Source organism: Pseudogracilibacillus sp. ICA-222130 (genome assembly GCF_037892545.1).
GTDB lineage: Bacteria > Bacillota > Bacilli > Bacillales > Amphibacillaceae > Pseudogracilibacillus.
In genome coordinates this window covers 1-47,755 of sequence record NZ_JBBKBG010000019.1, presented here as the reverse complement: position 1 = coordinate 47,755, position 47,755 = coordinate 1, and the positions used below count along the sequence as shown (strand labels likewise).

The window sequence follows — 47,755 nt, the reverse complement described above, 5'->3', positions numbered from 1 at the left end:
AACGTTACTAGAAGCCTTTTTGATTGTTACTACATTTTTTCTACCAACTTTGTTATTTTGCTTGAAAGTGGACATGAGGAAGTTTTGCCGGTTGGCAACTCAAACAACCGACATAATCTTCATTAATATGCACTATCCATATATGTTAACGACACTTTTAAATTCGCGTTGCGCTCGCGAATCGCGTCGAGTAATTCTTTGTCTTTTGTGGATGGACGATTTCGAATGGCATATGTATATAAAATCATCGTTCCCAAATTCGTCGTTTCTACTTGTCTTAACTCATGTTTTTCTGTATATCGTTTGAAAATATCATCTAGTAACTGCTCATGGTTTAAATTTTCAGGTACAGTTACTTTTAAAATTTGTGTATCTTTTCCTTTACCATAATTTAAATAAAATAATAAATAGAAAATGACACAACCAACTACTGTTAAAATAATTGCTAAATCATATTTAAATAACCCACAAGTCATTCCAACAGATAAACCGAAAAATATATATGAAATATCTTTTGCATTCGTAACAGCACTTCTAAATCGAATTAGCGAAAAAACGGCAAACAACCCAAAAGCTACGCCAGAATTTCCACTTATAACATTCATCACAACCGATACGACGACACTCATAATAATAATCGTATGTACAAATGATTGGGAATATCTTTCTCCATCAAATGTTAGCTGGTATACCTTTGTAATAATTAAACTTAAACCTAACGCTAAAATCATCGCTAAAAATACACTACCAATCGTCGGGTCTTCTACAACACCGTTCGATGGAAACATATTTACATCCATTTTATATTCCTCCTACCATTGATACTTCATCATATAAATCTGCCATCGTTAAACTTTTTGTCTCCAGCATTTCCATACTTGTGCAAAATTTCGATGCACTTCGTTGTTCACAATTTACTTTTTGAATAATTCTCGTTAGCCATAAAGGAACACTGTCATTCACTTTCACTTCTAACACTACTAAGTTTGGATCAATGAAATAGTTTCCATATGATCCATTTTGCACCAATAAGTCTTCCTTTCTACTACGTAAATTAAAATCAAATGTCATACGTAAATCAGGATCATCGATACCGTGCAATGCATGTCTGTCATAACTTACAATCATTTCTGGTTGTAGTCGGTACAATTGTCTAAAATAATGAATTTCACGCATTACTTGTTCATTTGATGTGTCATATGTACCTAAAGGGGCATCTAGGTCCTCCTGTAAATAGCGATTCGCTTCATGAACCTTCATTGTTAATCGTCTTTTGTTGACAACCTTTTTATGTTTTTGTTTCACTTCAAAAAATGCTGTACCATTTTCATCTGCATCATCATACACTCGTAATCTCAATTTTTGACGATATTGCAATTTATTTTTCGTTTCATAGTAAATTGTCTTATCCGGACTTTCAAAATATAAAGATGTTACAGTATATTTTCCTTCATAACCATTTTTATCTGAACGCATATATGGTAAAAATTCCATTATAAGCGTTTCATATTGTTGTCTCGTTATTAAATACTTTTGCTCTCTTCGGCGAAATATTTCGAGTGCCATCCATATTACCTCTCTTTCTCTAATATCGGATTAGTTTAATCATACGAAATCGAAATGAGAGGATAGCGAAAGCAATATGATAGATTGATGAGAAGTCCATGAAAGAATGCAAATAAAAAAACATTAGCTTTCAACCTTTTCGTTAAAAACTAATGTCTTCTATCTCGGTTTACCATCCTTTTGGCAGTAAATTAAGTAAACCTAATAAAGAATAAACTGCCGCACCAATGAAAATAATAATCGTTAAACCTTGAATAAGTGGATGTGCTAATTTCCCACAATTCCATGCTGGTTCTTGCTCATTCAACTTTCTTGCTTTATTTATCATGACAACTGGAATAATAGACATCACTACCCCTGCAAAGGAACCGGCAATCGATAATGCATCTACAAAACCGACTAGACCACTGTATGCAATAATAAACGGCGTAATAGTAACAATACTAACAGAGATCAAACGATATTTTTTATCCCATTCTGATGGGAATTTAAAATGATCCACAATATTTGTCATAAAGCTCTGTCCAATTCCCCAAAATGATGTTAACATCGCCATTAGTGCAAATCCATTCGCTATAAAAAATGCCCAATGCCCAAGTGCATCCGCCCATGCTATCGTTACTACTTCTGTAATATTATCTGGACCAACAACCCCTAAAGATGCCAGTGGTACTAAAGCAAGCAGGATGGCAGTAATTAACATTCCTATTATAATGGCACGTGGTAAATTTTTAATATCATTGTTTTCATCACTTGAATATCCTCTAGCTAGTTCTGGAACGATATATTGAGCTAAAAAAGAAAATACAACAAGACTAAACACAGGAATTGCATAGGTATAATTTGCATAAAAAATAAATTCAGACTTTAACTTTGGGCCTATAATAGAAGCGATGATTAAAATCCCAATTAAAATTAACATTCCAATCGTCACCACTCTTCCGGCGACACCCGCTGTTTTTAATCCTAGCCAAATAACTAATGCAGCCGGTATAAAAAAGATTAAACTACCGACAAAATTCGGAATATGAAATAGTTCCGATAAAACTTCCCCACTACCTGATGCATAAGCAGTCATTGCACCTAGTGCGTTAATGGCAACAGAAATAAACATAATCCAGGCACCTATTTTTCCAACATACTTCTCGGTTAGCCCACTTAACTGTAAGTCCTTTTTTGTACGTAAAGTAGTTTCTGCAACATATAACATCATAATCGTCGTTAATGTTCCGGTTAATATCACCCAAAACAATAAGACAGGCCAACCAGCATTCTTCGTTCCAAAAGCTAAACTTAACACACCTGCTCCAATATTTGTACCAACAATTAACGCTATTCCTTCTAGCAAAGTTAGTCGTGTTCGTGTTAATGCTGAACCTTCTTCATAATTATTTTGTTCCATTGATTGTACCGTTTCTTCGATTCCCATTTATTTCTCCCTTTCTCATACAATATCTGTAAACAAATATAGAATGTTATCGTTTACATATAATCGTTCATGTCATTACATCCGTTCATCTATTTTATTGCTTCCTTCATCATTATCTACTATTTCTGGTATTTTCAAAAGTACCAAATAATCTATCTTATTGGGACCAAAATCAACAAAAAAGACTATGATGTTTCTATTAGACAAAACATCATAGTCTTTTCTCGCACTTTATGAAGAAAAAATCAATCATCCCATTCAATACTTACAATTTTTCCTGAAATTGCATGAATTTGAATTTCTGCTTCTAAATCGTCTTCTGTTTCTATTTCAACAAAATAATATAATTGTCCGTTTGAGCTTTCAAGGTCTACATCATCTACTTCTCCAGCCACTCTATTTAAGGCAATTTGAATCGCTTCCGCTTCTGTAATATTTTTCACTTTTTCTTCTTCAACTTGTTTTTGCTCTTTTACTTGTTCTTGTTTTTGCTCTTGTTCTTGTTTTTGTTCTTTCTTTTGTTCTTTATTTTGTTCTTCCTTTGGTTCTTTCTTTTCTTGTTTTTCACTGTTTTTTTCTGTGTTCACTTCATTTTTTGCTATCGTTTGATTGTTAGAGGTATTGTTTTGTTGGTTTTCTTCCGTGTTTTGTGCAGGCTTTTGTTCTGTTTTTTCTACAACTTCCCCTGTTTCACTATGCACTTTCACAATCATTGTTTTTTCATCTGCATCTTTTACGACAGCATCATAATATTCTACTTTATCTTCTGTCGATTTAGACATTTCTTTAATTTCACCTGGTGCATTTTTTAAAACAATTTCTTCTACTTCTTGTTCACTCAATTGTTTCGGCTGTTCATTCGCTTTTATTTGTTCTACACTTTCAACTTCTCCTGTCGCCCGGGAAATCTTTATTTCATATTCTCCTAGATCAGATTGGATTGTTATAATAAATTGTTCTGATAATTCTTCAGTTCCAACGATTTCTCCATCATACCGTTCCCCAGCAATTTCTTGTGCTTCTACTTTTGAAATAGCTAATTGTTTGCTATTCGGGGTAATAAATACTTGCCAACTAACCGTTCCGATTACGAGTATTAATGCTGTTGCAATAACGATACGCAAAGCCATCTTTTTGTCCATTTTTCTCACTCCAACTAAATTCTATTACGTACAGTATACGAAGTAATTATGAGAATTTAATGATAATCTACTAAGGAAATGATGATTTTTGCTTTCGTGCCTTTGCCTTCTTCACTTTCAATACTTACATCTGCACCCATGACGGCTGCAATTTCTTTTGCAATCGCAAGCCCGAGGCCTGAACCACCTGTTTTTCGTGCCCGTGCTTTATCTACACGATAAAAACGTTCGAAAATTTTATCGACATCTTCTGCTGGAATCCCTACCCCATCATCAATTACTTCAATAAGACCATGGTTTTCATCCGCCTTTCCAATCGCAATCGATATATTTCCTTCACTATATTTATATGCGTTCTCTACAAATACATAAATAAGTTGTTTCAAACGTTTTCGGTCTGCAAATACGATAATCATCTCATCTACATGGAGTGCAATTTTTGTATTAAAGGCGGAGTGAAAATGTTGGATAATTTCCTTCACTAGATGTATTACTTCAATTTCTTCAAAATCTAATTGCCATTTCGACTCATTTTTGGCTAAAAACAATAATTGTTCTGTTAATTCTCGCATCCGTATTGCTTCCGAATGAATCGCATCTAAAGATTCCTCCATTAGTTCCGGACGTTCCTTTCCACGTCTTTTCAATAAATCACTATACGATTCAATAATCGTTAATGGCGTTTTTAATTCGTGGGATGCATTCATCACAAACTCTTCTTGTTTTTCATAGTTTTCTTCTAAACGCTCAATCATCGTATTAAATGTTTGCCCCATTTGATACAATTCGTCTTTTGATTTTTTCGGTAAATCAATTTTTGTATAGCGCCCACTTTGTTGAATTTCAGTCATCGTATCAATCATATTTAAAATAGGCTTTGAAATGACTCTACTTAAAATCTGCGCTGAAACAATGACTGGAATCATCGCGATCAATGTGACAATCGTCAATATAATCTTTAACATATTTAAAATATTTGTTACGTCTTCTAAGTTTTCCATCATTTGTAAATTACCGACTTTTCCATCTTCATCAATAATTGGTATGGAGACAAATGTATGATACACATCATTCACATTGACAAGTTTCGCTGTTTCATGATCATAAAATTGCACCGGAAAATCACGTAATACTTGTTGTTCTGGCGTCGTTATCGTCACATCTACTTCTTCATTTGCACCAACAATTCGAAGCATCCCATTAATCGGTAAATAGGCGCGTAATAAATCGCTTTGCTGTACTTGTTCAGAAGCATCTTTCATCCCATTTACCGTCTTTATCGCCTCTTGATGGGATCGCTCGACTTCATTTTGATACATCATTTTATTAAACGTAAAATAAATCGCCACATTAATGACGATTAATAAGACGATAAATGTAAATGCTGTATATATATTAATTTTCGCTCTTAATTTCATTGTTCATCTTTCAGCACATAGCCGACTCCTCTAACAGTATGTATATATTGTTTATCATAAGGTTTATCCATTTTATTTCGTAAATAACGAATATACACATCGACAACATTCGTATCTCCAAAATAATCGTAACCCCACACATTATTTAATAGCTGTTCTCGATTGAGGACGATTTTTTCGTTTTTTAATAAAAAAGCTAATAAATCAAATTCACGTGGTGTTAGTTCAATGGAGTCTTCTTTACGATATACTTCTCTCGTTTGTTCATTTAATGTCAGTTCCCCGAAACGAAGCACCTCTTCCTCATCTTCGACTACTTCGGTTTTCTTTTCTTGGTCACGTAATCGTAAATGTGCACGAACTCTTGCAAGCAATTCTTCCATTTGGAATGGTTTTGTTACATAATCATTTGCCCCAAGATCCAGTCCAGCAACCTTATCTTCAATTGCATCTTTCGCCGTTAATAGAATGACAGGAACATCCTTATTCGTGGAACGAATTCGTCGTAAAATTTCAATGCCACTAATGCCTGGTAACATAATATCTAATAAGACTAAATCCCATTCGCCATCGATAAATGTTTGAAATCCTTCAAACCCGTCATAAACCTTCGTTGTTTCATACCCTTCATATGACAATTCAATTTCTAATAAACGTGCAATTTTCTCTTCATCTTCTACTATTAAAATATGCCTTTTCTTATCCAATGGTACCCCTCGATTTTTGTTCATTTTACTTATTTTAACATAGAACAGATAGAATACGGATTACATTTCGCTAACAAATGGATATCCCTGTCTAATTATGTTGCCCTTCTTGCTGCTTTTTGAATTGGATCCCAAACACCGTTGTATGGTGGTGCATATGATAAGTCGAGTTCTTCTAGTTCCTCCATCGTCATCTCATTATATAAAGCTGTTGCGATTACATCAATTCGTTTATCAACACCAGCTTTCCCGATGACTTGCCCACCTAATAAGAGATTTGTATCTTTTTCATAGACTAGTTTTATATACAAATCTTCTGCACCTGGAAAATATGCAGCAATATGTTTCCCTTTATACTTAACCGCTTCATGTCTAAAACCTGCAGCTGTCGCGTCTTTTTCCGTTAAACCGGTTTTCCCTAACGTAAGATCCATAAATTTGAGTATCGAACTTCCAACAATCCCTTTAAATGTACGATTCACGCCAACCATATTCATACCTGCAATTCTTCCTTGTTTATTCGCATTTGTTCCAAGTGGAATATAGTCATCCACTTTTTTCACGCGATGAAATTGAGTCGCACAGTCTCCTGCAGCATAAATATCCTGAATATTCGTTTCCATACGTTCATTGACGATAATCGCACCTTTTTTTGTTTTCTGAATCGAAGGAAGAAATTCCGTGTTCGGATGAACTCCTATCGATACGATCACCAAATCTGTTTCATGTTCTGTTTTGTCCGTTATAACATGTGTTGCGCTATCTGTTCCTGCAAACTTCTCTGTATTTTCTCCAAAAACAAAATGGATGCCATGTTTTTTCGCTTCTTCATGTATATATGTAGCCATATCTTCATCAAAAATTTTCCCGACATATTGTCCACGATTAATTAACGTAACATGCTTTCCTAATGTACAAAAACTTTCTGCTACTTCTAAACCGACATAGCCACCACCAATTATGGTGACACGCTCTATTCCATCATCAACCTTCGCCATTATTGCCTCTAAATCCGGAATATCTTTTAATAAAAATACATTCGATAAATCCATTCCTTCCCAACTCGGTTGATTCGGATTTGCTCCTGTCGCAATAAGCAATTTATCATAACATATCGAAAAAGATTCTCCAGTATGATGATTGATCCCTGTCACTATTTTTTCCTTTTCATCGATTGCGGTTGCTTCATGTTTCGTTAATGCGTTCATACCGAACTTCTTTCGATATAAGGAAGGAGTACGTACAACTAAATCATCTATATGAGCGATATCACCACTCAATACATACGGAAGACCACACTGAGCATAAGAATAAATTTCTCCACGTTCAATAATCGTTATATTCGCTCTCTCATCATATTTAAAAATTTGCATTGCGGCACTCATTCCAGCTGCATCGCCACCGATAATGACATAATTCATTTCCTCATCCTCCTAATATACTTCTATGAAAAAAAGGTTGTGCAATACTGTTGCTCAACCTTTTTCGTTATCCTTTATTTTAACATATCATGCCATGCTTCTTTTTTTCCATTTGCGCTTTTGCATACGAACATAATGGAATGACCTTTTTATAAGAGTGATATATCCTATATACCACCAATGGAGGGACAGCAAACATCCTTATAATGTTGTCACAATTTTTCCTCGTTCTGTTAATAGCTCTTTGTAAAATGGGTCAGCCCCTAAATGATAAATCTCATCACATAATTGAATAATTTCATCCATATCATGTGATATATAAACGATAGCCATTCCTCGTTCCTTCGCTAAACTTTTTAAAAAATGACTAATTTCCACTTTTGACTTTAAGTCGATTCCAACAGTTGGTTCATCTAAAAACAAATAGGTCGGTTCATGAATTAAAGAAATGGCGATATTTAGCTTCCGTTTCATTCCTCCTGACAATGTTGACACACGATCATGCCATCGGTTTAAATGCACATCATCACATAATTGTTTTAATGCTGTATGATCACGCTTTATTGGTGATAACTTTTCAAAAAAGTGCATATTTTCAGCGACTGTAAATTCTTCCCAAATAGCGATATCTTGTGGCACATATCCAATCTTTTGACGTAGCTTTTTTATATTTTTACGATTATATAATTTCTCCTCCATTACCACTTCTCCACTCGTTGGAGGTTGTATCGATGCCAGCACATTTAATAAAGTCGATTTCCCTGCCCCATTTTCACCGACAAGTCCGATAATTTGACCAGGTTTTACGGTGAAAGATACATCTTGTAAAATAGTCTTTTTTCCGAATTTCTTCGTTACATTATGTACGTGCAACATACGAATCCTCCTTTCGAATGAATATGATAATGAGTAGTACACTATTTAATATAGGCCATACATTCATATAATTTCCTTGTAACAATATTTCCATCGGATGTAGGAAAGTAAACCATGTCGATTGTGCTGTAATCCCAATAACATACGTCACAATCGCCACAAAAGTGATAGATAAACCGGTTAAATAAAAGATAAATGGTCGTTTGATCCACATGCTTATTAAAAAGGCACTACTATTCCACACATAACGACAAAGGAATAATGTGAGGAAAAAAGTCCATGATATCTGTTCATTGTATAAAAAATGAAAGATAAAAAACACGATAACGTCTATCATAAAAAGTCCTACCGTATACAAAATAAAATGTTCGAGTAAATAAGTCGTGACACTTTTTTTCGTAAATAAAAATCGGGTAGCCACATGAGCATTTTTTTCTTTAATGACCCAATCAAATAAGAAAAACGTCGTCAAAAAACTAATAAACACCCATATAAATGTCGGGGAGAAAAAGGATGCCGCATTAGACGTATGCTGCTCATCTCCCCTATATTTCATCGATGTATGAAGCAATGTACGCTCTGCTTCAATTTCTTTACTTCGTTCAATTAATTCTTCCTCTGTTACATCGATCGGTATATCGAACTGTCGATATAATTTCGCCACTTCATTTGCTGCCTTATATCGGCTTGCTTGTTGTTGCACGAGCGATTGAATCGTTTCGATGGTAGAAACATACGCAAAAGACATATCCGATTCATAACCATGAATTAATTTATGCCGATTGCCTTTTTCAAGTTTTTCATCATATCCTTCACGGACAATAAATACACTATCTAATTCATGTTTTTCTAATTGATTTAATGCTTCTTTTTCATCTAATAAATGGATCGTAAAAAAGGATTCTTCTTCTAATTTTTTAGCGAGTTCTAAAGTTAATGGAGTCTCTTCTTTTATGACAAAGCCCACTGGAATGGACGTATCATCTTTGACGACATCCAACAGTTGAACAAGCACAACCGTCGCAATGAACGGAATGAAAAGCCAGAACAATATACTATATAGTTGACGTTTCATATGAAGCCAACGCATATATAACATTTGTTTCATATTGTTCTCCTCCCTTTCACAAAAGCAATTGCTAACATGAGGAGCATTGCCACAACAGCCATCCATGCAAGTGGTGCATATGCCGCATATAAACGACCATTCAATATAATTTCTTGTAACCAAAACAATGCTTCATATGAATAAATGTAAGGAAGCCAATCCTGGACATAAAGTGGGAAATAAATCGTCGGAACAATGGCACCACTACTAATTAAAAACAACAATATCGTAATCAGTTGTAGCAATAATCTCCCTTTTAAAGAGGTGATGAGCATTTCTATCATCGCCAAAATCGCAACAACGATGACACTATACAATGCAAAGATGGTCGTAATTCGCCCATAATCTTCCCCATCTAAAGGTAAATCAAAAATATTTTTAAATAGGAAGAACAATCCAAAAGACAAAATGAAATGGATCCCTAAAACAATAGTCAGTTTTGCTAACAACTGCTGTGTCAATGTCACTCCGTACAACCTAATTCGGACACTCATTCTATCCGCCTCTTCACGATATAAAAAGAGATAAACAATCCATAACCAGATCGTCGATATAATAAAAAAAGCGGATAATCCGTAATATAAATAAAGGGAGGATGTCGCAATATTAGTCACTTCATCAGTGGATACAATTTTATCTTTACTTAATGCATACATAAAAAATGACATAAATTGCTCAAAGAGAAATTCATTACGTACTTCCTTATCGTCGATGAATTTTTTGGCGTAATGATTAATGAGCAAAATATTCGCTTGTGATGTATTGATATGCCGCATGACACTATCAACAATTTCTTTGACGACGATACTCTCTACTTGTTTTTGTTTATTACCGACCATTTCTAATAACACTTCTTGGCCATAAAATAAATCTTCTATAAAATTGGCAGGAAAAACAACATATGCACTCAATGTATTTTCATCCATTTGTTCCTGTGCACTCGTTTCATCTAACACTTCCATATGAACATATTGTTCAAAAGCTTCTTGTGCTTCCATCAATACATCTATTAACATCGTAATTTCTTCCGATTGATCATCATTTACAATTCCAATACGAATTGGTTCTGCCTCTTCTGTTTGCAACGCTTGAACAGATAAAAATAATGTCGCTCCAATCATAATAATTGGAGAAAGCAAAATAAGAGGGAATGTGAGCCATTTCCTCTTACTTTGCTTTACATAAATTTGTAGGAACATGAAATAATGTTTCAATGTTTGCATGTTTTCACCTTATTGCTTTTTTAAAAAAATTAATCTCTCACACTCTTTTTCTTAAATTATTACCATTAGAAAGCTGACATTTCCATGAAGTAACTCATCATCCATTTTTCAAAATTCGGTTCGATAACTTCTTCTACATATTTCATTAACTCAGATTCTGACATTTTGCCAATGTCTTTTTCTTTGCTCGTATCTGGCATTTCAACAGATTTAATCTTTTCACCGTCTACATCAACATTCAATTCAATTTGACCAGCTTGGAATTTTGATAAGTCTGTAGAGAATGTATTCTCCGATGTCATATTATCTTTTTCATAGGTACTAGTACCGTCCCAGTTAATCGCAAAATTAAAGCTAATTGATTCCACACCAAATTCACGTTCAAAGTCTTTTTTCGATTTTTCTACAGATTCTTCCCCACGATATACGATATTAAATTCATCATATTCGTCTGCAAATGTTAAAGTGACCTCGTCTTCTGCTTCATCATCTTTCCATGTGAACGAACCATCTAAATTAAACACATCATCATCATACTTATCTTCAAAACCAAATTCGTATGCAAAGGCTACCTCTTCTTTAGAAATATGTTGGTCTCCTTTAATTTTCAGTGTTCCTTCATTAGAATCTTCTCCTGCATTAAAGGCAAAATCTCTTTTTACAATCGTATCTCCATCGACCCAAATGGTGGATGTAAGCCCTTCTTTAAATACGCCATCTTCAAATGATTCTTGTAATTCTTCAATCGTATCATCATAATCATCCATTATATCTGCAACCATGACAGCATTTCCAGCTCCAACAGCTACTTCTAATTTGTCTGCAACAATTTCCTTTAATCTATCGTCATCTTTCATTTTTGATAATACTTTATCTGCAATTTCTTTAATTTGATCTTCATCTAGTTTCATCGTAATTTTTTCAGACTTGACATCATCACCTAATACTTTTACTTTTTCACTTTCCGTCGTAAATGCATCTTCTGGTAATTCATCAAAAATAAATTTACCATACTCATCTTCTAAATATTCCTGTTCATCTTCTGTAAATAGTTTCTGTTGATCGAAAAACTGACCAAAATCATATTCCGTATCATCGTTATCAAATGTGTACGGGTCAATTTCCTTTAATAAATCCCCTACATCTTCATCATTAATTTTTAACACTTCATCTAAAAATGGTAAAACGATAAATAAATCATTTTCAGTTAATGCAACACTAAAATCTTCTATTTTCATTCCCATTGCATTCGCACTAATATCTGTTACCATTTCTTTTTCTTCCATATCTGTCTCTGTTTCTAATACTAGATTAATATTATTCACAATCTCTTCTATCTCTGAAAAACCGTAAGCACCTGGATCCTTATAGTTTGCACTAATATCCATATCGACCCCAACTGCATTTTCTTGTTGGAATTCATACCACTCTTTTTCTAAACTATAACGCTCTTCAAAGAAATCGCGCGTTTCATCCAATGAAGCTTTTTCCGCTAAAAAATATTGTGCCTTTGGAGATGACGTTTTAATTACTGTATATGCCGCTACTCCACCAGCAACAACGATAATAGCAATAATAATTCCGATAATAATTCCTTTTGAGCTCTTTTTTGGACTGTTTTCTACTGTCTCACTCATTCCAATACCCCCTCTTTATCTCCATTACATTTCCATTCTATGACAACAAACGTAAAACATGTTAAAGCAATTATACATAACTTATATCCTATATGCCTAATAAATATATGCTACATTCGAAAAGTGATTCATAAGACTCAAAAATAAAATTTAAACTGATCATAATATCGACTTATTTCTAAACGGTCGTCTCCTATTGATACAACGGTAACTTCCCCTTTAATTTCTTCCGCTTCCTTTTCTTCTCCATCATCCATTTGAACTACAAATGTAAATTCTATATGTAACTCATTTTCATTTCCAATTATCTCTTGTACTTGAAAATCTTCCACCGATAAATTCGCTTCTTTTTCATCCACGATTGTAACTGGATACTTCATTTCATTCGGCATTAAATCCTCATATGCCTCTTCTGTTACATATGTACTCAATAACTCTTGGTGTTCTACAAGTTTTTCCGGAGCTTCTAAATCAATGGCACCATAAGAAATGGTATACATCTTTTCCACAAACTTTTCCGCTATTTGAATGGCCGCTTCTTTTTTCGTTTCCAGTGGTTCGGTTTGTTCATTTGTGTCATTTGTCGTACAAGCTACTAATATAAAAATAAATGCGATAATAAGTGAGGACATTGCTATCTTTTTTCGCATCGTCATCCCTCCTTGTGCTATATGTATACCCATAATAGAAAAAATGTAACAAAAAAGAAGGTACAACGAAATATGACATCCACCCTACATATTCATCACAGTCAAAATGTTGACAAGATAGGGGAAACAGAGGAGTTGAAGCCCATGCCCGCGGAAAGCGTCCACCTAAAGTGGAAATCAACCGTGGAAGAAGGTATAACAAAAAGCATAGCCGCTTGTTTACGACTATGCCTACTTTTTTCATCCTACTAAAGATTAGATTTCATCTCTAATCTTTATGACGTATTACCTTTTAACTAACGTATGAAGAATTCTTTTCTAACTATGGTGCCCAATTCCTTTTCGGTCATCTTTAATGCGAAAGGATAAAATAAATCCAATTGCCGCTAAAATACCCGCAAATATAAACGATACGTTGACCCCGTGAATCATTCCCTCCACCGCTTTTTCAGGGATGGCTGCTGTTGCCATCACTGTAACAAACACAGCCGTTCCTATCGCACCAGCTGATTGGCGAAATGTATTGTTCATCGCCGTACCATGCGGAATTAAATGGTCCGGTAATTGATTCAATGCTAATGTTGTCATCGGCATCATGACCATCGCAATCGAAACCATTCGAATTGCATTCATTGTTGCGAGAAAAGCGAATGTTGTTTCTTCCGATAAAAATCCGAACGCAAATGTTGTGACAGTTAATAAGAATAATCCAATCACGCCTAACCACTTTCCATTAAAATGGTCAAATAAGTAACCGGTTATCGGATTCATCACTCCCATCATAATCGCACCTGGAAGTAATACTAATCCAGAATGTAGTGCCGAATATCCTAACATATTTTGCATATACAGCGGCAAAATAACATTCGTACCTATCATTGCTGCAAACACAATCATCCCTAAAATCGTTGCGAGCGTGAACGTTTTATATGAAAACACGCGAAATTCCAAAATTGGCTGTTCTAAACGTAATTGACGTTTGATAAAGATATAAAGAGCAATCCCTCCAATAATAATCGTTCCCGCCACTTGAACATTCGTCCAACCGAGATCACCAGCAACACTAAACCCATATAAAATCCCACCGAAACCTATCGTCGATAATACAATAGAAACGAGATCTAATTTTGGATTTTTTTGTTCTGTCATATTTTCCAATAAAAAATATGCGGTAATCAAGTTTAATACAGCAATTGGCAAGACGACATAAAATACACTTCTCCATGGGAATTGATCGACTAACCATCCAGATAGACTCGGACCAACAGCAGGGGCAAATGCGATAATTAAACCGAATAATCCCATCGCCGTCCCACGTCTTTCTAATGGAAAAAGTAAAAATAAAATCGTCTGCATTAACGGCATCATAATTCCTGCACCTGACGCTTGAAAAATACGTCCAATAAGTAACGTCGAAAATTGTGGTGCGATAGCACAAAGCAATGTACCAAATGTAAATAGCCCCATTGCCGTCATGAAAAGACCACGATTCGTAAATTTATCGATTAAAAATGCGGTAATGGGAATCATGATTCCATTCACAAGCATAAACACCGACTGGAGCCACTGTGCCGTACTTTCACTAAGCTGTAAATCTTCCATAATTGGCGGAAGTGCTGTTCCTAATAATGTTTGGTTCAATATTGTAATAAATGCTCCAGACATTAACACAATAAATAACGGAAGGTTTTTCCGCCAATTAAATGATTCGATATTTGACATATAAAACCAACTTTCCATCTATCAATCTTAGACATACCTATCCATATACCCTAAGATAATAGAAAAAAAACATGGTTTCACAAAATTTCGCTTTCATCCTTTATATATGTACTTTTTCACCTGTTATATGTCTTCCTCCATTACAATATGTTTCCCTTTAAAAAAGTAGCGCTTTTTCCATACAGGAACAATAATGTTTGAATAATTAATAAACAAAGGACAACGACAGCCCATAGTTTTAAAAAGCCAGCAATAAAAATCTCTACTGCATCATATGAATGAAAAAAACCTCTTTCATACATCGAATATGTAAAAGCAAAAAACATGCCGAATGTAAAATTACGCGACCATTGTGTCACATGATAATTAAACAAACCATGACGTAAGCGATAACGTTTATACCGTTTCCATACACGGGCACATTCCAGCCCTTCAATAAATAGGAAAAATACTACCGTTACGCCCCAGACAAAGAACGTAATGCGAAAAGAGAATGCATCTGTCATCACTATTGCTAAACCAGTAATCGATAAAGCCCCATGGATAATACAATTCGTATTTGCCCAATCATCTGCCAACGTCCAATTTATTTTTGCATATGAACGAATGATCAATACGAACCCAACCATATAACAGCCCATACCTAATCCGATCATCCACGGAAATATCGGTAATACAAACGAGCCAAACATATGATATATCATTAAGACACCTGATTGAATGCTTACTGTCGATAATAAAACAATGCCATCTACTTTGATCGTCTTATGTGTCGTACATAAATAAATAAAAGAACGTAGATAAATGAATAGGAAACATGACAGAAACATCATATTTACTACTGTCAAAAATTGTAACCATGGAAGAAATGTTTCGGTGTACATTTTTATGACGATACAAAATACAGATAATGCTGCCACCCAAGTACCCAATGCAAAGGAACGAATCGGTTGTTTCATCAATTCCTTCATTTTATTCGCTTCACTATATGTAAGGATCATCATGAACAAAACAATGAAAGTAATAACACTGTACAGTAAAACAAAAAAGTCATCCTTCCGATTTAAAAACGTAAAATATTCAAATGCACCGATGAAAAATATACCAAACGCCATAATAATGGCTGGTGCAGCTGGTTCGATTGATAACTTCCTACGCAAAAAATCCATTTTTACACTTCCTACTAACATATATCCTTATTCAGTATATCAACGAACGTGCAACTTATTCATGTTTTCTGCTTTCCGATACTGTAAAGTTCGTAATTTGTCGAATAAAAATAGACGATTCAAGTTAATACCCTGAATCGTCACTAGTGATGTTATCAATCATTTTGTAATCATATGTTTGCAGTGGTTTTTCGGCTGGTCCTTCCAATACTTCCCCTGTATAAGCAAAACGTGACCCATGACAAGGACAGTCCCAACTCTTCTCTGCATCATTCCATGCAACTTCACAACCGATATGTGTACAAGTTGTATCGACTATATGCACTTTCCCGGATGGATCCTTATAAACTCCTTTTCGATCCATCCCTTCTCGAATAACCGTCGCCTGATCTGGTTCTAAATGTTCTATATCACTTGATAACACTTCTAACTTCCCTTTTAGTAAATGCCCAACGACATTGACATTTTGTTTTAAGAAATTTTTCACACTAGCAGTCGCATGAAACCGAGATGGCTGGTACAATGTACGAAATCTGTTTTCTTTTCCAAGTACAATATCCTTTATAAGATGAGCTGCAGCCGTTCCATTTGTCATACCCCACTTCCTAAAACCTGTTGCAATTAAAATATTTTCTTCATTTGGTGTAATACTTCCAACATATGGAATTTCATCTAAAGTCGTTAAGTCTTGTGCCGACCATTTCGTCACTTCTTTCTCAAGATGAAAATGTTCCATACCGAAAGTATGTAAATGACGATAATGTGCGGATGTATCTTCCGCTTCGCCTGTACGATGTTCATCACCAATAAGGAGTATTGCTTGTTTACCATCTATTGTCGTTTGACGAATGGAACGAGCTGGTTTTTCGGCATTTATATATATACCTCCAGCATATTTTTCTCTTAATGTTGCAGCAACTACATAAGAACGCTCCGCATACATGCGCATAGCATACATTCCGAGTCCTTCATAAAATGGATAATGTGTTGCACAAACAATATATTTCGCCCCAATTTCTTTTTCATTTTTCGTCTCTAAAACTGCTCGAACACCCGATTTTATGTTGACTGCCGTAACCTGCTGAAAAACTTTACCACCAAGTTTTTCGAACGCTTTTAATAAATGTAGACAATATTTTACCGGATGAAATTGCCCTTGTCCTGATAATTTTAAAGCATTTTTAATTGGAAGGGATATTGGAATATCTTTCGTCAGCTCTCCCTTTATATGTAATTGTTCATATGCGGCATATTCATCTTCAATGTCTTTTTCGCCTTTTTCTGTCATCGCATAAAGATATGCTGTTTCATCACGCCATTCACAATTTATTTTTTCTTCTTCTACTATTTTTCTCATCCATTTTAATGCATTTTTATTTGCTTCATAGTATAGACGAGCTTCATTTTTACCGATAGATTTCAGTAGTTTATTGTAAATTAACCCATGTTGTGCAGTTACCTTTGCCGAGGTATGTCCTGTCGTTCCGTGTAATACGTTATTCGCTTCTACGAGAACTACAGATAATCCTTCCTTTGCAAGTAAATACGCCGTCGTTATCCCCGTAATTCCCGCTCCTACGACACATACATCTGTTTCCATATTTTTCGTTAAAGTCGGATATGTTAGAATAGCTACCGACTGAAGCCAATACGCCGTTTGTTCATCATTTTTCATCGTTACACTCCTCCTAAGTATACCATGTCCTATTCAACAAAAAATTATGCTACATTTCTTTTATGAAGGAGAGATTTCTTTCACTGAGGACAAACTATTGCAATGAAGAGTTATGAAAATGGGGCTGAATTAATGAAAAAAGCAACCTCGAGATACATCTCATAAGGTTGCAATCACGGCGTTTAAACGCTCTCTTGCTAGCAAAGTGGTCCAACCGATCATGACAAAAAATTCACTTACGACATCGACATGCACGATATACGTTTTTACGTAAAACCAATGCGTTTCATAAACTTTTACATGACACAGAATTACCCAACATAAGCATACGAACTCGAATGGGTGCAAAAAATGTACAGAAACTTCAGCTGGATGTTGTCTTACCTAACCACCTTTTACAAAAGTAGAAAGAGGCTTCACGACTATCCAAGCAAAAGATCTGTACATTTCTAACATCATATATAAAACTACCCGTTTATATTTCAAGGATCTTTATCCACTATTCAGTTATTCTCTAACACCTGTTAACATACGCAAACCATTTAAAATAACGAGTAATGTGCTACCTTCATGAATGATAACTGCAAATGTCATATTCATATTTCCTGTAATATTTAAAACAACGAGCAATACGACAATAGTAAGCGCCATAAAAATATTTTGCCAAACAATTTTACGTAATTTTTTCGCAATTTTATGTGTATATGAAAAGCGAGTTAAATCATTTTTCATGAGAACTGCATCCGCCACATCAATGGCAATATCTGTTCCTTCTCCCATCGCGACACCAATATCTGCTGTCACAAGTGCTGGAGCGTCATTTACACCATCTCCAACCATCGCCATTACTGGATAATCCTTTTTCAAATCTGTAATCATTGCTGCTTTTTCTTCTGGCATAATATTTCCACGTACTTCATCTAAACCTAACTTACGTCCAATTGCCTCACCCGTACGTTTCGCATCTCCCGTTAACATCACTGTATGGATACCTTCAGATTTAAAATATTCAATTGCTGCTTTCGATGTTTCTTTCGGTACATCTTGAATGGCAATTAACCCTAATACTTTATCATCTGTCCCGAAGTAAACAACCGTTTTTCCTTCATGTTCAAATTGCTCTGTTTGTTGTTGAATATCTGTTGGGATAACATGATAAGATGTTGGTTTTCCTATTTTGTACGTTTGTCCATTTAATGTTCCGACAAGTCCAATGCCGATTACATTTTCTACTTCCATTTCATCTGGAGTAATCGTGTCATAATGCTCTATTATCGCTTGTGCTAACGGGTGGTTGGATTTACTTTCCATGGATACAATGACACGTTCAAATGTATTTCGGTCTGCTTCGATTATTTCAGTGGAGAAATATGTTTCCGTTACAACAGGTTTTCCTGTCGTTAATGTCCCTGTTTTATCAAACGCTACTGCATTTAAATCTGATAAATTCGATAAATAAGAACCACCTTTAAATAAAACTCCACGTTTTGCTAAATTACTAATCGCCGATAATGTTGCTGGAATATCTGTTACCGCAAGTGCACATGGCGATGTTGCAATTAAAAATACCATTGTACGATAAAAACTCTCATAGCTCGACCAACCAAATACGTAGAAACCTAATAAATAAAATAACGGTGTTAATACGAGTACAATGGATACATAAACTGGTTCAATACGCTTAATTAAAGCAGCTGTACGAGAGATATTCGTTTGTGCTTGGGTTACCATTTCGATAATTTGTGAAATGACTGTTTCAGAACTATCCTTCGTCACTTCCATGATCATCGTGCCTGTTCCATTTATCGTACTACCAAACAATGTATCTCCTGCTTTTTTCTCGACAGGAATACTCTCACCAGTTATCGCCGCTTGATCTACAGCACTTTCCCCTGAAACTACAACGCCATCTGTTGGGATTTGATCTCCATTTAAAATAGATAATTGATCTCCTATAGTTAAATCTGCCACATCAACGATTTCTATTTCACCATCTGGCTTTATGCGTCGAGCATTCGTCGGGTTTAATTGTAATAAATTCGTAATTTCTTTATTACTTTTACTTTCTGCATAATGTTCTAAAAAATGCGCCCCAGCAAAAATTAAAATAAGCAATGCGGCTTCCATAAAGTCACCGATAATGACTGCTCCAATTGCTGCCAATGTCATTAAAATATGGACATTTGGTATGAATTTTTTCTTTTTTATTGATTGCTTATACGTATCAATAAATCCTTCCATAATAATATGGTAACCAGATAATATAATCGAGACGACGAATAAACTATTTTTAAAAATAACTGGACTCACAAAAAGTGCCACAAAAAACGCAACGATCCCAACAAAAAATAAGATAACTTCTTTATTTCCATCATGACTATGATTATGGTCGTGCCCGCAATTACTCATAATTGTATATCTCCTTTACGTGTTCTATTGCTGTATCAAATAAATCATGTACGTGTTCATCATCTAAATGATAGATAACTTTTCTCCCTTCTTTCTTGTTCGAAACAAGTCTAGCCATTTTTAAATCTTTCAAATGGTGTGATACAGCACTTTGACTCATCCCAACATGTTCACTAATCTCTGTTACTGTTAACGAATGTTGTTTTAAAGCATATAATATTTTAATTCGCCCTTTATTGGCGATAGCTTTGAAAAAATTAACGACATCTTCCTCTAAAAGTTCATCTAACATTTCTATTTGTTCGTTCGCCATATATATCCTCATTTCATCTTTAGTTGAATATATGAGAAATTGTTCATATGTTCATTAATTAGATTATAAACAATTTTGATAAAAAAGTCAATGAGACAATCGCGGATAACTTGTAGAAAGTATAGGTTTATTTTATTTTGGTCGTAAATATTCCTGTTGATTACAAGTATTGGGATGAACCCTATGTACATGGACGCAAGGAATTTTTATGAAGCAACGAAAGGAGCCAATGTTTCGGAACATATAAGGAGGAAAAGAAATGAATGAAACGAATAAAAATCACTTCCCCTTACTAATTCGTCCTGTTTTCTCCCATAAAAAAAGCACGAACCCTCAAAGGGTCCGTACGTTTATCCGAACTATATTTTATGCCTCTTTTGCAGGATTTGCCTCGACATCGATAGAAATTTTGATTTTATCACCAACGAGTACCCCGCCAGCTTCTAACGCTTGGTTCCATGTAAGACCAAAGTCTTTTCGATTTAAGGCTCCTCTAACAGCAAATCCAGCAACTTCTTGCCCCCATGGGTCTACTGCTTTTCCTTCAAATTCTGCTGCAAATGTTATTTCCTTTGTAACACCCTTCATCGTAATATCACCGATAATATCGAATTCATCCTCGGCTGTTTGCACGATTTTTTTCGAGGCAAAATTTATTTTTGGATATTTATCTACTTCAAAAAAGTCTGGAGACCGTAAATGGTTATCACGGTCCTCATTTGATGTGTCAATTGAACTGACATCTATGTCAAACGTAATAGTACAATTCGCTAAATCTGCTGGGTCTCCATCAATCGTTCCGGTAAATTCCCCAAAACGTCCACGTACTTTTGACACCATCATATGTTTCACTTCAAAACCTACACTCGTATGGCTTCCATCAATATTCCATTTTACCAATTCATTCCACTCCTTTTACGTATGTTTTTCTAACATTTCTTTTATGACAACCGCTTGGTTGTGTGTTTCATCCTTTGCACTAAACAATAATGTGATCGTATTATTCTCTTTTTGCATTTGTTTCAATTGGTCATAATTAGCTTTTTGTGCTCCAGATTGTAACTCTTTTTCGTACTTTTTCTTAAATATAGCAAATTTATCTACTTCATGGTTGAACCATTTGCGTAATTCTTTTGAGGGACCGATTTCTTTCATCCATTCATCCAAATTCGCCTTCTTCTTTGAAACACCACGTGGCCATACACGATCAACTAATATGCGTACACCATCATCCTTTGTCGCATCATCATAAATTCGTTTCAATTTCACTCCAATGGATCACCACTCCTTATATACTAGAATCACTCTTTATATTCCTCTATTACATTCAAAATAAACATATTAAACTAAGTGAACTATAAAAGAGAATGAAACTCGGTCCTGTTTATCTTTTAGTAATAAACAGGACCGAGTTTTTATAAGTAAATACTATTTATGACCAATCATTTAAATAATTAACCAATAACATGCCAATTATGATTGACAGTCGCTTCGATTACTTTATATCGTAAAATATAATTTGCAATAATTTCCGATACATCAATCGGAATTTCCTTCACAACTGGACAAGATTTAAACATCATATAGTTCCCACCACCACTCGCACGATAATTATTCATTACAACATGCAATTTATCGTTAGCTTGTAATGGATGACCTTTATATAATAACTTTGTAATCCGTTTTCCTTCTTCTTTCGATACATCTATTTCATATTCAATCCCATCCCACATATCATAATTAAAATGTTGAGGTTTTGGATATAAGAATCGATCATTCACAACAATATCCCCGGCATCGTTTTTGACAAAATAAGTAGCTGATAATTCTAATGCTTCCTTTATAACTTTCCCAGTTGCTTCTATGACGACTAACGTATTTGGATAAATATAGTTACTGACAACACTTCGCATCGTCACATCTTTTGGAAATCCTGGTGCTAAATTATCAAATAAAGCCGTGCAAGACACATCCACATCAGCAACATCCATTTGTACTCTATTTAAAAAATCAATCAAAGGACTATCTTTTAACCGTATTTGCATCGGATCATGAACTAGCATATCTCCCTCAATATGTCCAATTGGTTGATCTAACCATTCTTGAGTACTATTTTCATACGGTGTAATAAGTTCTAATATACGATCATCTGCCTCGACACCATCAACAAAAAGCAAGCTTGACTCTTTTTGTACGACAGCATAATCCGAACCATTTTTCTCAATTTGTAATATTACTTTTCCTAAAGCTTTTCCTTGTGAACCCGGTTGTACTACTAATACACCATTCACAATTTCATTTTCAATTTCACGATGTTGATGACCGGTTAATAACACATCTATTTCAGGTAACTCCATACATAATTCGTACCCTCTATTTTCCCCGGTTAATGCTTCTGTTGGTTCTCCTGTTTGTAAATCACGTTCAAACCCGCCATGATAAGCTACGACGACAACATGCACCTGTTCTACCTCTTTTAAATAAGACACCCATTTTTTCGCTACGTCAACTGGATTTAAAAATTGCATTCCAGAAATATGTTCTTCTTTCTCCCAATTCGGAATATAATCTGTCGTTAATCCTAAAATACCAACACGAATTCCATCTGCCACTTCTTTTACCATATAAGGATTCCCATAATATGGTTCCTTTGTTTTTTCATCCACAATATTTGCAGAAAGCCAAGGATAATTCGATTCATCAATTGCCCGTTGTAATAAATCTTTTCCATAGTTGAATTCATGGTTCCCTAAAATATTGGCATCATAGTTTAATTCATTCGTCACTTGAATCATTGGGTTTCGTAAATGTTGCTCATATTTTGCATAATGATATGTTAAAGGTGTCCCCTGAATTAAATCGCCATTATCGATCAATAATAAAGCTTCATGTTTTTTTCTTTCTTCTTGAATGATTGTTGCAATTTTTGCAATGCCTAAGTCTGCATGTCCATTCGTTCCATATTGAATTGGAAACACATTTCCATGTATGTCACTCGTTTCTAATAAAACTAATTCATGTATTGTCATAGCTATTGATCCTTCCTTCATTCTTCCTAAGAGTCATTCACTTTTGTATGTTTAAAGTATAACAAACAACAATTGAAACTTGAACGGATTTTATTTTAATATTTTTATTTCATTACGCCCGATATGTGTTATACTATTTTAGGCACTAATACAAATAAGCATATCTCATTTAACGTAAATAGGACATCTTATTTAATTCTTTGTAAAGACTTATAGAAAAGGGGTATTCATGAAATCTATTTTAATTTATAATAAAAGTTCGAGCATAATAATTTACAAAAAGGAGATACACATATGTTAAAACGTTTTATGTTGTTTGCCGTAATGATTTTATCAATTGGTATTTTAGCTGCCTGTGGATCGAATAACGATGATGCAAGTAACAGCAATGGAAGTGGTGAAGGAAAGGAAATCGATGAATTAAAAATTGGTTTCGTACCATCAAAAGACCCTGACGAAATTATTACAGCAACAGAACCATTAAAAGATTTATTAAAAAAAGAGCTTGAAAAAGAAGGTATTACAGTAAATAATGTAGATATTTCTGTAGGGACTACATATGAAGCAGTTGGGGAAGCATTATCAGCTGGTACGACTGATGTTGGATTAGTTCCTGGAGGTACATTCGTACTTTATGATGATGGAGCAGAAGTTATCTTAACTTCTACACGTGCAGGATTAAACAATGATTCAGAAGATGCAAAAGACTGGAACGATAACAAACCGACAGAAGGAACAGATGAACAAGCTACATACTACCGTTCTTTATTCATCGCTGGTCCATCTGAAAAAGGACAAGAATTAGCTGAAAAAGTAAATAAAGGCGAAGAGCTAACATGGGAAGACTTAAATAGCGCCAACTGGTCTGTAATGGGATCTTCTTCATCTGCAGGATATATTTACCCAGTTTTATGGTTATTAGAAAACTACGACAAATCAATTACTGATTTAGATAGTGTTGTACAATCAGATTCATACGGAAGTTCTTTCGCACGTTTAGCTGCTGAACAAACAGACGTATTAGTTGCATTCGCAGACGCTAGAAGAGACTATGCAGAAGATTGGGAAAGTAAATTCGATGGTAAAAATGATATTTGGGAAGATACAAATGTTATTGGAGTTACAGATGGAATTTACAACGATACAATTAGTGTAAGTAAAAACTCTGACATTATGGATGATGAGTTAAAAGCTGCTTTACAAAAAGCATTCATCAACATTGCTGAAACAGAAGAAGGTAAAGAAGTAATTTCTATTTATAGTCACGAAGGATACCAAGAAGCTACTAGCGAAGATTATGAGACAGAAAGAGAAGCTCAGCAATTAATCCGTGACATGAAATAAAAACAAAAAGACGTTATTGACCCAATACTGGGTCGATATCGTCTTTAATTATCTATTCTTATCTATCATCATATTCATGATGGCCAAAAAAATGACTTCGAAATGATTGGAGAATAACTATGATTGAGTTTATAAATGTCGAAAAGCAATACGATAATGGCACAAAAGGATTATCGAATGTCAATTTAACCATTAATCAAGGGGAGTTCGTTGCAATTATCGGGCTTTCAGGTGCAGGTAAATCTACTTTACTTCGATGTATCAATTTAATGCATAATATTACAGGTGGACAATTATTAGTAGATGGCACAGACGTATCTAAATTAAGAGGAAAGGAAGTACGTCGCTTTAGAAGACGAATCGGGATGATCTTCCAATCTTTTAACTTAGTAACGAGAACGACTGTATTAAAAAACGTTATCGTATCATTCGTTCCAGACTTACCTTATTGGCGTAAAATAACAGGTATTGTCAAAGAGGAACATAAAATAAAAGCACTAGAAGCATTAGATAAAGTCGGTATTTTAGATAAAGCATTTGTCCGTTGTGATCAATTATCTGGTGGACAACAACAACGTGTTGCATTAGCAAGAACATTAGCACAAAACCCTGACATCATTTTAGCGGACGAGCCTATTGCATCATTAGATCCAGTCACAGCAAAGGTCGTCATGGATGACTTTAAACGCATTAATAAAGAAACAAACATTTCCGTTTTATTAAACATCCACCACGTTGAAGTCGCTTTAGAATATGCAGACAGAATCATTGGGATTCGTAAAGGACAAATCGTTTATGATGGTCCTACGAAAGAAGTTACCCAAGACGTATTAGATGAAATTTATGGTGGGAAAACAGAAGAAATACAAGCTGCATTAGAGGAGACTGAATAATATGTATGATAAAATTTTTCCTCCTAGAGAAATTGCCTTGCCAAATGGAAAAGTCGTATCACAAAAAAGATCTAAAGCACCGCTTATTACTTTATTAATCATCATTGCTGCGATTTTTTCGTATAAATTTACGAATTTTAATTTTACAGTGTTATTTACGCGTATTGGAGAATTTTTCTTTATTGTAGGAGATATGATTCCACCTGATTGGAGCTTTATGCCAAAAGTTTGGAAGCCTTTATTTGATACATTAAAAATGAGTTTTTTAGGTTCATTTATCGGAGCGATTATCGCATTACCTGCTGCAATTCTTGCATCCGCAAATATCATTAATAATAAATTCATTGTCACAACTACGAAATTTATTTTAAGCTTGTTACGTACATTACCAACATTAGTATCTGCTTTAATTGCAACATTCATTTTTGGATTAGGGCCTACAGCTGGTACTATTGCAATTATGTTATTTACAATCTCGTATGTCGGGAAATTATTATATGAAGCAATAGAAAATGTGGAGATGGGCGCTTTTGAAGCAATGGAAGCATTAGGAATGACACGTATTCAAGCATTTAGATATGCAGTATTTTCACAAGTTTTACCTAGTTATCTCTCACAGTCATTATTCTGTTTTGAGGGAAATGTTCGATATGCAGCTATTTTAGGGTATGTTGGTGCTGGTGGTGTAGGATTACTCATTAATGAAGGACTAGGATGGCGCGACTATCCAAGTGTTGGAATGATTATTTTCGCGCTCGTTATTACAGTCTTCATTATTGAAAGAATTAGTGAACACTTCAGGAAAAAGTTAATTTAAAGGAGTTTACCATATGTCTACATTAGAACAACAATTAAAACAAGCACCACGCCATACCGGATATATTTTTACGATTACATTTATTGTCATTGCTTTATTTGTTTGGTCTATCACATCCATAACATTTGAAAATGTGGACCAAAAAGGAATACAAGTTGCAAAAGGAATTATTTCTGGTTTGTTTCATCCAGATTTAAGTTTATTTAATTTTTCAAAGGAAAGTATCCCATATTTACTCGTTGAAACATTAGCAATTGCTTTTCTAGGGACAATTATTGGTGCATTTTTATCCGTACCATTCGCCTTTTTATCTGCATCTACCCTTGTACCAAAACCAGTTGCATGGTTAACGAGATTAATTTTAATTATTATCCGTACCATTCCAGCCTTAGTATATGGACTGATGTTTATTCGTGTGACAGGACCTGGGCCGTTTGCAGGTGTTCTAACAATTGGGTTAACATCCATCGGAATGTTATCCAAGTTATTCGTAGATGCCATTGAAGAATTAGATGTGAAAGTATTAGAATCGATGACTTCCATTGGGTGTACGACATTTGAAAAGATTCGCTACGGTATTTTACCACAATTATTTGCGATATTTTTATCGGTGACAATTTACCGTTTCGATATTAATTTACGTGATGCTGCAACATTAGGTTTAGTTGGAGCCGGAGGAATTGGTGCCCCATTAATATTCGCAATGCGTTCATATAAATGGGACCAAGTTGGAGCAATTTTAATAGGATTAGTCGTTTTAGTGTTAATTATAGAATTTGCTTCCAATAAAATTCGTGGAAAATTAGTAAAAGGGTCTTAAAAGCGTTTCATATATAGTTAGTCAAATCGCTTACGATATAAATTATCTATGTAAAAACGCGATTATCTTCCCCTCCTTTGTGGCTTATGCCACGAAGGAGGTTTCTTTTTTCTGAATGATAGATCTTCATTTAACATGTAAAATGATTCCCTTTTTAACGTTATGAAAATTTCGGTCCCCATAGGCAACGCGATTCAATACCTTTATTATTTTATTCATGAATGCTTGTCTTCGTATATCGGAAATATATAACCATTTAACGTATGCGACAAAAAAGAGTCTCAGTAAAAATAAATTTACTGAAACTCCTTTTTTGTTTTCTTTCATTTTTATCCAAAACCCTTTTTGCTTATTAAGGATATAAAATCGGTGAACCTGGCCCTAAATCGATTCCTAATAAAATCCAAACAACAAGTAAAATTGTCCAGAATATTAAGAAGAACATCGAATAAGGAATCATAACAGATATCATTGTACCAATTCCCATTTTCTTATCGTATTTTTGAGCAAATGCGATAATTAAAGCAAAATAGGTCATTAATGGTGTAATCATATTCGTTGATGAGTCAGCGATACGATAAGCCATTTGAGTTACTTCCGGTGAATAACCCAATTGCATCATAATCGGAACGAAAATTGGTGCCATCATGGCCCATTTCGCTGAAGCACTTCCGATAAATAAGTTGATCACAGCACAAATTAAAATAAACACGAGTAATAATGGAATACCAGTTAATTTAATACTTTCTAAAAAGTTAGCCCCAAAGACTCCCACTATTAATCCCATATTACTATCGGCAAAAAATGCAACGAATTGTCCTGCAGTGAAAGATAGAACAATGAATGTCCCCATTGTTGCCATCGTTTTTGCTAATGCATCTGCAACATCTTTATCATTTTTTATTTCCTTCGTAGCCATTCCGTAAACTAAACCTGGTACAAAAAATAATAACGCAATAATTGGTACTAGCGCACTCATAAACGGTGCAAGTGAATCCATTAGTGTAAAGTCTCCTGAACCATCATCTATTGCGCGAAGTGGCGCGTTTTCCGGAATAACGAGTAATGCAACCCCAATTAAAACTATCGCCACGGAAACTCCTGCCCAAGTTAAACCTTTTTTCTCAACTGGATTTAACCCTTCTAATTTTTCACGATATTCTCCAGAATATGTGCCTAAACGTGGTTCCACAATTTTTTCTGTAACAAACCAACCGACTAATGTTAATAAAAATACAGAAACGATAATAAAGTATAAGTTCATTGCAACGTTCATTGTTTCTGCATATGCCGGGTCCACCATCATAACTGCATCCATTGTCATTCCAGCTAATAATGGATCAAGTGATGTTAAAATTAAGTTCGCACTAAATCCTCCTGAAACCCCTGCAAATGCTGCTGCAAGTCCTGCTAATGGGTGTCGACCTAAACCTGCAAAAATTACTGCCCCAAGTGGTGGTAATACAACATACCCTGCATCTGATGCCACACTTGACATAACCCCTGCAAACACTAATGCTGCTGTGATTAATTGTTTCGGCACAGATAATACGAAACCGCGTAATAACGCACTAATTAATCCCGTACTCTCCGCAATCCCAATCCCTAGCATCGTTACTAATACGATTCCTAGTGGTGCGAAGTTGATGAAATTATCCGTTATGGATAAGAAAATATGTTGTATACCTTCTCGATTCAATAGATTCGTCACTTCTACCATTTCTCCTGCTTCACCAGGGTGCTCTACACTAATTCCGAACTGAGAAATGATAGCAGATAATACTAATACTAACAACGCCAATATAGCAAAAAGAGTAACTGGATGTGGTAATTTATTCCCGATAATCTCTACTCTATCTAAGGACCGTTGTAGCAATCCTTTTTTCTTCAATATAAACCCTCCTAAGAGATCTAAAATATATAACTCTTTCATTATAAGAAATTTCTATCTATTATTGCAATTAATTATCCTTTTAAAAAACGTCTACAAACGCTGTCAAATCAACGTTTTCATATGTTCCAATTTTGTGAATCTTCCAATAAATTCTTTTTATCTAAAACGCTTCCAAAACTTGGTGAAAATAGAGGTTTTGAAGCGTGATATACTTTTCACATAGAAGTCATTTCGACATACACATGAAGATGATTCCGCTTCATAAACCCGTAAACAACTCCTATACATTTTACGCCCCTATTACACCACTTATGAAATGTACGCTCATCAAAACTATCTTTCAAAGTTTGAATCACTTCCTTCATTTTCAATCCTGACAAAACCGTGATGTATCAATCATCGCCAATAGTTTTTTCACGACTGATTATTTAATTTCCACTAAGTGTATGCTATAATTAGCAAGAAAAATTATATCTTATAGCAACGTTAACATAAAGTTAGGAGAACATTCAATATGAATTTTGTAGACATGGTTGACTCACAAATCATTGCATCTGTTCGAAAAGAAAAGGACTTAGAAACTGCGATTCAGTGCAAACCGAATATCGTTTTTTTAATTACTGGGAATTTAACAACGATGGAACATTATATTAAAAAACTTCGCGCAGTAAATAAGGAAATATTTATCCACTTAGAATTCATTGATGGATTATCGAATTCAAAAAGCGCCTTAGAATTTGTCGCAAAGCAATGGAAACCGACAGGTATCATTACAACAAAAAACCACCTAATAAAACATGCGAAAGACTTAGGATTAATGACAGTCCAACGTATATTTTTATTAGATGGTAATGCTGTATCAAAAGGAATAGAAATGGTCAACTCAAGTTCCCCTGATGCAGTGGAAGTAATGCCCGGAGTGATCCCTAAAGTAATTGATCGATTAGCGAGAAAATTGCCTTATCCTATTATTTCCGGTGGGCTAATCAACAATGAGTCGGAAGTGCTCGAAGCATTACAATCTGGGGCTCTAGCTATTTCATCTGGTAATCCAAAAATGTGGGAATTAGACTTATAATGTCCCGATATCTTTTACACTTTGTAACACAAAATCAGGTTTATTCGAAGTTTGTTGTAACATCTCTTCGGTTGTAATACCAGTCATTACAAGAACAGAATTAATATTTGCATCATTTGCCATTTTAATGTCTGTCTCTAGTCGATCCCCGACCATATAACAATTATTAGGAGTCATCTGAAGCACGTCCGTTACAACATAATTTGCCATAAATGCTGACGGTTTTCCAACGACAAGCTCAATTGGTTCTCCCGTCACAGCCTCTAATGCTCCAATCATTGCGGCACAATCTGGTAATTCGCCCCCTACAACAGGACAAGTTTTATCAGGGTTTGTCGCAATCACTTTTGCACCGTTTTTCCATGCTTGAAATGCATCATTAATTTTTGCATATGTAAATTGACGATCCCATCCGATAACAACATAAGCTGCTTCTAATGCATTTTCTGTCATCGGTACATTCGCTTCTATTAATTCATCCAATAATGGTTGTTCACCGATCACATAGACACGTTCATTTTCACCTAATTTTGTTAATAAATATTTTGCAGTAATAAAATTAGAATTAATAACTTCATCTAATACTGCATCAATTCCCATACGATTTAATTTTTCTACATATTCATGACGTGTTGAAATCGATTTATTCGTTAAAAAAATGACGCGGTCTCCACGTTGCTTTAATGTCGCAATTGCTTCATTTGCTCCATCGATCATCGCATCATCTAAATAAATCGTCCCATCCAAATCAAAAATATAACCTCTACTCAAAAAATTCTCCCCCAACTCCACATTAACTAATGATTTCTACCTTTTTTACATCTTCCATTTCTTTCAGGGATGTATATACTTTTGTGACATCCATTTGCGCTTGTATTTTGACACGTACTTCAATTAAATGTGCTTTTTCCTCTAATAACTCTTTTACGCGTAAATGTGAAATAAAAAACTGTTTGTACTTTAATGTTTTTACCATTTTTTCGACACTTTCCAATTCATTGACAACGACTTTTATTTTCACATCTTTTTTCCACAACTTTTTCGGGCCAATTTTCGTGATGATCAATGGAATGATTTCTACACTAATCATTAGTAAAAGTACACCGACGGTTGCCTCTATATAAAATCCTGCTCCAACTGCAATTCCAATTCCTGCCGCTCCCCAAATCATCGCTGCAGTCGTTAAACCCGAAATACGATCATTATCTCTTCTTAAAATGACCCCTGCACCTAGAAACCCAATTCCAGATACAATTTGGGCAGCTAGACGCAGTGGATCCATTCTAATTTCTGTTGCATCATTACCAGGAAAAACATATGCAGATTCAATGGAGACAATTGTTATTAAACAACTAATAATGGAAATAACAAGACTCGTTTTCAAACCGAGTGGTTTTTTCTTCAATTCTCGTTCAATCCCAATAATTAAACCAAAAAGGGCCGATATAATTAGTTTTACAATTAATTCTACATCTATTGACAATAGTTCCATGCTCAATCCCCCTATTTTCCTTATAGTATATGGGGAATGGTTTTTATATATGCATCATATATTGGGTGACGATATTATGCTTTAACAGAAGGATGTTGCAAAATTTCCTCTAACGTATATTTATATGGATTAATTTCAAATACAACAGGTCCTGTATAACCATTCGCTTGTAAAATCCCCTCTAATCCTTCTGATGTATTGTTTCCATCACCTGGCATTAAGTGTAAGTCACTTTTAGCATCATTATCCGATAAATGAACCGATACTAATTTATCGCCTAGTTTTTCAATGGTTTCGCGTAAATCAGCGCCTAGAACAGCTAAATGCCCTGTATCTAAACATGCTTTCGTATTCGTTTCATGTAAAATAGACACCCACTCTTCCACAGACGATGGAAAAATATGCATGTAATTTAATCCATCTGGTATTTGATTTTCAAACAATAACTCTACACCGTGTTCACGCGCAATCGCACGTTGTATACTTAAACGTTTGATCAATAAAGCCTCTGCTTCTTTGCGATATTCAGAAGCCATGGCAGAACCACCATGGATGACTGCATGTCCTCCATTATATTTTTGCAATAATTTAAACCATGTTAAATTTTCCTCAAAAATTAAATCTTCTACCGCTTGGAAAGGAGAAGCTAAGTTTAAATCATGGAACGGTAAATGAAGGCCAATATCTAAGCCATTTTGTTGCGCATACTCCAAATGTTGTACCGCATGTTTATGTTCTGGCCAAACTTCTACCCCTACAAAACCTGCCTCTTTTATTTTCATAAAATCTTCCGCAGTAGCATCTTGTTTAATACCCCATATACTAAGCCATTTATTCATTTTTATTTCCCCTCTACAAATGATTCGTCGTTAATATCTTCCAATCTTTGTCCTTTTGTCTCAGGCGCTAAAAAGATTGTTATCATCAATCCAGAAAACCCAATAAATGCAAAGAACCCTAAGGCAGCACTATTCCCCCAAGCTGCAACTAAGTTAGGGAATACTAATACCCCTAAAATGGATCCAATTCTACTTACAGATGTCGCAAATCCTGATGCCCCAGCACGAATATTCGTTGGGAATAATTCTGTCGGATATACGAAATTTAAAATACCTCCACCCATATTAGAGAATAAAACTGCTACACTAAATAAAACTACTAAGAAAGTTAAAGTTGGCTGAGAGTTAATCGTTAAAATAACTAATGCTGTCGTTAAACCTGCAAAAGATGTAATTAATAATGGACGTCTCCCCCAATTTTCTACTAAGTTCATACCGATGAATGCACCGATTAAACCGATAATACTAACGATGGATGAGGCAATATATGTCGCCTGTTGTGAACCTTCTGTAAACGCCGATAAAATGGTCGGAGTATACATTGAAATTCCATAATATGCTGTCGCATAACAGAACCAAAAACCAGTTACAAAAATGGTACGTCTTCTTAATTTTGGTGAGAATAAATAGCTGATTTTAACTTTTCGTTGTGGTTCTGGTTTAATTTCTACTCTATTTCCGGTTAAATCATAAATGATTTGTTGTGCCTCTTCTTGTCTTCCATGCGATGCTAGCCATCTAGGTGATTCTGGTAAACCAATACGGAAAATAAAGATAATTAATGCAAAAAGAGCTCCTAATAAAAACATCCAGCGCCATGCTGATTCACCAAGCGGTAATAATAAAACCCCTGAAATATATGCCGTAACAGCTCCGACAAACCACATCATTGCAAGGAATGTACCTTGACGACCACGATTTTTCGTTGAACTAAACTCTGCTACTAAGGTTGCGGATATCGGATAATCGGCACCAACTCCAACTCCGAGTAAAAACCTAAATATAATTAACCAAATGACATTCGGTGCAACCGCAGTTAAAATCGCAAAAATAACGAAAGCGAATAAATCGATGGTAATCATTTTCTTACGACCAAATGTATCGGTTAATTTCCCTAACCAAGCTGCTCCTATAAATGAACCGATGATTGCTGAAGCAACTAAAATACTTTGTTCTAAAGGAGTAATCCCCCATTGTTGAATAATTAACGGCATCGCAACCGCGATAATCGTTAAGTCAAATCCATCTAAAAATGTTCCACCAGCGGATACAATTGTTACTTTACGTTGAAACCTTCTTAACTTTTTCTCATCTTTCGGATGATCTAAATAATCAATACTCATTTTTTTCTCTCCCAATCCTCTGAAATTCGCTACGTTATTTATTCATCTTTTGTTAAATCGCTAAATTTATACGTTGATCCGCCTCCTTGTCAGATTTTTTGCGCACAAAAAACCCGACAAGAAAAGACGCCATACAAACATTGTATGTGTCCTCTCTATGTCGGGGTTTCTCATCCTTATTCTCTACCCGAGATATATAATTATTTCCTTATGGAAGAATTTACTTTCTCAGTATATTTTATTTAAGAAAACATGTCAACTTCTTATCCTTCCCAATTACATAACGTTTACAATCATTATACATTCCCAATCGATAAATATTTCGTTTCTAAATATGGTTCAATTCCTTCTATTCCACCTTCACGGCCTAATCCACTTTCTTTCATTCCACCAAATGGGGCATGTGCAGCAGATGGTCCACCATCATTCCAACCAATAATGCCATATTCCAGTTTTTCATGTAATTCAATTCCCGTACGGTAATCATTAGTAAAGAAATACGCAGCAAGGCCAAACGGTGTATCATTAGCAATTTTCACCGCTTCCTCAATCGTTTTAAATGAAATGATCGGAGCAATCGGTCCAAACGTTTCTTCGTGCATAATATCCATGTCTCCCTGTACATTTTTTAAGACCGTTGGATAGACGAAGTAATAACTACTCTCATCGTTTGCATCATATTTATTTCCTACTAACACTTCTGCTCCTTTATCAATTGCATCTTGTACTTGAGCTGCAATTTTCTCATATGCGCCTCGGTTAATGACAGGACCAATATCTGTTCCTTGGTCCATCCCATTCCCTACTTTTAATTTTTTTACCTTTTCCGCTAATTTCTGAGAAAATTCATCTACAATACTTTCATGCACAATGATACGATTCGCACAAACACAAGTTTGACCAGCGTTTCGATATTTAGAAATAATCGTTTGAGCAACCGCTAAATCAATGTCTGCATCCTTTGCAATAATAACAGGTGCATGACCACCTAATTCCATCGTAACGCTCTTTACTGTGTCTGCACTATTTTTAATGATGGACTTTCCGACTGGTGTCGATCCTGTAAAAGTAATTTTTCGAATTAGTGGACTTTCCGTAAAAATATCTCCAACCTCTCTTCCACGACCATTGACACATTGAATCGCCGCTTCAGGAATACCAGCTTCATGAGCAAGTTCTACTAATCGTATCGTCGTTAATGGCGTTTCTACTGCAGGTTTTACGATAAATGTACAACCTGCTGCAAGCGCTGGGGCAGCTTTTCTTGTCATCATCGCTACTGGGAAATTCCAAGGAGTAATCGCAGCAACAAGTCCAATTGGATGCTTGCTCACGACGATTCGTTTTTGATCATTATTTGCTGGAATCGTTCTACCATAAATTCTTTTCGCTTCTTCCGCATACCAATCAATATAATCTGTTGCATAAATTACTTCTCCCATTGATTCACTTAACGGTTTCCCATTCTCTTTCGTCATTAATTCTGCAATTTCAGCCTGATGCTCTTTAATTAATGCGGACCATTTCAATAGTAATTTTGCACGTGCATGAGCATTCCATTCTTTCCACGTGTAAAAATAATCATGACCTTTTTGAATCATATCGCTAATTTCTTCGGGTGTATTCATATTAATTTCTTTTACTAATTCACCTGTAGCAGGGTTTGTTACTTTAATTGTCGACATGTCAAACATCCTTTCACATATAAAGTTAATTTCTGTTCGGTATTCCTTCTTTCTGTTCCCTATAAATATAAAATAAAAACCATTTTTTTACCTGATTCATATTCGTACCTTATTTTACGGATGCAAATGCTTCTGTTAAAATAGCAAATCCTTTTTGAAGTTCTTCATCTGTTGTGACTAATGGTGGTAAAAAGCGAATAACATTACCATTAATTCCTGCTGTTAATAATAAAAGTCCATGCTCATTTGCATATTTCGCAATTTTTGCTGTACGAGTCGGTTCTGGTTTCCCATCCTCTGAAATAATTTCCACTGCGACCATCGCGCCTAAACGACGAATTTCTCCAACAAAATTATATTCCTCTGCATAAACAGATAATTGCTTTTCGATCTTTTCCCCAATTTCTTCTGCTCTATCACAAAGATTTTCTTCCTCCATCACATCCATCACTGCGAGTGCCGCTTCACAAGCAACTGGATTTCCTGCAAAAGTTCCTCCTAGTTGTCCAGGTCCCGGTACTTCCATGACGTCTTTCCTTCCAACGACCGCACTTAAAGGCATACCTGCTGCAAGTGATTTAGAAATCGTCATTAAATCAGGAACGACTCCAAAATGAGATTCAATCGCAAACATTTTTCCAGTACGTCCAAATCCTGTTTGAATTTCATCTGCTACAAATAAAATACCATGTTTCGTACAAAATTCGCGTACGTGCTGTACGAATGCTTTTGGAGGAATGATAAATCCACCTTCCCCTTGAATAGGCTCCATTACAATACAAGCAACCATTTCTGGGGCAACCATTTCAACAAAGAATGCTTCAAATTGTTTAATTGCCTCCTCTATAAAACCTTCCTCTGACATTTCGGCTGGTTTTTGATACATATATGGGAATGGTGCTTGATAAATTTCTGGTGTAAATGGTCCAAATCCAAATTTATATGGCTTTACTTTACTCGTCATCGCCATTGTTAAATTCGTTCGTCCATGGAAACCACGTTGGAATGTCACAACTGCTTGTCGATTCGTATACATACGAGCAATTTTTACGGCGTTTTCTACCGCTTCTGCTCCAGAGTTTAATAAAATTGCCTGTTTATCAAACTCTCCTGGTGTTAACCCTACTAGTTTTTCCGCTACACGAATATATCCTTCATACATCATACAGTTAAATCCTGGATGTAAAAATTTATCTACTTGATTTTTAATTGCCTCTGTTACTTTAGGATGTGTGTGACCAACATTTAATGTACCAATTGCTCCTGCAAAATCAATCCATTCATTTCCTGCTTTATCCACTAATGTTGCATTTTTCCCATGATCTGCAATGGCTAAATTTCCATTACTTACCCCTCTTGGTACAAATTTTTCTCTCTTTTCTTGTAAATCCTTTTGTATATCGTTTGTTTTTATCATCTTATACCCTCCTAAATATATGTAAACACTAAGATTTTAACTACATGCCAACAAAAACTACTGGAAATTGTAAACATTTTCTATTATCTATTGATTATTATAAGCATATTTTGGTATTGTTAAAAGAACCAGTTTTATCTTTTCATTAGAACCAAAAGGATGTGAATAGGATGATTTTAATTCATATAGACAAAAGTCAATCAGCGAGTTATTTATACCAACAAATATACAAAGAGTTTAAAAATAAAATTTTAGATCGTACATTTAAAGCACATGAGAAACTACCGACAAAACGAAGTTTATCCGAACAGCTCGGAATTAGTATTAATACGGTAGCGAATGCGTACGAACAGCTTTTGGCAGAGGGATATATCTATACTATTGAACGGAGTGGATATTATGTTGAAGAAATCGCTCCATTTTCTACGGTGAAAAATGCCGACGATGATTTTCCTTCCCATTTACGAGAAAAAGGGAAAAATAGAAGCAGTTCTGTTTCTTTATCACACATGACGGCAGATATTGATGAATTTCCTTTTCAAGATTGGATGAAATGTCAAAAGGAAGCAATCAAACAGTTTAATGAAGAATTATCAGAAATTGGACATCCACAAGGCCCATATGAAGTTCGAAAAACGATCGCAAAGTTTATTGCCCTTTCTCGTGGAGTAAAATGTGAGCCGGAACAAATCGTCATCAGCGCAGGGACACAACCACTTGTCGAACAATTAATGTCACTAACAGATGATACAACAACAGTTGCAATGGAATCGCCAGGATATCCTAGAATCTACTCGATGCTCACCAATCATATACAATTAGATACAACATTAATCCCATTAGATGAACATGGTGCAAACATAAAGGCTGTGGATCAATCCAACGCTGACTTTTTATTCGTTACTCCTTCCCATCAATTTCCATCAGGGAAAATTATGCCCATTTCTAGAAGAATCGAATTATTAAATTGGGCACTCAAAAAGGAAAATCGGTATATTATTGAGGATGACTATGATAGTGAATTTAAATATCAAACAGATAATATTCCCTCTCTCCAAAGTTTGGACCAACATCAACGTGTCATTTACTTTGGGTCATTCTCTAAATCACTTTTACCGACCTTACGCATTAGTTATATGGTATTGCCGATTAATTTATTAAAAATTTATCGCGAAAAATTTTCAGATTTAATTAATTATACAAATACATTGTCCCTCTACACGCTTCATTATTTCATCCAATCTGGCATGTATGAGCGACATATCAAAAAAATGACACAACATTATGAAAAGAAACGAAACCTTCTCATACAAACATTAAAAAATACATTTAAGGACACATGCACTATCCATGATATTCCGGCTGGATTGCATTTCACAGCAAGTTTTATCACAGATAAGTCATATGAAGAAATCGAACGCTTAGCCGAAGAAGCAAAATTGGAAATCTATACTTTAAAGCGCTTTTCGTTAAATGATGAATATAAACAATCCAAAAATATTGAACTCATTATTGGATTTGCCAATACGAAAACAGATGAAATAAAAGAAGCCATTAGCCGACTGTATCATATTTTCCATGTGTAGGATCATCAAACCTTCGTCATGAACTATAACATATAAAGCTATCTGAAAAAGAGTGAACAAAGGCCTCTACACTTTACTTTGTCCACTCTTTTTTTACCTGTTATCCAATTATTTCTCTAACTGGTGCAATTTCGATATTTTCTGCTTTTAATGCATGGACAATCGCTTTTGCTAAATCGACCGCTCCTGGAGTATCACCGTGGATACATACCGTTTCCACTTCAATCGACGCATCTTTATCGTCAAATGTTATGACTTTCTTTTCTTTCACCATTCGAACGACACGCTGAGCCATTTTTTCATAATCATCTATGGCAGAACCTTTACGTGTTAAGACAAGATTGCCATCCTCTGTATGTTCTCTATCAGCATACCCTTCTTTCGCTACAGGAATTCCCATTTTTATCGCTTCTTCTAACATTGCGGAGTTATTTACTGCAAACACAATCGTGTTTTTATCGACATCATGGATAGCCTCTAAAATTGCTCGCGCTACTTCTTTATTTTCCATCGCTTGCATATAAAATGCTCCATGTGGTTTACAATGGTCGATCCCAACACCTGCGGCACGTGCGAATTCACGTAAAGCACCCATTTGATAGGTAATAAAATCTTTCATCTCAGCCGTCGTACAATCCATCTTCCGGCGCCCAAAACCTACAAGATCAGGTAATCCTGGATGGGCACCGATCGCAACACCATGTGCTTTTGCAAGACGAACGGTTTCTCTCATAACGTGAGGATCTCCTGCATGGTAACCACATGCAATGTTCGCTGACGTTATATATTGCATCATCGCTTCATCATTGCCCTGTGTGTATAAGCCAAAACTTTCGCCCATATCACAATTTAAATCTACTTTCATTTTGTCCACCACACAATCCATTCATTATTTATTAAACTCATCTAAAAATTTCGTCGTATAATTTCCAGTAGTGAATGCTGCTGCATCCATAATTCTTTGCAATAATGGTAAATTACAAGTAATTCCTTCTACTTCCATTTGTTCTAACACTTTTCGCTTTTTAGCAATCGCGTCATTACGGTCTGCTCCATGGACAATAATTTTTCCAACCATCGGATCATAAAATGGCGTCACATCGGTTCCTTCTTCAATTCCAAAGTCAAATCGTCCAACACCTTCAGGTAAAACTAACTTCGAAATTTTTCCAGGTGATGGAAAATATGTTTTTGGGTCCTCTGCATATAACCGACTTTCAATGGCATGCCCTTCAAACTTTATTTCCTCTTGTGCTAATGGTAAAATTTCATTTGCTGCAATCCGTAATTGCCATTCTATTAAATCAAGACCTGTTACTTCTTCGGTTACTGGATGTTCTACTTGTAATCTCGTATTCATCTCTAAAAAGTAAAAGTTCCCATCTTTATCAAAGATAAATTCCATCGTACCTAAATTGGAATATCCGATATGTTTTACACCTTGTACTGCTGCCTCTAGCAATTGTTCACGCAAGGAATCCGTTAAAAAGGGGGAAGGTGACTCTTCTATTACTTTTTGATGTCTACGTTGAACAGAACACTCTCTTTCGAATAAATGAATCACATTCCCTCTCTTATCTGCCGCGATTTGTACTTCAATATGGCGTGGCTCATCAATCCATTTCTCTAAAAAGATTTGATCATCTGAAAAGAAATTTTTCGCTTGTGTTTTAGTCGTTTCATAAGCTGATACTAGTTCTTCCTCATTTTGTACGAGCTTCATCCCGATGCCTCCACCACCAGCACTTGCTTTTAACATGAGTGGATAACCAAGCTTTGTTGCCACCTGTTTTGCTTCCTCTAAGGATTCAAGCCGTCCATCTGCTCCAGGTACGACCGGAACACCAGCCTCAATCATTTTATTTCGAGAAAGTAATTTACTTCCCATTACTTCCATCGTCTCTTTATCTGGACCGATAAACGTAATACCCGCTTCCTCACAACGCTCGACAAATTTGGCGTTTTCTGATAAAAATCCATACCCCGGGTGAATCGCATCCACCCCTCGTTCCTTTGCAATCGTTATTACTTTATCTATATTTAAATAGCTGTCCTTCGCTAAAGTTCCGCCTATACTTATTGCCTCCGTTGCTTCTTTCACAAATGGAGCTTCTGCATCTGCATCAGAATAAATAGCGACCGTTTTAATTCCAATTCTGTCACAAGTACGAATAATACGTCTCGCTATTTCGCCACGATTAGCAATTAATACTTTTTCAAATAAAGCCAAATCCTTTCACCTCTGCCTCTTCCCCAAACTATGATTATTCAATTACTGCAATATCTTGACCTGCTTCTAACATTGTTTGGTCTTCTACTAAAAACTCTTTTAATACTCCATCCACTTCTGCTTTTACTTCATAGAAATTTTTCATTACTTCTACTAAACCGACCACATCCCCAGTTTTTACCGCCTCTCCTTCCTTTACATACACATCTTGATCTGGTGCTGGTTTACGATAAAATACTCCTGGAATTGGTGATACAACATTTTGACTACTCATTTCATATTCCTCCAATAACTATATTAATTGTTTTCTAATTTGATCTAATTTTTCTTTTACTTCTTTTCTAGCTTCTAGCGCTTCTTCAATCGTTAAAGAAACAAACTTTACTTTTTCTCCCGATTTAATTTGTGCCATTTTATCTAAATCCGTACTAATAATTGTTGCAATCGTTACATATCCACCACCTGTTACAGCATCATTTAATAATGCAATCGGCTCAACGCCGTCAGGTACTTGAATAGAACCGATTGGATACCCTAAATCAACCACGTTAGACGGGTTACTACCTGCACCAAATGGTTGTTCTCTCTCTACAAAGTTCAATCTTTCCCCTTTGAAACGGTATCCGACTCGATTGGCTTCAGGTGTTACTTGCCATTCTAAATCAAAGAATTTTTGTTTACTTTCTTCTGTTAGTCGGTAACTACATAAACCCATAATCACTCTAATTTCATGGCTCTTTCCATATGTAGGAATAAGAGAAGCATCAATTGATTGACCAATTTGTACATCTACCCTCGCTTCATTCCCGATTGCTAAAACATCTCCCTCTTGTAATGGACGACCATCTAACCCACCAATGCCACATAATGTGTATGTGGAACGTGATTCCATAATAACTGGTACATCGATCCCACCACGAACTGCTAGATACACACGTGCTCCACCTTTTACAAAGTCAAAAGATAGAACATCTCCGGCCTTTATTTCTAATGTTTCCCACATTCCAACAGGTTCATCATTAATTTTGGGTGGAATTTCTCCACCTGTCATAGCGATGACCGCATCTTCTTCAAATTGTAGTTTCGGTCCCATATATGTAATTTCTAGAACCGCACTATTTTCATCATTTCCAACAAGTAAATTACTCGTCGTAAATGCATATTTATCCATCGCTCCTGATGGTGGCATACCTACTTCGTAATGACCAATTCTTCCAATATCTTGCACCGTCGTTTGTAAACCAGGTTGCAATACTTTAATCATGCATATAACCTCCTTATCACATCTTCAGAAAATGCTTTCGGATCTTTCAATACATCTTGTGGTTTATACGAGAAATCTTTCGTTAAATATTCAAATGTTCCTTCTTCTACTTCCTTACGTATAGCATTGTATTCGTCCAATGTAACGCTTCGATATCTAAAAATATCGCCTTGTCTTGGGAACGTCATATCATCTTTAAAATCTTTATTTCGCTGTTCTTTTTCATAAATTGGTGCTGCAGCTGTACCGAATAATTGGTACCCTCCAGCTCCTTCTACAGGATAAATAACTGCAAACGCTCCACCAAATCCAAATGCCCTTTCTGGTGTAAACGTACGAGGTCTCACATATTTTGGTACTTCAATCTGTTTTTCTTGTGGCACCATTTGATAACACCAAGGAAGACCTGGCACAAAACCAATCATCGAAACGAGATAAGGAGAATCTGTCATCGCTTTTATTAAATCCTCTTTGGAATCATACCCATTAATGCGTGCAGCATATTCTAAATCCGTACTTTCCGGATCTTGATGTCGATCCCTGAAGCGCATTAACACTTCATGTGTCCAAGGATCTTCAAAAAAGATCGGAACATCAACGATACGTGAATTAATTGTCATGTCCTCCCAAGACACTTCAGCTTCTAACTTCTTTAATTTCTCTATCACTTCATTCGGATGAATTTCTTCCGGAACAAACCGAATCATAAATGAAGCGTTTCCGGGACAAATATCGATAATACTATTTAAATTTTCCTCTTTTAATTTATTCGTAATAGCCATCGCTTTAAAGTTTGCTTCTAGACTCATCTCTTCTGACAACTCAACGAAAATAAACTCATCGCCACCATATTCATAACGAATCATACATTTCCACTCCTTCTCATGTAATCGCTTTCAATAGAACGATATTAAAAAACATCTTTTCAAAATGTTCTTACAATAAAATTAACACGTTGTTCACTTTTATCAAAGGACCAAAAAAATAAATGAATGGTACCAAACTTTATTTGAACATCTTCAATCATGTTCCACATCATTCCATTTCGCAAGTGCTACTTTATATTGTTCAAACGTATCGATATCTTCATGTATAAACGGATCATCTACTTCGATGAATACGCGTTTTATCTTCTCTGTTTGAATCGCCCGTAATCCCTCATCCCCTCGTAATTGATCCACAATCTGAGGAGGGATATTGTTAACATATACTGGATGACCAACTTTCCCTTTATGTTTTGGACGTATCATAATTGGCATATCACATGTATATTGTTGCCCATTCTTTATAACCCGTTTGATTGTGTCATCTTGGATAAATAATACATCCCCTAAAAAAATGACGATTGGTTGAGAAGATATTTCAAATACTCTTTTTAAAGAGGTGCTTTGTCCCTCTTTATATGTGTGATTTATAAGCCAAGAAAAACGTTCATCATGTACTTGAACGCTCTCCATTATTTTTTCATATTCATGTCCTATCACACCATAAACATGATGAAAAGGAAAGGCGAGAATTTTATCGATTACATGTTGTAACATCGGCTTTTCAGAAAATGGGAGAAGTTGTTTCGTTCTTCCCATTTTGCTTCCTTTTCCTGCTGCAAGAACACAAGCGTTAATTGGTTCCTTGCACATAGGTTATTCCCTTTCCTACTTTCTCATATGTAGAAGTATGGCGATGGATTTGATGTTGGTCATGTAAAAATCCACCTTGATGCCCTTTTTGAACAGCAATAATTTCACTTAAAATACTGATTGCAATCTCTTCCGGTGTTTCTGCACCTATATCTAATCCAATTGGATTATGCATTTTTTGGAGTATTTCACTTGAAAACATCACACCATCTTCTTTTAATTGAGCAAGCATCTTTTCTCTTCTTGAGCGGGGACCTAAGACACCAACATAAGGGGAAGGTGATTGTAATGCAAATTGTAATGTTTCACGGTCTTTTTCAATATGGTGATTCATAATAATCACGTACGTAAAAGAAGAGACCGGAACTTTTTCCGTAAAGGATGAAGGATGTGCAATAATACGCACACAATTTGGGAAATTTTCCACAGTATTAAACGTTTCACGGGCATCTACTATCGTCGTTTCAAACCCTAATGCATGACTGAAATGTGCTACTGGAATCGCATCATGCCCTGCACCAAAAATAATGATTTTCGGTTTCGGAATGAACATATCTACGAAAACTTGGATTGTATTTCCATTTTTCAATATTACTTCTTGCATTTCTGATTGACCAAGATGTGCCTGCATTTTCTCGAATAGGATAGGACGTAACGCATGGATGATATCTGCTTGGTCAATCGTTGTTTCTATTTTCCCACTTTCCGTCATACATAAACGCAATGGCCGATATTTTTCTTTTGTTTCTAATTGGATAATCGTCGCTAAACAACATTTTTCTTCTCCTTTATTTGCTGCCAACCAAAGGGCATACGCTTTATCTTCCATCATTTGTTCCCCTCCCTTTCTTCTACTATGAGACTGGTTCAATATATACTTGCACCTTTCCAGGACACCCTAATCCTAATCCCCAAACTAAATCTTCATCCATATCATAGCATTTCAATAAGGGTGTACCAGATGCTAATACGGTTTTTGCTACTTCTCTTACATCAGATTCCAAACATCCACCAGATATTAAGCCGACATGATGTTCTGTTTCATCTACGTACATTTTGGCTCCTTCTCGGCGATAGCTCGACCCATACACCTTTACAACTGTTGCAACAACCGCTTTTACACCATTGTTTTTTGCTTGTTGAATTGCATCATATACTTTTTCATTTTCTCTCATTGTGTACCTACCTCCAGATACAACTTTGTAAAAATAATGGTAAAGAACCATTCATTTTCTTATTCTTTACCATTATGCTACTTCTTATAACAGTACTTCTTGCAATGCTCGTTTCACAAATACTTTCGTGATATGTTCACGATATTCCTCTGATGCAAATAAGTCTTCCCCCATATCTCCATCTTCGGTAGCTAACTGTGCAGCTTCATCGATTAATTCAGCAGTTGGGGTTTGTCCTTCTAGCGCATCTTCGACTTCTTCAGCACGGTATGCTACATCTCCAACTCCTGTAATACCGACTCGGATAAAATCAATTTCATTTTTCTCATCAACACCTGCAATAACCGCCACTCCTACTACAGGATATGCTGTCGCAGGGTGAAAAAACTTAACATATGTTTGTTTTGCATGAGCTGGTGGTAATGCAAAACTAACTTCCGTTACCACCCCAGTCTCTGGAATCGATGTAATTAATGGTCCTAGTACAAAACCTTCGAGCGGTATATCTTCTTCGCCATCTTCACTAACAACTTTTAAAGATGCGTCTAATGCAATCGCTACTGCTGGATAGTCTGCAACTGGATCCCCGTGTGCAAGATTACCTCCAATCGTACCTCGATTACGAATTTGTAAATCTCCAATGACACTTGCTGCCTTGGCAAGCGCTGGGATTTTCTCTAAAATAAGTTCATCTTTTGATACATCATAATGTGTCGTTAATGCACCAACAACTAAACGATTCTCTTCAACACGAGCACCCTTTAATCCTTCTATTTTACTAATGTCAATTAATAACCCAGGCGTTGTAATTCGAAATTTCAATAAAGGAAGTAAACTATGTCCACCTGCAAGAATGGTTCCTTCCCCATCACTTTCCTTTAATAATTGAACAGCTTCCTCTACTGTTTTCGCTCTTTTATAATCGAACTTTGCAGGAATCATTGTTTACCCTCCCCTTTCTGTATCGCTCTCCAAACCTTTTCAGGTGTTAATGGAAGACTAATATTGTCGACATTAAATGGTGCAAGTGCATCCATCACCGCATTCGCAGTAGCTGCAATGGAACCAGTTACACCAGATTCCGCAACTCCTTTAGATCCTAGTTGGTTTACAGGAGATAATGTTTCTGTAAAATCCATTTCAATTTTCGGGAAAAATCTCGCTTTCGGCATGGTATAATCCATAAATGAACCTGTTTGTAGTTGACCTTTGTCATCATATTTAATTTCTTCCCACAATGCTTGTCCTACACCTTGTGCAATAGCTCCTAAAATTTGCCCTTCTGCAACGAGTGGATTGACAATTTTACCAGAGTCATCGACAGAAATATAACGTAAAATTTCTACATGTCCTGTTTCTGGATCAACCTCTACAACGACAATATGTGTACCGAATGGATACGTGAAATTCGACGGATCAAAAAATGTTTTTTCTTCTAATCCTGGCTCAATTCCTTCCGGCATATCCCACGCAAAGTTTGCTGCTTTCGCAATTTCTTGGAATGTTTTTCGCATAGTCGGGTCAGATTTGACAAAATAGACACCTTTTTCAAATGCGACATTTTCTACTTCTGATTGTAATAGGTGAGCTGCGATGATACGTCCTTTTTCTATCACTTTATCAGTCGAAAGGGCAACTGCATTTCCTCCAACTGCTAAAGATCGTGATCCATATGTTCCCCACCCCATAGAAACCGCTTTCGTATCATTGAAAACAAAATTGATATCTTCATATGGGATCCCAAGCTTATCTGCGACAATTTGCGTAAACGTCGTATCATGGCCTTGTCCATGCGGGGAAGTACCAGTAAATACTGTTACCTTTCCTGTCGGGTGTACACGAACCGTCGAATTTTCCCAAATACCTCCTTGAAAACCGATGCCACCTGCTACTGCTGAAGGGCCAAAACCGGACAATTCAACATAAGAGGAAATTCCGATACCGATATAACGTCCTTCTTCCAAAGCAAGTTTTTGCTCTTTTCGTAGTTTTTCATAATCGGCAATTTCTATTGCTCGATCTAAGGCCTTATCATAATCACCACTGTCATATACTAACCCTTGTGCATTTGTAAAAGGGAACTCTTCTTTTTGAGCAAAATTCAATTTGCGCACCTCTACAGGGTCCATGCCGATCTCTTTAGCAAAATCACTTACAGCACGTTCTAACATAAATGTTACTTCTGGCTTTCCAGCACCACGATAAGAATCTACAGACATCGTGTTTGTATACATTCCATATGTTGTAACTTGTGCTTTCGGTATTTTGTATGGACCAGACACCATTAACCCAAAATCAATGGTCGGGTTCCCAGGTCCGAATGTTGCTAAATACGCACCGATATTAGCATGATTTATCACTCTAATTGCTGTAATTTTTCCATCTTTCGTTCCTGCAAGCTCTACATCTACCATCATATCTCGTCCAGCATTTGCAGATTGGAAATGTTCGTTTCGTGTCTCTACCCATTTCACTGGACGCTTTAGATCGATTGCCGCATACGACACGAGTGCTTCGTCAGGATATACACCAATTTTCCCACCAAAGCCTCCACCCATATCGGCCACTTTTACTTGCAATCGATGTTCAGGAAAATCTAACACTTCTGAAAGGACCATACGATGAATATGTGGGTTTTGTGAACCAACATATAACTTTAATTCACCATTACCCGGATTATATTGTGCTAATGAATTACGTGTTTCCATCGGGCTTGGCGCAACTCTCTGTGTACTATAGTCTCCACG

Annotated in this window: 43 protein-coding genes; 6 read left to right on the top strand and 37 right to left on the bottom strand. The window is 35.7% G+C overall.

Annotation, left to right across the window (positions count from 1 at the left end):
• Positions 1–122: 122 nt before the first annotated feature.
• The 20 genes from WKT09_RS08855 to WKT09_RS08760 form a co-directional block, all read right to left on the bottom strand.
• The gene (locus WKT09_RS08855; protein ID WP_340415707.1) at positions 123–800 is read right to left on the bottom strand and encodes a DUF4956 domain-containing protein; all 678 of its coding nucleotides are present in this window, start codon (positions 798–800) and stop codon (positions 123–125) included.
• 1 nt (position 801) lies between these two features.
• Positions 802–1,566 (bottom strand): polyphosphate polymerase domain-containing protein, encoded by a 765-nt coding sequence (locus WKT09_RS08850; RefSeq protein ID WP_340415706.1) that lies wholly within the window; start codon positions 1,564–1,566, stop codon positions 802–804.
• A gap of 169 nt (positions 1,567–1,735) precedes the next feature.
• Positions 1,736–2,995 carry an amino acid permease gene (locus WKT09_RS08845; RefSeq protein WP_340415705.1) on the bottom strand — a complete coding sequence of 420 codons (1,260 nt, stop codon included), beginning with the start codon at positions 2,993–2,995 and terminating at the stop codon, positions 1,736–1,738.
• 245 nt (positions 2,996–3,240) lie between these two features.
• Entirely contained in the window at positions 3,241–4,137 is an 897-nt protein-coding gene (locus WKT09_RS08840; RefSeq protein WP_340415704.1) for a PepSY domain-containing protein, read from the bottom strand.
• A 56-nt stretch (positions 4,138–4,193) separates the two neighbouring features.
• On the bottom strand, positions 4,194–5,555 hold the full coding sequence (locus WKT09_RS08835) for a sensor histidine kinase (RefSeq protein ID WP_340415703.1): 1,362 nt from the start codon (positions 5,553–5,555) through the stop codon (positions 4,194–4,196).
• Positions 5,552–6,286 carry a response regulator transcription factor gene (locus tag WKT09_RS08830; protein ID WP_340415702.1) on the bottom strand — a complete coding sequence of 245 codons (735 nt, stop codon included), beginning with the start codon at positions 6,284–6,286 and terminating at the stop codon, positions 5,552–5,554. Before WKT09_RS08830 ends, WKT09_RS08835 begins: the two co-directional genes overlap by 4 nt.
• A 71-nt stretch (positions 6,287–6,357) precedes the next feature.
• Entirely contained in the window at positions 6,358–7,683 is a 1,326-nt protein-coding gene (locus WKT09_RS08825) for an FAD-dependent oxidoreductase (RefSeq protein ID WP_340415701.1), read from the bottom strand.
• Between the two features lie 201 nt (positions 7,684–7,884).
• Positions 7,885–8,559 (bottom strand): ABC transporter ATP-binding protein, encoded by a 675-nt coding sequence (locus tag WKT09_RS08820; protein ID WP_340415700.1) that lies wholly within the window; start codon positions 8,557–8,559, stop codon positions 7,885–7,887.
• Positions 8,543–9,667 (bottom strand): ABC transporter permease, encoded by a 1,125-nt coding sequence (locus WKT09_RS08815; protein ID WP_340415699.1) that lies wholly within the window; start codon positions 9,665–9,667, stop codon positions 8,543–8,545. The genes WKT09_RS08820 and WKT09_RS08815 overlap by 17 nt, the downstream gene beginning before the upstream one ends.
• Complete coding sequence (locus WKT09_RS08810) at positions 9,664–10,890, bottom strand: ABC transporter permease (RefSeq protein ID WP_340415698.1); 1,227 nt, start codon at positions 10,888–10,890, stop codon at positions 9,664–9,666. The genes WKT09_RS08815 and WKT09_RS08810 overlap by 4 nt, the downstream gene beginning before the upstream one ends.
• Before the next feature lie 65 nt (positions 10,891–10,955).
• Complete coding sequence (locus WKT09_RS08805) at positions 10,956–12,527, bottom strand: DUF6583 family protein (protein ID WP_340415697.1); 1,572 nt, start codon at positions 12,525–12,527, stop codon at positions 10,956–10,958.
• 137 nt (positions 12,528–12,664) lie between these two features.
• Positions 12,665–13,177: a hypothetical protein gene (locus WKT09_RS08800; protein WP_340415696.1), complete on the bottom strand. Its 513-nt coding sequence runs from the start codon at positions 13,175–13,177 to the stop codon at positions 12,665–12,667.
• A gap of 318 nt (positions 13,178–13,495) precedes the next feature.
• Positions 13,496–14,899, bottom strand: a complete 1,404-nt coding sequence (locus WKT09_RS08795) for an MDR family MFS transporter (protein ID WP_340415695.1) — start codon at positions 14,897–14,899, stop codon at positions 13,496–13,498.
• 140 nt (positions 14,900–15,039) lie between these two features.
• A complete protein-coding gene (locus tag WKT09_RS08790; protein WP_340415694.1) occupies positions 15,040–16,068 on the bottom strand; it encodes a hypothetical protein in 1,029 nt (342 codons plus the stop codon).
• Positions 16,069–16,192: 124 nt separating this feature from the next.
• Positions 16,193–17,743, bottom strand: coding sequence for an FAD-dependent oxidoreductase (locus WKT09_RS08785; RefSeq protein WP_340415693.1), 1,551 nt, complete (start codon positions 17,741–17,743; stop codon positions 16,193–16,195).
• A gap of 507 nt (positions 17,744–18,250) precedes the next feature.
• Positions 18,251–20,152 (bottom strand): heavy metal translocating P-type ATPase, encoded by a 1,902-nt coding sequence (locus WKT09_RS08780; protein WP_340415692.1) that lies wholly within the window; start codon positions 20,150–20,152, stop codon positions 18,251–18,253.
• The gene (locus WKT09_RS08775; protein ID WP_340415691.1) at positions 20,145–20,465 is read right to left on the bottom strand and encodes an ArsR/SmtB family transcription factor; all 321 of its coding nucleotides are present in this window, start codon (positions 20,463–20,465) and stop codon (positions 20,145–20,147) included. The genes WKT09_RS08780 and WKT09_RS08775 overlap by 8 nt, the downstream gene beginning before the upstream one ends.
• 366 nt (positions 20,466–20,831) lie before the next feature.
• The gene (locus WKT09_RS08770; RefSeq protein ID WP_340415690.1) at positions 20,832–21,365 is read right to left on the bottom strand and encodes a YceI family protein; all 534 of its coding nucleotides are present in this window, start codon (positions 21,363–21,365) and stop codon (positions 20,832–20,834) included.
• Between the two features lie 15 nt (positions 21,366–21,380).
• The gene (locus WKT09_RS08765; protein ID WP_340415708.1) at positions 21,381–21,740 is read right to left on the bottom strand and encodes a DUF488 domain-containing protein; all 360 of its coding nucleotides are present in this window, start codon (positions 21,738–21,740) and stop codon (positions 21,381–21,383) included.
• Positions 21,741–21,919: 179 nt separating this feature from the next.
• Positions 21,920–23,494: a bifunctional metallophosphatase/5'-nucleotidase gene (locus WKT09_RS08760; protein WP_340415689.1), complete on the bottom strand. Its 1,575-nt coding sequence runs from the start codon at positions 23,492–23,494 to the stop codon at positions 21,920–21,922.
• Between the two features lie 294 nt (positions 23,495–23,788).
• Here WKT09_RS08760 and WKT09_RS08755 point away from each other — a divergent pair, with 294 nt between their 5' ends.
• The 4 genes from WKT09_RS08755 to phnE (WKT09_RS08740) all read left to right on the top strand — a co-directional run bounded on the left by WKT09_RS08755 (position 23,789) and on the right by phnE (WKT09_RS08740) (position 27,368).
• A complete protein-coding gene (locus tag WKT09_RS08755) occupies positions 23,789–24,838 on the top strand; it encodes a phosphate/phosphite/phosphonate ABC transporter substrate-binding protein (protein ID WP_340415688.1) in 1,050 nt (349 codons plus the stop codon).
• A gap of 119 nt (positions 24,839–24,957) precedes the next feature.
• A complete protein-coding gene (gene phnC, locus WKT09_RS08750; RefSeq protein ID WP_340415687.1) occupies positions 24,958–25,731 on the top strand; it encodes a phosphonate ABC transporter ATP-binding protein in 774 nt (257 codons plus the stop codon).
• Position 25,732: 1 nt separating this feature from the next.
• Entirely contained in the window at positions 25,733–26,548 is an 816-nt protein-coding gene (phnE, locus tag WKT09_RS08745; RefSeq protein WP_340415686.1) for a phosphonate ABC transporter, permease protein PhnE, read from the top strand.
• 13 nt (positions 26,549–26,561) lie between these two features.
• Positions 26,562–27,368, top strand: a complete 807-nt coding sequence (gene phnE, locus WKT09_RS08740; protein ID WP_340415685.1) for a phosphonate ABC transporter, permease protein PhnE — start codon at positions 26,562–26,564, stop codon at positions 27,366–27,368.
• Between the two features lie 352 nt (positions 27,369–27,720).
• Here phnE (WKT09_RS08740) and WKT09_RS08735 read toward each other — a convergent pair whose 3' ends face one another.
• Positions 27,721–29,301, bottom strand: a complete 1,581-nt coding sequence (locus tag WKT09_RS08735) for an AbgT family transporter (protein ID WP_340415684.1) — start codon at positions 29,299–29,301, stop codon at positions 27,721–27,723.
• Positions 29,302–29,776: 475 nt separating this feature from the next.
• On the opposite strand from WKT09_RS08735, the gene WKT09_RS08730 reads away from it, so the two are divergent.
• Positions 29,777–30,340, top strand: a complete 564-nt coding sequence (locus WKT09_RS08730) for a glycerol-3-phosphate responsive antiterminator (protein WP_340415683.1) — start codon at positions 29,777–29,779, stop codon at positions 30,338–30,340.
• Here WKT09_RS08730 and WKT09_RS08725 read toward each other — a convergent pair.
• From WKT09_RS08725 to gabT, 6 genes are all read right to left on the bottom strand, one after another.
• On the bottom strand, positions 30,335–31,111 hold the full coding sequence (locus tag WKT09_RS08725) for an HAD-IIA family hydrolase (protein WP_340415682.1): 777 nt from the start codon (positions 31,109–31,111) through the stop codon (positions 30,335–30,337). The genes WKT09_RS08730 and WKT09_RS08725 overlap by 6 nt on opposite strands.
• 22 nt (positions 31,112–31,133) lie before the next feature.
• A complete protein-coding gene (locus WKT09_RS08720; protein ID WP_340415681.1) occupies positions 31,134–31,832 on the bottom strand; it encodes an MgtC/SapB family protein in 699 nt (232 codons plus the stop codon).
• Positions 31,833–31,906: 74 nt separating this feature from the next.
• The gene (locus WKT09_RS08715; RefSeq protein ID WP_340415680.1) at positions 31,907–32,671 is read right to left on the bottom strand and encodes a sugar phosphate isomerase/epimerase family protein; all 765 of its coding nucleotides are present in this window, start codon (positions 32,669–32,671) and stop codon (positions 31,907–31,909) included.
• Positions 32,672–32,673: 2 nt separating this feature from the next.
• Entirely contained in the window at positions 32,674–34,014 is a 1,341-nt protein-coding gene (locus WKT09_RS08710; protein ID WP_340415679.1) for an MFS transporter, read from the bottom strand.
• A 296-nt stretch (positions 34,015–34,310) separates the two neighbouring features.
• A complete protein-coding gene (locus WKT09_RS08705) occupies positions 34,311–35,708 on the bottom strand; it encodes an NAD-dependent succinate-semialdehyde dehydrogenase (protein ID WP_340415678.1) in 1,398 nt (465 codons plus the stop codon).
• A gap of 100 nt (positions 35,709–35,808) precedes the next feature.
• The gene (gene gabT / locus WKT09_RS08700; RefSeq protein ID WP_340415677.1) at positions 35,809–37,116 is read right to left on the bottom strand and encodes a 4-aminobutyrate--2-oxoglutarate transaminase; all 1,308 of its coding nucleotides are present in this window, start codon (positions 37,114–37,116) and stop codon (positions 35,809–35,811) included.
• Between the two features lie 170 nt (positions 37,117–37,286).
• Between gabT and gabR the strand changes: the two genes are divergently transcribed.
• Positions 37,287–38,702 (top strand): MocR-like transcriptional regulator GabR, encoded by a 1,416-nt coding sequence (gene gabR / locus WKT09_RS08695; protein WP_340415676.1) that lies wholly within the window; start codon positions 37,287–37,289, stop codon positions 38,700–38,702.
• Between the two features lie 100 nt (positions 38,703–38,802).
• Here gabR and WKT09_RS08690 read toward each other — a convergent pair whose 3' ends face one another.
• The 10 genes from WKT09_RS08690 to WKT09_RS08645 form a co-directional block, all read right to left on the bottom strand.
• Positions 38,803–39,567: a LamB/YcsF family protein gene (locus WKT09_RS08690; RefSeq protein WP_340415675.1), complete on the bottom strand. Its 765-nt coding sequence runs from the start codon at positions 39,565–39,567 to the stop codon at positions 38,803–38,805.
• 24 nt (positions 39,568–39,591) lie between these two features.
• Positions 39,592–40,932 (bottom strand): acetyl-CoA carboxylase biotin carboxylase subunit, encoded by a 1,341-nt coding sequence (locus WKT09_RS08685; protein ID WP_340415674.1) that lies wholly within the window; start codon positions 40,930–40,932, stop codon positions 39,592–39,594.
• A gap of 34 nt (positions 40,933–40,966) precedes the next feature.
• Positions 40,967–41,206: an acetyl-CoA carboxylase gene (locus WKT09_RS08680; RefSeq protein ID WP_340415673.1), complete on the bottom strand. Its 240-nt coding sequence runs from the start codon at positions 41,204–41,206 to the stop codon at positions 40,967–40,969.
• Positions 41,207–41,224: 18 nt separating this feature from the next.
• Positions 41,225–42,196 carry a 5-oxoprolinase subunit C family protein gene (locus WKT09_RS08675; protein ID WP_340415672.1) on the bottom strand — a complete coding sequence of 324 codons (972 nt, stop codon included), beginning with the start codon at positions 42,194–42,196 and terminating at the stop codon, positions 41,225–41,227.
• Positions 42,193–43,062: a 5-oxoprolinase subunit B family protein gene (locus WKT09_RS08670; protein WP_336267420.1), complete on the bottom strand. Its 870-nt coding sequence runs from the start codon at positions 43,060–43,062 to the stop codon at positions 42,193–42,195. The genes WKT09_RS08675 and WKT09_RS08670 overlap by 4 nt, the downstream gene beginning before the upstream one ends.
• 153 nt (positions 43,063–43,215) lie before the next feature.
• Positions 43,216–43,833, bottom strand: coding sequence for a nucleotidyltransferase family protein (locus WKT09_RS08665; protein WP_340415671.1), 618 nt, complete (start codon positions 43,831–43,833; stop codon positions 43,216–43,218).
• Complete coding sequence (locus WKT09_RS08660) at positions 43,814–44,665, bottom strand: XdhC family protein (protein WP_340415670.1); 852 nt, start codon at positions 44,663–44,665, stop codon at positions 43,814–43,816. Before WKT09_RS08660 ends, WKT09_RS08665 begins: the two co-directional genes overlap by 20 nt.
• 22 nt (positions 44,666–44,687) lie before the next feature.
• Positions 44,688–45,008, bottom strand: a complete 321-nt coding sequence (locus WKT09_RS08655; RefSeq protein ID WP_340415669.1) for an XdhC family protein — start codon at positions 45,006–45,008, stop codon at positions 44,688–44,690.
• Positions 45,009–45,092: 84 nt separating this feature from the next.
• Positions 45,093–45,950 (bottom strand): FAD binding domain-containing protein, encoded by an 858-nt coding sequence (locus tag WKT09_RS08650; protein ID WP_340415668.1) that lies wholly within the window; start codon positions 45,948–45,950, stop codon positions 45,093–45,095.
• Positions 45,947–47,755 (bottom strand): xanthine dehydrogenase family protein molybdopterin-binding subunit (locus WKT09_RS08645; RefSeq protein ID WP_340415667.1); only part of this gene is annotated, 1,809 nt, incomplete at its 5' end. The genes WKT09_RS08645 and WKT09_RS08650, both read right to left, overlap by 4 nt.

Coding starts and splice junctions, on each gene's coding strand:
- WKT09_RS08855 (WP_340415707.1), bottom strand. CDS start 800: ATGGATGTAAATATGTTTCCATCGAACGGTGTTGTAGAAGACCCGACG.
- WKT09_RS08850 (WP_340415706.1), bottom strand. CDS start 1,566: ATGGCACTCGAAATATTTCGCCGAAGAGAGCAAAAGTATTTAATAACG.
- WKT09_RS08845 (WP_340415705.1), bottom strand. CDS start 2,995: ATGGGAATCGAAGAAACGGTACAATCAATGGAACAAAATAATTATGAA.
- WKT09_RS08840 (WP_340415704.1), bottom strand. CDS start 4,137: ATGGACAAAAAGATGGCTTTGCGTATCGTTATTGCAACAGCATTAATA.
- WKT09_RS08835 (WP_340415703.1), bottom strand. CDS start 5,555: ATGAAATTAAGAGCGAAAATTAATATATATACAGCATTTACATTTATC.
- WKT09_RS08830 (WP_340415702.1), bottom strand. CDS start 6,286: ATGAACAAAAATCGAGGGGTACCATTGGATAAGAAAAGGCATATTTTA.
- WKT09_RS08825 (WP_340415701.1), bottom strand. CDS start 7,683: ATGAATTATGTCATTATCGGTGGCGATGCAGCTGGAATGAGTGCCGCA.
- WKT09_RS08820 (WP_340415700.1), bottom strand. CDS start 8,559: ATGTTGCACGTACATAATGTAACGAAGAAATTCGGAAAAAAGACTATT.
- WKT09_RS08815 (WP_340415699.1), bottom strand. CDS start 9,667: ATGAAACAAATGTTATATATGCGTTGGCTTCATATGAAACGTCAACTA.
- WKT09_RS08810 (WP_340415698.1), bottom strand. CDS start 10,890: ATGCAAACATTGAAACATTATTTCATGTTCCTACAAATTTATGTAAAG.
- WKT09_RS08805 (WP_340415697.1), bottom strand. CDS start 12,527: ATGAGTGAGACAGTAGAAAACAGTCCAAAAAAGAGCTCAAAAGGAATT.
- WKT09_RS08800 (WP_340415696.1), bottom strand. CDS start 13,177: ATGCGAAAAAAGATAGCAATGTCCTCACTTATTATCGCATTTATTTTT.
- WKT09_RS08795 (WP_340415695.1), bottom strand. CDS start 14,899: ATGTCAAATATCGAATCATTTAATTGGCGGAAAAACCTTCCGTTATTT.
- WKT09_RS08790 (WP_340415694.1), bottom strand. CDS start 16,068: ATGGATTTTTTGCGTAGGAAGTTATCAATCGAACCAGCTGCACCAGCC.
- WKT09_RS08785 (WP_340415693.1), bottom strand. CDS start 17,743: ATGAAAAATGATGAACAAACGGCGTATTGGCTTCAGTCGGTAGCTATT.
- WKT09_RS08780 (WP_340415692.1), bottom strand. CDS start 20,152: ATGAGTAATTGCGGGCACGACCATAATCATAGTCATGATGGAAATAAA.
- WKT09_RS08775 (WP_340415691.1), bottom strand. CDS start 20,465: ATGGCGAACGAACAAATAGAAATGTTAGATGAACTTTTAGAGGAAGAT.
- WKT09_RS08760 (WP_340415689.1), bottom strand. CDS start 23,494: ATGACAATACATGAATTAGTTTTATTAGAAACGAGTGACATACATGGA.
- WKT09_RS08755 (WP_340415688.1), top strand. CDS start 23,789: ATGTTAAAACGTTTTATGTTGTTTGCCGTAATGATTTTATCAATTGGT.
- phnC (WP_340415687.1), top strand. CDS start 24,958: ATGATTGAGTTTATAAATGTCGAAAAGCAATACGATAATGGCACAAAA.
- phnE (WP_340415686.1), top strand. CDS start 25,733: ATGTATGATAAAATTTTTCCTCCTAGAGAAATTGCCTTGCCAAATGGA.
- phnE (WP_340415685.1), top strand. CDS start 26,562: ATGTCTACATTAGAACAACAATTAAAACAAGCACCACGCCATACCGGA.
- WKT09_RS08735 (WP_340415684.1), bottom strand. CDS start 29,301: ATGAAAGAGTTATATATTTTAGATCTCTTAGGAGGGTTTATATTGAAG.
- WKT09_RS08730 (WP_340415683.1), top strand. CDS start 29,777: ATGAATTTTGTAGACATGGTTGACTCACAAATCATTGCATCTGTTCGA.
- WKT09_RS08720 (WP_340415681.1), bottom strand. CDS start 31,832: ATGGAACTATTGTCAATAGATGTAGAATTAATTGTAAAACTAATTATA.
- WKT09_RS08715 (WP_340415680.1), bottom strand. CDS start 32,671: ATGAATAAATGGCTTAGTATATGGGGTATTAAACAAGATGCTACTGCG.
- WKT09_RS08710 (WP_340415679.1), bottom strand. CDS start 34,014: ATGAGTATTGATTATTTAGATCATCCGAAAGATGAGAAAAAGTTAAGA.
- WKT09_RS08705 (WP_340415678.1), bottom strand. CDS start 35,708: ATGTTTGACATGTCGACAATTAAAGTAACAAACCCTGCTACAGGTGAA.
- gabT (WP_340415677.1), bottom strand. CDS start 37,116: ATGATAAAAACAAACGATATACAAAAGGATTTACAAGAAAAGAGAGAA.
- gabR (WP_340415676.1), top strand. CDS start 37,287: ATGATTTTAATTCATATAGACAAAAGTCAATCAGCGAGTTATTTATAC.
- WKT09_RS08690 (WP_340415675.1), bottom strand. CDS start 39,567: ATGAAAGTAGATTTAAATTGTGATATGGGCGAAAGTTTTGGCTTATAC.
- WKT09_RS08680 (WP_340415673.1), bottom strand. CDS start 41,206: ATGAGTAGTCAAAATGTTGTATCACCAATTCCAGGAGTATTTTATCGT.
- WKT09_RS08675 (WP_340415672.1), bottom strand. CDS start 42,196: ATGATTAAAGTATTGCAACCTGGTTTACAAACGACGGTGCAAGATATT.
- WKT09_RS08670 (WP_336267420.1), bottom strand. CDS start 43,062: ATGATTCGTTATGAATATGGTGGCGATGAGTTTATTTTCGTTGAGTTG.
- WKT09_RS08665 (WP_340415671.1), bottom strand. CDS start 43,833: ATGTGCAAGGAACCAATTAACGCTTGTGTTCTTGCAGCAGGAAAAGGA.
- WKT09_RS08660 (WP_340415670.1), bottom strand. CDS start 44,665: ATGATGGAAGATAAAGCGTATGCCCTTTGGTTGGCAGCAAATAAAGGA.
- WKT09_RS08655 (WP_340415669.1), bottom strand. CDS start 45,008: ATGAGAGAAAATGAAAAAGTATATGATGCAATTCAACAAGCAAAAAAC.
- WKT09_RS08650 (WP_340415668.1), bottom strand. CDS start 45,950: ATGATTCCTGCAAAGTTCGATTATAAAAGAGCGAAAACAGTAGAGGAA.